At 63.4% G+C, this 41,785-nt stretch carries 45 protein-coding genes and 1 pseudogene (1 of these 46 running past the window's edge); 13 read left to right on the top strand and 33 right to left on the bottom strand.

Annotated features, from left to right (window positions below):
- Positions 1 to 193 precede the first annotated feature (193 nt).
- The 4 genes from ACYVB7_RS17215 to ACYVB7_RS17200 all read left to right on the top strand — a co-directional run bounded on the left by ACYVB7_RS17215 (position 194) and on the right by ACYVB7_RS17200 (position 2,509).
- The gene (locus ACYVB7_RS17215) at positions 194 to 682 is read left to right on the top strand and encodes a hypothetical protein (RefSeq protein ID WP_460509713.1); all 489 of its coding nucleotides are present in this window, start codon (positions 194 to 196) and stop codon (positions 680 to 682) included.
- Positions 679 to 1,254, top strand: a complete 576-nt coding sequence (locus ACYVB7_RS17210; RefSeq protein WP_460509712.1) for a hypothetical protein — start codon at positions 679 to 681, stop codon at positions 1,252 to 1,254. The genes ACYVB7_RS17215 and ACYVB7_RS17210 overlap by 4 nt, the downstream gene beginning before the upstream one ends.
- A 21-nt stretch (positions 1,255 to 1,275) precedes the next feature.
- A complete protein-coding gene (locus tag ACYVB7_RS17205) occupies positions 1,276 to 2,148 on the top strand; it encodes a beta-galactosidase (RefSeq protein WP_460509711.1) in 873 nt (290 codons plus the stop codon).
- Positions 2,149 to 2,236: 88 nt separating this feature from the next.
- Positions 2,237 to 2,509, top strand: a complete 273-nt coding sequence (locus ACYVB7_RS17200; RefSeq protein ID WP_460509710.1) for a hypothetical protein — start codon at positions 2,237 to 2,239, stop codon at positions 2,507 to 2,509.
- On the opposite strand, the gene ACYVB7_RS17195 is transcribed toward ACYVB7_RS17200, so the two are convergent.
- Positions 2,492 to 2,980 (bottom strand): hypothetical protein, encoded by a 489-nt coding sequence (locus tag ACYVB7_RS17195; RefSeq protein WP_460509709.1) that lies wholly within the window; start codon positions 2,978 to 2,980, stop codon positions 2,492 to 2,494. The two genes, ACYVB7_RS17200 and ACYVB7_RS17195, sit on opposite strands and share 18 nt — an antisense overlap.
- Positions 2,981 to 3,038: 58 nt before the next feature.
- Between ACYVB7_RS17195 and ACYVB7_RS17190 the strand changes: the two genes are divergently transcribed.
- Entirely contained in the window at positions 3,039 to 3,197 is a 159-nt protein-coding gene (locus tag ACYVB7_RS17190; protein WP_460509708.1) for a hypothetical protein, read from the top strand.
- A 228-nt stretch (positions 3,198 to 3,425) separates the two neighbouring features.
- On the opposite strand, the gene ACYVB7_RS17185 is transcribed toward ACYVB7_RS17190, so the two are convergent.
- The 22 genes from ACYVB7_RS17185 to ACYVB7_RS17080 form a co-directional block, all read right to left on the bottom strand.
- Positions 3,426 to 4,511, bottom strand: a complete 1,086-nt coding sequence (locus tag ACYVB7_RS17185) for an ABC transporter ATP-binding protein (protein WP_460509721.1) — start codon at positions 4,509 to 4,511, stop codon at positions 3,426 to 3,428.
- A gap of 107 nt (positions 4,512 to 4,618) precedes the next feature.
- Complete coding sequence (locus ACYVB7_RS17180) at positions 4,619 to 5,404, bottom strand: ABC transporter permease (RefSeq protein ID WP_460509707.1); 786 nt, start codon at positions 5,402 to 5,404, stop codon at positions 4,619 to 4,621.
- Positions 5,405 to 5,412: 8 nt separating this feature from the next.
- The gene (locus ACYVB7_RS17175; protein ID WP_460509706.1) at positions 5,413 to 6,297 is read right to left on the bottom strand and encodes a peptidylprolyl isomerase; all 885 of its coding nucleotides are present in this window, start codon (positions 6,295 to 6,297) and stop codon (positions 5,413 to 5,415) included.
- Between the two features lie 95 nt (positions 6,298 to 6,392).
- Positions 6,393 to 8,105, bottom strand: a complete 1,713-nt coding sequence (locus tag ACYVB7_RS17170) for a cell surface protein (protein ID WP_460509705.1) — start codon at positions 8,103 to 8,105, stop codon at positions 6,393 to 6,395.
- A gap of 230 nt (positions 8,106 to 8,335) precedes the next feature.
- A complete protein-coding gene (locus ACYVB7_RS17165) occupies positions 8,336 to 8,770 on the bottom strand; it encodes a hypothetical protein (RefSeq protein ID WP_460509704.1) in 435 nt (144 codons plus the stop codon).
- 43 nt (positions 8,771 to 8,813) lie between these two features.
- Complete coding sequence (gspD, locus tag ACYVB7_RS17160; RefSeq protein WP_460509703.1) at positions 8,814 to 11,015, bottom strand: type II secretion system secretin GspD; 2,202 nt, start codon at positions 11,013 to 11,015, stop codon at positions 8,814 to 8,816.
- Positions 11,016 to 11,028: 13 nt separating this feature from the next.
- A complete protein-coding gene (locus ACYVB7_RS17155) occupies positions 11,029 to 11,676 on the bottom strand; it encodes a hypothetical protein (protein WP_460509702.1) in 648 nt (215 codons plus the stop codon).
- Complete coding sequence (gene gspM / locus ACYVB7_RS17150) at positions 11,673 to 12,239, bottom strand: type II secretion system protein GspM (RefSeq protein WP_460509701.1); 567 nt, start codon at positions 12,237 to 12,239, stop codon at positions 11,673 to 11,675. Before gspM ends, ACYVB7_RS17155 begins: the two co-directional genes overlap by 4 nt.
- Positions 12,236 to 12,961, bottom strand: a complete 726-nt coding sequence (locus ACYVB7_RS17145) for a PilN domain-containing protein (protein ID WP_460509700.1) — start codon at positions 12,959 to 12,961, stop codon at positions 12,236 to 12,238. The genes gspM and ACYVB7_RS17145 overlap by 4 nt, the downstream gene beginning before the upstream one ends.
- A gap of 367 nt (positions 12,962 to 13,328) precedes the next feature.
- On the bottom strand, positions 13,329 to 14,171 hold the full coding sequence (locus tag ACYVB7_RS17140; RefSeq protein WP_460509699.1) for a type II secretion system protein GspK: 843 nt from the start codon (positions 14,169 to 14,171) through the stop codon (positions 13,329 to 13,331).
- Positions 14,168 to 14,860: a prepilin-type N-terminal cleavage/methylation domain-containing protein gene (locus ACYVB7_RS17135; RefSeq protein WP_460509698.1), complete on the bottom strand. Its 693-nt coding sequence runs from the start codon at positions 14,858 to 14,860 to the stop codon at positions 14,168 to 14,170. The genes ACYVB7_RS17140 and ACYVB7_RS17135 overlap by 4 nt, the downstream gene beginning before the upstream one ends.
- A complete protein-coding gene (locus tag ACYVB7_RS17130) occupies positions 14,857 to 15,300 on the bottom strand; it encodes a prepilin-type N-terminal cleavage/methylation domain-containing protein (protein ID WP_460509697.1) in 444 nt (147 codons plus the stop codon). Before ACYVB7_RS17130 ends, ACYVB7_RS17135 begins: the two co-directional genes overlap by 4 nt.
- 7 nt (positions 15,301 to 15,307) lie before the next feature.
- The gene (locus ACYVB7_RS17125; protein ID WP_460509696.1) at positions 15,308 to 15,784 is read right to left on the bottom strand and encodes a GspH/FimT family pseudopilin; all 477 of its coding nucleotides are present in this window, start codon (positions 15,782 to 15,784) and stop codon (positions 15,308 to 15,310) included.
- The gene (gene gspG, locus ACYVB7_RS17120; protein ID WP_460509695.1) at positions 15,781 to 16,212 is read right to left on the bottom strand and encodes a type II secretion system major pseudopilin GspG; all 432 of its coding nucleotides are present in this window, start codon (positions 16,210 to 16,212) and stop codon (positions 15,781 to 15,783) included. Before gspG ends, ACYVB7_RS17125 begins: the two co-directional genes overlap by 4 nt.
- A 30-nt stretch (positions 16,213 to 16,242) precedes the next feature.
- Positions 16,243 to 17,499: a type II secretion system F family protein gene (locus tag ACYVB7_RS17115; protein ID WP_460509694.1), complete on the bottom strand. Its 1,257-nt coding sequence runs from the start codon at positions 17,497 to 17,499 to the stop codon at positions 16,243 to 16,245.
- The gene (gspE, locus tag ACYVB7_RS17110) at positions 17,492 to 19,204 is read right to left on the bottom strand and encodes a type II secretion system ATPase GspE (protein ID WP_460509693.1); all 1,713 of its coding nucleotides are present in this window, start codon (positions 19,202 to 19,204) and stop codon (positions 17,492 to 17,494) included. Before gspE ends, ACYVB7_RS17115 begins: the two co-directional genes overlap by 8 nt.
- Before the next feature lie 38 nt (positions 19,205 to 19,242).
- A complete protein-coding gene (locus ACYVB7_RS17105) occupies positions 19,243 to 20,022 on the bottom strand; it encodes a glycosyltransferase family 2 protein (RefSeq protein ID WP_460509692.1) in 780 nt (259 codons plus the stop codon).
- A gap of 13 nt (positions 20,023 to 20,035) precedes the next feature.
- Positions 20,036 to 20,602: a dTDP-4-dehydrorhamnose 3,5-epimerase family protein gene (gene rfbC / locus ACYVB7_RS17100; RefSeq protein WP_460509691.1), complete on the bottom strand. Its 567-nt coding sequence runs from the start codon at positions 20,600 to 20,602 to the stop codon at positions 20,036 to 20,038.
- Between the two features lie 17 nt (positions 20,603 to 20,619).
- Complete coding sequence (rfbA, locus tag ACYVB7_RS17095) at positions 20,620 to 21,513, bottom strand: glucose-1-phosphate thymidylyltransferase (RefSeq protein ID WP_460509690.1); 894 nt, start codon at positions 21,511 to 21,513, stop codon at positions 20,620 to 20,622.
- Positions 21,514 to 21,562: 49 nt separating this feature from the next.
- Positions 21,563 to 22,477: a Rossmann-fold NAD(P)-binding domain-containing protein gene (rfbD, locus tag ACYVB7_RS17090; protein ID WP_460509689.1), complete on the bottom strand. Its 915-nt coding sequence runs from the start codon at positions 22,475 to 22,477 to the stop codon at positions 21,563 to 21,565.
- Positions 22,474 to 23,550: a dTDP-glucose 4,6-dehydratase gene (gene rfbB / locus ACYVB7_RS17085; protein ID WP_460509688.1), complete on the bottom strand. Its 1,077-nt coding sequence runs from the start codon at positions 23,548 to 23,550 to the stop codon at positions 22,474 to 22,476. Before rfbB ends, rfbD begins: the two co-directional genes overlap by 4 nt.
- A gap of 203 nt (positions 23,551 to 23,753) precedes the next feature.
- Complete coding sequence (locus ACYVB7_RS17080; protein WP_460509687.1) at positions 23,754 to 25,751, bottom strand: SDR family oxidoreductase; 1,998 nt, start codon at positions 25,749 to 25,751, stop codon at positions 23,754 to 23,756.
- Between the two features lie 230 nt (positions 25,752 to 25,981).
- Here ACYVB7_RS17080 and ACYVB7_RS17075 point away from each other — a divergent pair, with 230 nt between their 5' ends.
- The 4 genes from ACYVB7_RS17075 to ACYVB7_RS17060 all read left to right on the top strand — a co-directional run bounded on the left by ACYVB7_RS17075 (position 25,982) and on the right by ACYVB7_RS17060 (position 29,545).
- Positions 25,982 to 26,602: a phasin family protein gene (locus ACYVB7_RS17075; RefSeq protein WP_460509686.1), complete on the top strand. Its 621-nt coding sequence runs from the start codon at positions 25,982 to 25,984 to the stop codon at positions 26,600 to 26,602.
- Positions 26,603 to 26,675: 73 nt separating this feature from the next.
- Entirely contained in the window at positions 26,676 to 28,001 is a 1,326-nt protein-coding gene (locus ACYVB7_RS17070) for a patatin-like phospholipase family protein (protein ID WP_460509685.1), read from the top strand.
- 22 nt (positions 28,002 to 28,023) lie between these two features.
- On the top strand, positions 28,024 to 28,683 hold the full coding sequence (locus ACYVB7_RS17065; RefSeq protein WP_460509684.1) for a TetR/AcrR family transcriptional regulator: 660 nt from the start codon (positions 28,024 to 28,026) through the stop codon (positions 28,681 to 28,683).
- A gap of 88 nt (positions 28,684 to 28,771) precedes the next feature.
- Positions 28,772 to 29,545: a hypothetical protein gene (locus tag ACYVB7_RS17060; RefSeq protein WP_460509683.1), complete on the top strand. Its 774-nt coding sequence runs from the start codon at positions 28,772 to 28,774 to the stop codon at positions 29,543 to 29,545.
- Between the two features lie 24 nt (positions 29,546 to 29,569).
- Here the strand turns inward: ACYVB7_RS17060 and ACYVB7_RS17055 are convergent, their stop codons facing one another.
- Positions 29,570 to 31,051, bottom strand: coding sequence for a wax ester/triacylglycerol synthase family O-acyltransferase (locus ACYVB7_RS17055; RefSeq protein ID WP_460509682.1), 1,482 nt, complete (start codon positions 31,049 to 31,051; stop codon positions 29,570 to 29,572).
- A gap of 97 nt (positions 31,052 to 31,148) precedes the next feature.
- On the opposite strand from ACYVB7_RS17055, the gene ACYVB7_RS17050 reads away from it, so the two are divergent.
- Positions 31,149 to 31,403 (top strand): acyl-CoA-binding protein, encoded by a 255-nt coding sequence (locus ACYVB7_RS17050; protein ID WP_460509681.1) that lies wholly within the window; start codon positions 31,149 to 31,151, stop codon positions 31,401 to 31,403.
- A 4-nt stretch (positions 31,404 to 31,407) separates the two neighbouring features.
- On the opposite strand, the gene ACYVB7_RS17045 is transcribed toward ACYVB7_RS17050, so the two are convergent.
- The 5 genes from ACYVB7_RS17045 to ACYVB7_RS17025 all read right to left on the bottom strand — a co-directional run bounded on the left by ACYVB7_RS17045 (position 31,408) and on the right by ACYVB7_RS17025 (position 36,730).
- A complete protein-coding gene (locus tag ACYVB7_RS17045) occupies positions 31,408 to 32,634 on the bottom strand; it encodes a CaiB/BaiF CoA transferase family protein (protein WP_460509680.1) in 1,227 nt (408 codons plus the stop codon).
- A complete protein-coding gene (locus ACYVB7_RS17040) occupies positions 32,631 to 32,972 on the bottom strand; it encodes a polyhydroxyalkanoic acid system family protein (protein ID WP_460509679.1) in 342 nt (113 codons plus the stop codon). Before ACYVB7_RS17040 ends, ACYVB7_RS17045 begins: the two co-directional genes overlap by 4 nt.
- A 72-nt stretch (positions 32,973 to 33,044) precedes the next feature.
- Positions 33,045 to 34,253, bottom strand: a complete 1,209-nt coding sequence (locus ACYVB7_RS17035; protein ID WP_460509678.1) for an aminopeptidase — start codon at positions 34,251 to 34,253, stop codon at positions 33,045 to 33,047.
- A 3-nt stretch (positions 34,254 to 34,256) separates the two neighbouring features.
- Positions 34,257 to 34,589, bottom strand: coding sequence for a PilZ domain-containing protein (locus ACYVB7_RS17030; RefSeq protein ID WP_460509677.1), 333 nt, complete (start codon positions 34,587 to 34,589; stop codon positions 34,257 to 34,259).
- Positions 34,586 to 36,730, bottom strand: coding sequence for a molybdopterin-containing oxidoreductase family protein (locus ACYVB7_RS17025; protein WP_460509676.1), 2,145 nt, complete (start codon positions 36,728 to 36,730; stop codon positions 34,586 to 34,588). The genes ACYVB7_RS17030 and ACYVB7_RS17025 overlap by 4 nt, the downstream gene beginning before the upstream one ends.
- Before the next feature lie 95 nt (positions 36,731 to 36,825).
- On the opposite strand from ACYVB7_RS17025, the gene ACYVB7_RS17020 reads away from it, so the two are divergent.
- Both ACYVB7_RS17020 and ACYVB7_RS17015 read left to right on the top strand, forming a co-directional pair.
- On the top strand, positions 36,826 to 37,977 hold the full coding sequence (locus tag ACYVB7_RS17020; protein ID WP_460509675.1) for an ABC transporter substrate-binding protein: 1,152 nt from the start codon (positions 36,826 to 36,828) through the stop codon (positions 37,975 to 37,977).
- 27 nt (positions 37,978 to 38,004) lie between these two features.
- Positions 38,005 to 39,228 (top strand): M20 aminoacylase family protein, encoded by a 1,224-nt coding sequence (locus tag ACYVB7_RS17015; RefSeq protein ID WP_460509674.1) that lies wholly within the window; start codon positions 38,005 to 38,007, stop codon positions 39,226 to 39,228.
- Here the strand turns inward: ACYVB7_RS17015 and ACYVB7_RS17010 are convergent.
- From ACYVB7_RS17010 to ACYVB7_RS16995, 4 genes and pseudogenes are all read right to left on the bottom strand, one after another.
- A complete protein-coding gene (locus ACYVB7_RS17010; protein WP_460509673.1) occupies positions 39,218 to 40,000 on the bottom strand; it encodes a type III pantothenate kinase in 783 nt (260 codons plus the stop codon). The genes ACYVB7_RS17015 and ACYVB7_RS17010 overlap by 11 nt on opposite strands.
- Before the next feature lie 9 nt (positions 40,001 to 40,009).
- On the bottom strand, positions 40,010 to 40,414 hold the full coding sequence (locus tag ACYVB7_RS17005) for a rhodanese-like domain-containing protein (protein ID WP_460509719.1): 405 nt from the start codon (positions 40,412 to 40,414) through the stop codon (positions 40,010 to 40,012).
- 33 nt (positions 40,415 to 40,447) lie between these two features.
- A pseudogene (locus ACYVB7_RS17000) lies at positions 40,448 to 41,137 on the bottom strand (MBL fold metallo-hydrolase); the annotation flags it as partial.
- Between the two features lie 9 nt (positions 41,138 to 41,146).
- On the bottom strand, positions 41,147 to 41,392 hold the full coding sequence (locus ACYVB7_RS16995) for a metal-sensitive transcriptional regulator (protein ID WP_460509672.1): 246 nt from the start codon (positions 41,390 to 41,392) through the stop codon (positions 41,147 to 41,149).
- Positions 41,393 to 41,555: 163 nt separating this feature from the next.
- Between ACYVB7_RS16995 and icmF the strand changes: the two genes are divergently transcribed.
- Positions 41,556 to 41,785 carry the start of a fused isobutyryl-CoA mutase/GTPase IcmF gene (gene icmF, locus ACYVB7_RS16990; protein ID WP_460509671.1) on the top strand. Its footprint extends 3,079 nt past the window's final position, so the window shows 230 of its 3,309 coding nt (coding positions 1-230); it begins with the start codon at positions 41,556 to 41,558; its stop codon lies beyond the right edge, outside the window.

Here is a 41,785-nt window from a genome sequence, read left to right as displayed (position 1 = left end):
ACGCCGATTGGGGGCATCCCTCCGGCAGAAGCTGAGGCAAACTACTGGGGGCAACTCGCCGCCAGCGACACCTCGCCAGAGGTGTCAACTTAAACCAACCGGCCTCCTTGAAACCCGGGGCGGTTCACACTGCTGGATGACGCATCCTTCATCTCCTCATCAAACGCCACCTTTTCCTGCCTACTTGATCCCCATGCAAACCCATCCGGCCCGCAGTTGTGGACCGTGTCGCAAGTGCTGCGAAGGTTGGCTGACTGCGCATTTGGTCGTTCCCGGTGTTGTCAACTGCACCATGAAACCCGGGACACCATGCACACAACTATCCCCACAAGGTTGCTCGGTTTACGAACAACGGCCGCAACACCCCTGCCGCACATTCGTGTGTGGATGGCTGATCGAGAACGGCCCCTTTCCTCCAGAGTTCCGGCCCGACATGTTGCAAGTCATCATCGTGCCCATCACCTGGAAGGAGACACGCGCCTGGGTTCTGGTGCCTGCCCCGCAACCTCCCAGCGACACACTCATGGCGCAAATGCGTGCATACACCCAGGCCACACAAGAACCCCACATGATCAAGTTGCCCGGCAAATTGCTTTGCTACGGTGCCCCCGAATTCCAACGCGACATGCTGACACTTGAACAGCAAGGCCTCGCCCCGTGGGAAATCATCGGCACGCAATGAACCTCAAGTCACGAAAATCCGTAGCGCTCGCAATCCTGAGTCTGAGCGCATCCCTCTGTTCGGCCCAACCACTGGCACCCCGTTCAACGTTTTATGTACTTCCCTCGGTTGAAGGGTTGCTCGCATGTGACGAGGGTGCAGACAACCTCACACTGCCGCAGCTGCCGGATGTAGAAACCTACTGCATTCAGCATCAGCGCCATGCAGCCAACCGAGTCACTCAACTGCTTGACCAATTGGAACCAGGCGGTCCAAAAGGAAATATCCAAGTAGGCTTTGTGGCCACAATCCAGTTGCTGTCGCTGTACAAACTCACTGCCACAGGGTGGGCCATTGATGATCGGCGGCTGGCCACTTTTCTGGACCTTGTTTCACAAGTGAGGCGCCCCGCCCTCATCTACCTTGCTGCAGACCATTTCGACACGCAGGGCCCTTTGGTTGACGAGCTCGTCAAAGACCCTCGTAACCTGATGGCACTGTCCAACGGCACGCCGCCGCTGTCCAACTACTTCGGATATCGCATCGTTCCTTACACGCTGCAAACCGATGAAACCATTCCCGTCAACCGCTAACGGTACCAAGCTCTGCGGCAGGTGGTCAAAAAGATCTCCACCCTGCCCGAAAAGGTAAAGCAACGCATCGTTGGCATTTCGCTGCTCGGCGAGATCCACCACATGTTCCCCGACTTTGAAAAGGGCATGGGTGAGTTTGATCAACCCCGTGTAACCGATTACAGCCCCGCATCCATTGCGGGATTCAGACAGTGGCTGATCCAACAACACGGCAGTATCCAGACGCTGAACAAACGAATGGGGACCCCCTTCGCAAAATGGGATGACGTCAAAGCCCCTGGCCTTGAATGGCCCCAAGGTGCCACTCCCACCTGGAACCTTTATGGACACCAAGCCAACGGCTGGTTGCCCATCACCGGTTGGGCATGGAACCCCTCCCAAAAGCCCATGCGCATATCCATCGTGCTCGATGACACGCAAGTGGCCAACGCGCAGCTGGGGCTGAATCGGTTGGACGTCTACCGTGCCATCGACGAAGTCAAAGACCCCAATGTTGGCTTCCGGTACGACCTCGACGTGAGCACCTTGTCCCCTGGCCCTCACCAATTGCAAGTGTGGCTGGAAATTGAGGGGCAGCAGATGTTGCTGGGCGCGTCCACACTCAACCTCGCCAACACCGCAGGCAAGGCCGAACCTCTTGCGCCCAAGGCTGCTACCCCCCCCCCAACCATCCTCCACCGCACTGCCAAGTGTTCGAGCTTGGTTGGATCGCCCCGGCAAAACCGTCCAAATCACCTACAACCCATTGGCCAGGGCTTGGGATCAATACCGCGGCCATCAAGTGCGTCAGTTCCTGCAACACTTCACACAGGTGGCGCTCACAGCAGGCCTTCCCAGCAAATGGGCGTTTTCCCACCAAATCGTGCCGCGAGTGAACTCCAGTTGGAATCCTGACCTTTTTGCGGCTGACACCACGTTTGATCCCGGCGCCCTTTGGCACCATGGTGCCAACATGTACGGCGGCTCCACCCACAGTACGTGGATGACACGCTACCTGAACGAGCGGCAAATTGGTGACTACGGCGTGCCTGAGTTCAATCCGCAGCAGTGGAAAGTAGCAGGCCAGCACGAACGAGCACTAAGGGCACATTACATCGCCGGGGCCCGCTTCGTCAGCCCGTACTACCTGTCGGTGGTGCCCGAACGGTTCCGAGCCAAACAACACGGCGTCAACGCCATGGAAATTCGGCCCGACAACCCCGCCGACGGCTCAGCCCTGTTTTACGAGGCCATCCGCTCATTCGCGGCACACTGAAACTGCGGGTTCGGCGACGAATATTCGGGGAGCCTCTCCCCAAAAGTGCCAGGCAGCCGGGTCCAAGCGAATCAGGCCATCCAGCTCCCCAAACACCCGTTGCATCAGCACCTCGGGGTCAGGGGTGGCCCCCAGCGGTACCAGCCTCAACCAACGCTCTCCGCTGTGCACATCCAATCCCGTCACGTACACCCAAGTGGAAACGGACTGCCGAGCTGCCAGCCGCAGCAAAGCACGCGGAACCCGTGCGCGCATGTTGGCCAGGGGAATGACTTCAGCAGCATCGGCCTGATCCGCTGGCGCATCAATCGCCGCCAGCACCATCTGCTGGTGGCGCAAAGCCTCCACCACGGGCCGCAGGCTGTGTGACACATCCAATGGCGGTGCACCCAACACACGCCTGACTTCCGCCGTTCGCCAACGCGCATAGGCGTGCAGCACGGAACGCCCCTGAAAATGGGCACCGTTCAAGGGCGCAACCAACGCCCGCGGCGTCAACCCTGAAGACGCAGCGTGCCTGAGGCCCCACATGCCCGCCCCCCAGTGGAATGTGCACAACAACGCCGCCTCTCCCGGTTGGGGCCACTCCCCCTCAACGCGCAAATGGCGCTTCATCCACGCCAAGCCCCTGGATTTGGCCAAATACAAGTCGGCATGGTCCACCAAAGTCACCAAGCGGCGTACGTAGACAAAATGCACCGGGTCGGTCACCCACCCCAGGGCTTTCGCCTGCGCCAACGCCCCTTGGCATGCCGATTCATACAACCGGGAATGGCGCGCCAGCAACTTGTAAACGCTAAAACACCAACGCCAAGGCAATACCGCAGCCAAGGCAGGCACCAACACCAATTCGACCGCGTCGCGCCATTCAGTCGCCAGCCTTGCTCGCACGCCTGCCCCTGTGCCCCTGCTCACGTCAACTCCACCGATGGGGCAAACGAACCAAGCCTGGTGTTTGCGTTGGATGCACCAGCTTGAAATGGAGGCAATTTTTCCATTCATCGCACACCACCAGCCCCTTGGCATCGAACAGGTAGGCACTCAGCGCATATTCACCCGTGTGCAGCGGCAAGTCCGGGAAAGTCAACGTGATCTCCCATTCATCCGCACCCACCCGCCTGGGGGTGGCCCCTTCAGCATGTGAAGCCATGGACGTGATGCCCACCCCGTGCGCCTGCTCCAGCATCAAGCCTATGCTGGGTGCCAAGTCGCCTGGCGACTTGGCACGGACCGTCACCACCAAATCGGGGGCCTGCAACAACGGCGGTGCCCCGTCATCCAAACTTTCGGCCCAGACCTTCACAAGCTGAGCTTCTGCGGGCGATTTGCGTGGGGCATCGGGCAGCGCAGTGGTCTCTTCCGCCGAGGTTTCGGGTGCGGCCTCCACCCGCAAGCTGGCCTCGTAACTGGCCAGCACCGACTCGGTTTCACCAAACGCACGGACTTGGCCTTTGTCAAGCCAAAGTGCCACATCGCACAGCTGCCGTACGTGGTACAGGCTGTGAGAACAAAACAAAATGGTGCAACCATTCTGACGAAACTGCTCGATGCGCTCCACACACTTCTTTTGAAAGTTCTGGTCGCCCACCGCCAGCGCTTCGTCCACGATCAGCACCTCGGGTTGCACCGCGGTGACCAATGCAAACGCCAGCCGGACCACCATGCCCGACGAATACGTTTTCACGGGCCGGTCGATGGCCACCCCCAGCTCGGCAAAGTCAATGATGCTTTGCTCCAGTGCAGTCAAGGACTCGGGGCTCAAGCCAATCAACGCCCCCGCAAAACGCAGGTTTTCACGTCCCGAAAAGTCCGGATGGAAGCCAGCGCCCAGCTCCAAAATGGCCGTCACGCGGCCTGAACAGGTAACCGATCCGGTTGTGGGTTGCAACGTGCCCGCCAGCAGCTTGAGCAAGGTGCTCTTGCCGGCTCCGTTGTTTCCCACCACGCCAAGACATTGGCCCCTGTGCAAAGAGAACGTCAGATTGGCCAGCGCCCAATGCATGGAGGGCAAAGGATGCCCTGTGACCAAGGCGCGCAAGCGTTGACGCGGCGACGAGTACAACTTGTACCCTTTGCCCAATTGCGTGACTTGCAGTACCGAAGGATGTTTCACAACCAATCCACCAACTCATCTCGACTGCGCTTCACCAGCTGGGACAACAACATAAACAACGCACCCAACCAACCGACCATGCCCGCCCACACGCCCCAAGCAGGCCACTCACCGTGCAACAGCAGGCTTTGGTAACCCAACACCCACGGCGTCATGGGGTTCAACCACAAGACCCAACGCCATGCCGCGGGGAACATGTCCAACGGGAACAGCACCGGTGAACAAAAGATGCCCACGGACAGGAAAAAACTCACCAACTGCACGACGTCTCGCAACGCAGCCGCCAGAATCGCTAAGGTGTGCCCCATGCACCAAACCAGCACGCATTGGAGCAACACCAACACGGGAAAGGCCCCCAGCGACCAGTCACCCTGGTGCATCGGCCAATACGCAATGACCAAGCCCATCAACAACGGCGTGTACACCGCAGCAGCGGCTAACACCGTGCGGAGCACCACAAGGATGGGAGGCAAGGCATTCTTTTGCAGCAAATGCCCCGCATCCAGCAAACTCGTTGTGGTACGGGATATCCCCTCGGCGAATGCTTGCCACGGTAGCATGCCCACAATCAAGAAGGTGCCCACGCCCCGCGAAGAATCCCCGGTTCGCATGGCAAACACCACATCAAACACCAAGTAGTACGCGGCAACCGTCAACAGCGGCTGAGCGTACAGCCAAAACCAAGCTCCGGCTGTACCAGCATGGCGGGCGTTGATTTCCCGCCCTGCCATCACCCATAACAAAGCACGCAACCGCCAAGCAGTGTGCAAGTCATGCCACATTGGCGAACTCAATTGGCAGGCTTCTGGGCAGCCACAAAAGCATCCAATGCATCCAAGTCAGGTTTGGCCTGGCCCATGATGGCATTTGCCTCTCCCATGCGCGCGTCGGTCAACCGCTTTTGCAGCACTTCCTTCGACAGCTCTTCCTTGACCGATTCATACGGCTTGCGCCCTGCGGGCTTCTTCTCTTCAACCCGAATGATGTGGTAGCCAAACTGGGTTTGGATGGGATCGGACAGCTGTCCCACTTCGGCTGAAAACGCGTAGTCTTCAAACGGTTTGACCATGCGGCCACGCTCGAAGAAGTCCATCTCCCCACCGCGAGCGGCACTCCCAGGGTCCCTGGATTGTGTTTTGGCCATTTCAGCAAAATCTGCCCCAGCCTTGAGCTTGGACAGCAATTCCTCGGCCTTTGCTTTGGCGTCGTCACCCGTCAGCAAGATGTGCCGGACCCGCACCGATTCGCCATAGGTATACCGCTTTTCATCAGCGCGGTAGACCTCACGGGCGCGCTCCTCAAGCTGTTCAGCCGTGGGTTGATTTCGCGCATCCAGCCACTTGAGGAAAACGTCTGACGCCACACGTTCTTGCAACAATTGGAGCTGCTTGGCGTTGTCGGGCTCTTTCATCAAACCCTGCTTGTCGGCAGCCTGGGCCATCACACGGCGGATGTACAGGTTGGAGGCCAACTGCATCAAATTGTCTTTGCGGAACAACAAGCCGTTGCGCACATCGGGCGGCAAGCGTTCCAACTCTGCCTTGAGGTCCTGAGCGGTCAACGATATTCCTTGGCCCTGAATGATGACCTGGGAACTTTGCGCCCATGCCCATGGGCTGATCAACAAAGGAACGGCCACACAGGCCACTTTGATCGCTGAACGAACGTTTTTCATCTGATAAACCCAAAAACAAAAAAAAGGGCGAGAAATCCCGCCCTTTTTTGAAAATTCCTTTGCTGTATTGCTACAGCAAAGGTGTTTGCCGTTGATTAACGGGCGTAGCGGTGGCCCCACACGGCACCGAAGGCTGCCGACTTGGTGTAGGCGGAACCGATCACAGGCAGGCCCAGGCCGTTGGCGGCGGTACCAGCAGCGCTGGGGAATGCACCACCAGCGTTGGACAGGCCGTTGTGGGTGATCTTCAACCAACCTTCGTTGCTGGCCACGTTGATGTTCTGAGTAGCCACGGAAGCGCTCAGAGAACCAGAAGTGGCTGCGGTGCCGTTGTTGATGCCCAGAACGCTGGTTTCGCCGCAGAACTGAACGGTGGTCACGGTGGCGGGAGAAATCACGAAACCGCTGGTGGTGGTGGTTTCTTCACGGTCCCACTGGGTCACGGAATCAGCACCCACGCAAATCTTGCCGCTGGAAACAGAGGTGTTCACAGTGGTGAAGTAGTTGGCGTTGGCACCGTAGTCAGTGAACACGCGACCGTCGCCACCCAGGGGGTTGTTGTACGCGTAGTTCAGAGCCACGTTGTAACGACGGGTGGGCATGGAGAACACCCAGTCGGTCGTTGCACCGATGGAGGTGGTGGTCAGGTACTCGTTGATCACCGACTTGGCGGCCAGAGCAGCCGTCAGGCCACCGGCTTGAACCAGAGCCGTGACGGGCACACCAGTAGCTGCGCCAGTGGCGTAGTACGGCGTGGACATGTCAGGCAGGTCCACATTGGTGGGGGTGATCAGAGAGGTCGTACCAGCAGTCCAGGTGGTTGCGCCAGCGGCCACACGCAGGGAGTTGGTGCGCAGCAGCGGGTCAGCCGTCACGCTGTCAATGGTGGCAGCGGCGTTGACACCACCCAGAGCGTCAGTGGTCAGCGTGGTCGCCGACATGGTGGTGCCATTCTGGGGGAAGAACACCAAGTTGGCCTTGTTGGTGGTGGAGCCAGAAGCAGCCAGGGCCACAGCGTTGCTGGAGAAGGAAGCAGTCTTCACCACGTCGATGATCAGGCTGTTGGCCATCAGACCGCCGGTGGGGTAGTCCATGCCCAGGCCGGTAGCAGACTTGCTAGCGGTGGTGGCATCGGTCACATCAGCGTAGGAGATGGGGTCCAGAGCCAGCTTGGCCAGTTCGGTGGTGGTGCAAGGAGCAACGCCAGACACGTGCTTGATGGCGGTGTACAGGGAGTTGATGCTGGTACCAGCGGTCACACCAGACACTGCAGCCTTGGCTTGAGCGGCGGAAGCGAACTTCGGCACGTCAGCCATGGTCAGGATTTCGATGTAACCTTCGCGGGTTTCAGCGGCCTTGGCTTCGGCGCTCAGGGAAGAGTTCAAACGGGAAGTACCGAAAGAATTCGTCTGAGTGGCAACGATGGAAGGCAGGGTGCAAGACTTGTCAGCGGTTTCCAGCTGGGAAATGCCGTTGGCATCTTTGCTGATCTTGGCAGCCCACACGTCGCCAGGAGACATCAGCAGCGTGAAGTCGAACAGGTCGTCAGAGTTGGAAGCGCCACGGAAGCGAACCTTGACGATCTTGCCGTTGGTGGTGTCGGTGTTGACGATGTTCAACAGCGTGGCATTGGTGCCTTGCGAGGTGAAGTAAGGCACAAACAGGATGTGACCAACCCCGGTGTTGGGCGTGGTCAGGCCGGTGGATGCATCAGCAACAGGCGCCAACACAGCCGCATTGGCAGCACCCACAAACGCAACGCCACCAATCATGGCAGCGATGCTTGCAGAAATGACAGTTTTTTTCATTCAAGACTCCGTTTAAGAAGGTTGGTAAGCGCAACTACCAGGATTGATTACGCCAACAAATGGTAGCACACGCTTTCTGGGTTAAGCCCTGGGAAGGGCGGGTTGATCAATGTGCCTGTATAAAAAAAGCAACAACCTCGACAGCCTCAAAATTGCTTGCCCGAAAGGTTTGCTCCGCCTTGATTGCTACAGGCCTCCCTGCACGGCAAAAGTACCGCATCAGCCGCAAATCAAAGCTTCTCGTGATGGTACCAGCGTCCATCTTCATACAACCATCTTTCGGAAAAATGGGTTGTGATGGTGTCGTTATCGTACCTTGCCTGCGGGTTTTTGATCTGCATCCCCACCCTCACCTCGCAAGATTCTGGCTCGCACACCGTGCTGACGACCTTGGCGCTCACCCAAAGCTGCCCTCCTTTGAAGCTTGCTTCGTATTCACGCAGAGAGTGTAACTTTTTGTACCCGGGCGTGAGCATGTCGTATGCCTTGGCCCAATCGTGTGCCAATAAGTGCTCCCAACGCATCTGCGCCAGCCGGGCAACCTCCTGCTCAGGCGATGCAGCATGAGGCATTGTGGCAGACCCACATCCGGCCAGCAGCACAGCCAAACAGGTGCCCACCACGAAGCCCTGGAAGGCCTTTCGGGTTTGGAACAACACAACCATTGCGTTTTTACTCCTCATGAATAGATGAAAATCACCGCAGGCGTCAACGAACCATGTCGTTGGTGAAGGACAAACCCTTCATCCGATCCCGCAGCTCGGCGCTGATGGCCTGAACATCCTGGTCCACACGCACCACGCGCGGCATCAAAACCACCAGCAACTCGGTTCGACCGCCAGACTTGGCCTGGGTTCCAAACAAGCCACCAATCAGCGGAATGGCAGCCAAGCCCGGAATGCCGCTGCTGCCAGAGGTGGCATTGTCGCGAATCAGGCCACCCAGCACCACGCTGTCGCCCGAGCGCACAGCCACCTTGCTGTTGATTTGCCTTTGCAGGAAAGCGCGCTGTCCCGTTGCAGAATCCACACTACCTACATCGGTCACGGATTGATTCATGTCCATGGTGACCATGTTGCCCGCGGTGACGGAGGGCTTGACGGTCAGGCTCACGCCCGTGTCTTTGTAGGTGATGCTTTCACTGACCGTGCCCCCCGTTACCACCGTGGTGGCGGTTTTCACGGGCTGCTGGTTGCCCACCGAAATGGTGGCCGTGTGGTTGTCCAGCACCATGAGCGAGGGGCTGGAAATGACCTTGACCAGTGATTTTTCCGCCAAGGCGTTCAGCACCCCGCGCACATTGCCCGCCGAATTGGTGAGGGTGTAGGACAAGCCCGCTTTGGCCGCACCCAGCGCACCGCCCGCCACGGTGCTGACAGCGCCACGGCCGTTGAGGCTGCCGGGCGCACCACCGTTGAACAGCCATTGAAGGCCATAAGACAAGTCGTCGGTCAGCGTGACCTCGATGATGGACGCCTCGATCAGCACCTGGACGGGCGACACATCCAACCGCTTGAGCACGCTTTCCACTTTGCTGAAATCGGCCTTGGTGCCGTAGAACAACACGGCGTTGTTCAATTCATCGGCCATGAGGCGAACGCCGCTGCCCTGACCACCCAATGTGACGGCGGTGGGGGCGGCCTGGGCGGCAGAGGCACCCAGGCGTTGTGCACCGACCTGATTAGCCCCCATGCCCACCCCTGCGGTGGCACCCGCACCAAAGCTCAAGCCCCCTGGAGCGGTCAACCCGCCCACGGAGGTGGTGCCAACAGCCGTTTGCAACCCTGGGGCTACACCTGTGGTGCCGACCTGTGCATTGGCCTGCCCGGAGCCAAACAGTCCGCCCACCACGCTGGCCAAATGTTTGGCTGAGCCGTTTTGCACCGGGTAGATGAAGAGTTGCGGCTCGCTGCTGCCGTTGCCGGGTTGGTCTAGCTTGTCGATCCAGGCGCGGGCCTCTTCCAGGTAGGCGGCACGAGGGGTGACCACAATGACGCTGTTGATCCGCTCGATGGGCATGATGCGGATGGAGCCAAAGAACGGAATGGTGTCTGAAGCAGATGCCGCAGCTGGGGTGTTTGCTGCAGAGGCTGCTGCCCCCGCCGCGCCGAGCGCCACAGCAGGTGCTGTGGCAGGCGTGCGCGCTGCAGCAGCCCCGCCGCCGGAAAGCAACCGGAGCGCGGTGTCAACCTCTGCCGTGGTGACGTTCTTGAGCGGGAACACGCCCACAGACATGCCTTTGAGCAGGTTCACATCGAACGTGGACACCACCTCCAACCACCCCTCTGCCTGGTTGCGGGTGCCCGAAAGCACCAGCAGGTTGCGTGCGGTGTCCACGCGAATGAGGGAATCTGCCGCCATCATGGGCTTGAGGATGCTGGCCATTTCGGCCGCCCCGATGTATTGCAGCCGGATGATGATGGCACCGGTCCCGGGAGGCAGGGGCTTGCCCGGTGTGGCTTGGCGCAAAGCGGGCACAACGCCCTTCAACACGTCGGGCTTGCCCACGTGGTAGGTGCCGCGGGTGTCGCGAACCATCATCAAGCCGTTGGCTTGCAATGCGCTCTCCAGCAGGAGCATGGCTTGGTCGGCAGGCACCTCTCCGCTGGTGGACAGGGTGACCGACCCCGCCAGGGGCTGGTGCAGCACGTGGTCCACCCGCAGCACATCCTTCAGCACAATGGCTGCGAACTGGGCAATGGGCGCATCTTCAAAATTGAAGCTGATGGGATTGCCTTGCAATGGCGGCACGTCTTTGGGAGGCGCAATGACGGCGTCGTTGCCCGCCATGAGGCGAGGTTGCGGCACATCGGCCACGGCATTGGCGTCAACCGGTTGGGCATGGGCAGTGCTGAGCACCATCCACACCAGCACAGCCCAGGCCGAACGACGAAAGGGGACAAATTTCATGAGCATTCGGGTGTCACTCCTTGACCGGCGGCAAACCGGCCTTGCGGAAGAGTTCATTGCGTTGGCGCAGCCTTTCGCGGGCGGCTTCCACTTCAGCCTGCATCATGGCTTGCCGATCCATGGGCGCGCTCGGCGAGGGCACAGCCCCGGGGGTGGGGGCAGCACTGGTGGTGACCGGTGTTTTGCGAGCGCCATGGTTGGCCACGAGGTTGAGGGTTCGGGTTTCGTCTCCACGCGCAAACGTGACCGACCGCCCTTCGATGGCCTTGACCGTCCAGTCGCCAATGCTTTCATTCACATGGACACGGCGGACCTTGCCGTCAAAGTTGGCCAGCACCCCCCCCCTGTCGCCACTGCCGAACAGGCCATACAGGGTGACGTTGGCCAAGGGGTCGGGCGGAGGGGGTGGCGCAGGAGGCGCGGGCGGAGGGGGTGGACGCCGATCGGGCGCAAACATGGGGCGATCCAGCACCGCCATGAACTGGACGGGACTGGCTGGGGCAACGGCTTCCGTGCTTTCTCCGGCTGAAAGTTCGGGCGGCAACGGTGCGGGGGCGGTCCAGGCGAATGCCCGAGGCTGGCCCGATTCATCCAGCCACAAGGCGGCCAATGTTCCGGCCAAAGCCACCACCAGGGTCACCAACAGGATGCGCACCTTCATGCCCGGGACCTCATCACCGACAGGTTGAATTGAGCGCCCAACTTCTGAGCTGATTTTGGTTTGACAGCCCCAATGGTCTGGATGGAAAAGCCATCCAGCCACACAGAGGGGGTTTGCGTTTGCAACAAGGTGAGCGCGTTGTGCAGGCCGACCAAGTCCCCCTCGACCTTGAGCACGATGCCGATGCGATCAAAGGTTTTGCCCTCTTTGGGAGGCAACACCTGGATGCTGCCAATGTCGAGCTTGCTGTCGGCAAACAAGGTGCGGATGCGTTGTTGCGCTTCGTTGCCCACCTGGGTGGGGTCTTGCTCTGCTGCATAGGCCCGTGCAGCCAATTGCTGCCGAACCGCGGCCTCGGCCTTGTCCAGTTCAGCCTTGCTGTCGCGCAGCCCCAGCAGCCGGGCGTGACGCGGGGTGATCTGGTCCAGCCGCTCTTGCAGCTGTTGATGTTTTTGCCAGACCCACCAGCCCCCCAGGCCCAGGGGAACCAGGACCACCGACAAGGTCAGCAGTTGCAGCCCGAACAAATAGCGGGCACGAGATGAGTGGGCGGCGGCTGTCATGATCGCAACTGGGACACGTCGAGCGTGGCCTCGATGGTGAAGCTTTCTTTGTCTGCCCCCAGGGGTTTGATGGCGGGGGTTGGGGCTTTGATGTCCTTCAGACCGGGCACTTTGCCCAAGGCCTGCATGAGCAGCGCTGCATTGGGTGTCTGCCCCGTGAGGATGAGTTTTGGAGGCTTGTCTGGCCATTCCGTGGCGTTGAACGACAGGGTCAGCAAGGAGGAGTCGTCTGGCAGCGCGCTGGTGACCTTGTCCATGACTTCCAGGGCCGACAAAGGGGCCCCGGCGGTGTCCATCACGGCCTTCAATTGCTCAGCCGCACTGACATAGGCTTCGCGCTGGCGCTGCACAGGCGCCACCTGCTGCATCAGGGCTGCATGCTGTGCTGCCGCGTCGAGCACCACCAGGCGCTGCTGCAATGTGGGCGTGACCGCAATGACGCCGACCAAGCCCGCCGCCGCCAAACACAGCGCTGCGTTGGCCATGCCCCCCAGGCGTTGCTGTCGTTGCCGCCGCAACTCACCAAACCCGGGCAGGACAACGGGGTGTGGAAAGCCATCGAAAGACACCCACACCTCGGGCTGCACGCTGGGCGAGACTGGCGCAGCAAGCTGGGACAAGCGCTGCTGAAGGTGCTGGAGCACCAGCGTCCGGGATGTGACAACCAGCTCCCAAACCTGCTCGCCCCCCGACGCTGGCACCGACTGAGAAACCCACAACATGTCGGTCTCGGGAAAGGGGCTTTGACTGGCTGCCTCCAAACGCAGCGCAGAGTCCACCGCGGACGGTGGCAGCTGCGGCATGCGGACACAGCGACGCAGAAGAATGTCTTCAGGCAACTGAACCGCAACAAATTTTGCAGCAGACAGGCCTTTTACATCAAGCGACAGAGGTCGATTTTTAGAATAAAAAAACTGCTCAGACCCATCGGCCATCAACACCCTCACGGGTGCCGTTGGCCACAACCACCGCAACACCGGCCATTGCGCCATGTCACGCCAGGCCATGCGCAGATCGTCCCCGAGCGTGGACAAGTCCAAACCAAACAGGCGAGCGTCTCGTTGGAGGATGGCCATGGGCTGAGTTCGATCAAAAATTACCAACAGGTTGCGAAAATTGCTGCATGTCCAGCACCGTCCAGGGCAAGCCTGTGCGAAGAGACGGCATCAGGCTGACGGTCCATGTTCGAACCCAGGATGCGCCATCCGACAAAGGCACCTCGGCACTGACCTGCACAGCCATGGAGGGACCGTTGTCAATGAAGGCGGGGTTGAGCGACGACGTGTCCATGGGCAAGGGGGATGGTGTTTCGCGCACAGCGGCCAACTGGCTGGCCCGTGCAAGGTTGCCTTGGGCCAGCACCGCCAACACGGGCAGCGGGGCTGATTGCGCATTGACTCGCCCCCCCCCGCTGAGGTTGGCAGAAACAAGGCGGGCGATCGTAGCATAGAGGGGGTACGAAACCCCTGGAACACGAAGCAAGTCCTCGGGTGCATCGAACCCTTCGGGTCGACCTTGGGCATCCGGGCGGGTGCGGGTCTCCACCGTTGCATGCGCGAGTTGGGCCGCCATGTCGGCTGACAAACCACCCCCATGCTGGTAGAGCGCGGCCAGCAAGGGTTCGGGTGCGTGGTTGATGTCAATCAACCCTGAAAGCGGCTGCGCCACCACTTTCACAGATTGCCCAAACACGTTGACAAAAGATGCCATGGGCCGATCCACACTCAGTTTGCGCGACGCGGCCTCTTGCAACCACAGGCGGATGGCCGCATCGGCCAGCGCCCCCGCCACAACGGACTGGCGTTGGTGGGTGGCAATGTGAATTTCACCGCGCAAATTGCGAATCAACCCGGTGACCATGATGGACAGGGCTGCCACCAGCCACAGCACCGCCACCAGTGCCAAGCCCTGGGTTTGCAAACGCGATCTCACCGGCTGCCTCCAATGGAAAAGACCCCACCTGCGGCACGCCCCTGTGAAAGCGCCTGCACCGACAGGACCAGGTCGGGCCAGGCCCCCTGTGCATCGGCCAGCGACAACAGCACGCGTTCAGGCAGCAGCTCGGGCACCTGCCATCCAGGTGCCCAACCTGGAGACCATGCTGGCGGCATGGGGCGCGCCCCTTCGGGACGCCCCTGCGCCTGCACGGCAAAATGCGTCACACCGGCCACGAGAACCCGAGGGGTGGCTCCACGCCAATCGGGGAAGTCACGCAACCCTGCATCCCAGGGCTGAAAGCGCAACACCAGCGCAGGCCCCTGGTCGGAGTCTTCCAGCGCCAAGCGGAAAAAATGTCGGCCCCCCATGCCGTGGCGCGCCGGCATGATGCCCACCCACTCCACCCGATCCGCCGTGGCGCGAAACGGCAAGACAGTCCCCGCCCCTGCGGCGGGTGGCAGCGGTCGAGCCGACACCCGCCCCAACACCTGTTGCAGAAAGCCCCGCGTGACGCGCATGTCGTCAATGCGCTGCAGTCGCTGGTCAACTTTGGTTTCGGTCTGCGCCATGGTGCGCATGACCGATGTCAGCGCAACCATCAGCACCGCCAACAGTGACATGGCGACCAGCATTTCCACCAGCGTGAAGCCATTGTCCGCCCTCTGTGCCGAGTGCCGCGTCATGGTGCGACCTCCCCGGGCAAGGGTTTGCGTTGCGGCAACAAGGTCTGAACATCCAGATTCCGCTCACGGAGTCCGTCTTGCCAACTGACGCGCAGCGTCACCACATGCAGTGGCACCCTGTCCATGGGTTCACCCTGACCGGAAGCCCCCGGCAACAGCAACAGACCACCGGTTGCATGGGGTTGGCTGCTGACCTGCCAATGAAATCCGCCCGATACGCCGCTTTCGTTCCATCCTTGAGCGGTGACCGAATCGCGTGATGCAAGCACCGACTCGCCCACCATGGCGGCCTGCTGTCGGGCATCCAATTCGGCCACGGTTCTCACACCCCCGCCCAGGGTGCGATACAGCAACCCCAGGGACAACGCCATGATGGTGAAAGCCACCAGCAACTCCAGCAAGGACAAGCCGTGTTGCGGCGAGCGACGGGCTGCGGTCATGGTGCGATCAAGGAGAGAGGGCTTCCTGCTCGACACGCCCGGACAACCAGTCCACACGCACGCGAACCCCCGAGCCAGACGGGCGAACGAGGTCAAAGCTGCCCCCTGTAGATCCACCGTCGGGCAAAAAGAGGATGCCAGCGACCTGATCGGCACTCAGCTCGGAACTGCCCACGGTGGCACGCACTTCCAGCGGCGACGGAACCGGGTGACCCGGTTGCCCTTGCACCCCAAACAACCGCTTGGAAAGGTCCATCTGAAAACGGGTTTCCACCCCTCGGGTGACCGCCGATTGGCGCGCCTGCCTCAGGTCAGCAACCAGCGCCCGCAAGGTGTCACGGTATTGAGAGGTTTCCTTCAGCTTGCCAAAAGCCAGGGGGGCCAGCCCCACAAGCAAGGCCGCAATGGCAAACACAACCAGCAGTTCCACAAGGGTGAATCCGCGCTGAACACCCGACCGGAGCGAGACGCCAAGGCGGTTCACTGTTGGTTTTTGATGTCGGCGTTCTCGCCTTCTCCGCCGGGCGCTCCGTCGCCCCCCAGGGAGAGAATTTCCACCCCCCCTCCGGCTGCGGGACTGGTGTATTTGTAGGGCTTGCCCCAGGGGTCATTGGGAACCCCACCTTTCACATAGGGACCATTCCAACCCGCGGCGGCAGCGGGCTTTGACACCAGAGCCTGCAATCCTTCATCAGTGGAGGGATAACGACCGACATCCAGCTTGAACAAGTCCAGTGATTTTTCCAAGTCGGCAATCTGGACTGCTGCGGTCTTGCTTTTGGCTCCGCCCAACTGCCCCAGAACGCGAGGACCCACAAGTCCGGCCAGCAAGGTGAGGATGGCCAGGACCACCAGCAGTTCGATGAGGGTGAAGCCCTGCGCCTGGCGACGCACAGAATGTTGGAATTGCATGAGTTTGACGTGTGCGAAAGGGAGTGAATTTTACGAAGCCAAGTCATTGACGGACAAAATGCCCAGCAGGATGGAAACGATGATGGCGGCAATGAGCAAGCCGAGCACCAAGATGAGCAGAGGCTCCAGCATGGTCAGCGCACGCTTGATGCCAATTTCCACTTCCCGATTGAAGATTTGCGCCAACTCCAGCAGCATGGGCCCCACACGGCCGGTTTCTTCGCCCACTCGGACCAAGTTGATGGCCAAAGGTTCAAAAATCCCAGTGGCAGACAGTGCATCGACCAGCTTTCCGCCAGCTTTGACTTGCGACGGAACGCTGGCAAGCGCTTGACGCAGGTTGGTGTTGCCCACCGTTTCGGTGGCGATGTGCAAGGCAGCCAGCAATGGCACGCCATTGCCCAACAACGTTCCCAGGGAGCGGGCAAATAAGGTCAAGTCATATTTGTGTAGCAAACCACCCAACACAGGCAAGCGCAAGGCCTGCTTTTGCCACCAAGACTTCCCCTCTGCCGAACGCAACCAACGCCGCCCCCCCCAACCCAGGATGGCCACCGCAATGGCCATGGCCCATCCGTATTGCGTGAAGGCCTGCCCCAGCCGCATGACAAACAAGGTGGGCATCGGCAGGGCGTCTCCCATGTCTTTGAACAGCGTTTCAAATTGAGGCACGACAAAACCCAGCATGGCCACCAGGGACAACACGGCGACCCCCAGCAAGATGGCTGGATAGATGGTGGCAGACACCACACTTTCGCGCAGGGCCCTCAGCCGCTCCATGTGCTCAACCAGCCGTTCGAACACCGCTGACAGTTGCCCACTGGCCTCACCGGAACGAACCATGTTGATGTAGAAATCGCCAAACAAGGGCTGGTGTCGACCCAGAGCCTTGCTCAAGGGCACGCCGCCTTTGACGTCTTCCAGCACGGTTTCAACCAATTGCGCCACGGTTGGTTTGTGGCTCATGCCGATCAGCACACGCAAGGCCGTGTCAAGTGCCAGCCCCGCCTTGAGCATGATGGACAGCTCGGTGGTCAGCAGCAGGATGTCGGCAGCCTGGGGGCGGCCCCCCACCGAACGCCCGCGGGGTTGCCGCGACTTGGGGGCCGCATTTGGCGCAACAACGGCGTGAGGCAGCGGTGTGGACGAGTCGGCCGGGGTCACCTGTATGGGCGTCAAACCCTGCTGCCGCAGCTGACGGAGGAGTTCGGCCTGAGACGCTGCCTCGCCACGCCCGTCGGTGATTTGGCCATCGGGACGGGCGGCTTGCCACAAAAAGTCAGGCATCGGACTGGTCCTCGGTCACGCGAAGCACCTCATCCAAGCTGGTTTCCCCTGCGGCAACCTTGCGCAGCCCATCTTCATACAGGCTCAACATACCGGAAGTCTGGGCCTTGGCATGCAACGTCCCGGCGTCGGCACCATCCAGGATGGCTCGGCGCAAGTCGTCGTCCAGCACCAGCAACTCGTGTACGCCGACCCGGCCACTGTAGCCCGACCCTCGGCAATGCGAACAACCCACGGCGTGGTACATCGGCTGACCGGATTGCAAGAACTGTCCCAGACCGGAGTTGCGCAGAACAGCATCGTCCACAGGCCTTGCCTCCTTGCAATGGCCGCACAGACGGCGCACGAGCCGTTGAGACAAAACGCCGTTGACCGATGAGGTGATGAGGTAGCGCTCCACCCCCATGTCGGTCAGGCGAACCACCGCCCCCGCCGCGGTGTTGGTGTGCAGTGTGGACAAGACCAAATGCCCTGTGAGCGCCGACTGCACGGCAATTTGTGCGGTTTCGCTGTCTCGCATCTCCCCGATCATGATGATGTCGGGGTCTTGCCGGAGGATGGAACGCAATGCGCGGGCAAAGGTCAGGCCAATCTGCCCGTGCACCTGGATTTGGTTGATGCCTTCCAGCTGGTACTCCACGGGCTCTTCCACCGTGATGATTTTGTGGGCATCGGCATCCACCTTGGACAGCGCGGCGTACAGCGTGGTGGTTTTGCCGGAACCTGTTGGCCCCGTGACGAGCACGATCCCATGGGGCCGCGCCAAGAGTGCATTGAACTTTTCAAGGGTGTCGGAGGCAAACCCCATGTCCTCCAGACTGAACCGCACCGAAGACCGGTCCAACACTCGCATGACCACGCTCTCACCGTGGACCGTGGGGACCGTGGACACACGCAAATCAATCTCTCGCCCCTTGACCCGGGTTTTGATTCGACCATCTTGCGGCAGCCGTCGCTCGGCGATGTCCAGGTGCGCCATGAGCTTGACCCGGGAGTTGACAGCCGCACTGTGTTTGGGTGGCACCACTTCGGACGTGGCAATGACGCCATCAACCCGATAACGGACATGCAGTCCATCGTCGAAGGGCTCCAGGTGAATGTCGGACGCACGCATGTCGATGACACGACCGATGATGGCATTCACCAGTCGAATCACCGGAGCCTCACTGGCCAGGTCTTTCAGGTGTTCAACGAAGTCGCCGCCATCGGCATCCAAACCCAGCCCGTCATCTGCGTCCACATCGGCCACGTCGGTCGGCGGCGTGAGGGCTTTCTCAATGTCCGACTCCAACGCCACGCATGGATGAATGACCTGTCCGGTGGCCAGTCGCACCGCCTTGAGCACGTACGCATCTTGCGGATTGGCCAGCGCCACGGTCAAACCAGCGCCATCAAGCTTCAACGGAAACACGCCATGGGCACGAGCAAAATCAGGGAGCAGTCCCGGCACTTCGGGCGGGAGGTCCGGGAAATCGGACGCCAGCACCAAAGGCATGTGCAACTGCTCGGCCAATGCACAAACAACGTCGGTCTCGGCGACCAAGCCCAGGCGGACCAGCACCCGCCCGAGCAAACCGCCCATTTCTGACTGGGCAAGCAGGGCTCGTTCCAAGTCGCGTGCCCCCAACTTGCCTTGCGCCACCAACAGCTCACCCAGCCGAAGACGAACATGGGAAGGACTCGGCAGATCAGGAGTGAGTGGCATGGAGGCAGAGGACATGACAGAATGGGACTGGCGCACGGTCAACCGTTGATGGTAACAACCGACGCAGACTTGGCCCGATATTGACGATATGACGCGGATGACCACAGCCGCAACAAGCTGCGAACATGCCAATACAGATGGCGCACATTGCGGCGGCTGGAGCGGTGGGCGTCGTGCACAACTTGCGCCTGATGTGCATCGATCAGACGCCTGCCAGCCAACTGCAGCCGAAGACATATGTCCACGTCTTCACAGTACATGAAATACCCAACATCAAAGCCACCCAACGCGGCATAGACAGCAGAAGGAAACACGAGCAAAGCGGCATTCACCCAGTCCGGAGACGTCAACCCCTGAGCCGACGAGTCTTGGCGGACCAGATACCGCCGCCACAGCGACCAGGGTGAAGGCAACAACCGCCGATGGTCTTGAACCCGCCCCTGAGGATCGAGTTGCATTGGGTACGCACAGCCCGCAAAGGGCTGTTGCGCCGCGGCCAGCAACATCGGGAACGGATCGACCTGCCACGTCAGGTCGGGGTTGAGGACCGCAAAGAACACGGCTGGATCAGCCTCCGATTGTTCGAAGAAAAAAGCCTGGTTGTGGTTCGCCCCGAATCCCAATGGAGCGGCGTTGCCAACCACCCTCAAATCGAACGGCCAGGGCAGCCCTTGCAGTGCCAACAGCCCTGGTTCGGGCACATTGAGGGTCAGCCACACCCGACGCAAGGGGGTGGCATCGGCTTGAGCCAGCAATGACAACAACACGCGGACATGGGGTCCGTGACCGTGGCTGACAATGGAAACGGACAGTGACACGGTCGGTTTCGGGTCAGGCAAACAGCTCGGACGCAGGCACATCAGCCAACCTTCGGGCAGAGAGGTCTTTGGCCGACAGCAGTGATGGTGCGACCACATCCGGCCACTGAATGCCAATGGCGGGGTCGTTCCAGGCGATGCCGCGGTCGTAGGGCGGGGAGTAGTACTCGGTGGTCTTGTACAAAAAGTCAGCGGTGTCGGTCAGCGTGACAAACCCGTGGGCAAAACCGGGGGGTATCCAGAACTGGCGGTGGTCGTCCTCGCTCAGCTCCACCCCCACCCATTGCCCGAACGTGGGCGACGCTTGGCGGATGTCCACCGCCACATCGAACACCGCGCCGCGCACCACCCGCACCAGCTTGCCCTGTGCCTTGGGGGCCAGTTGGTAGTGCAAACCACGCAGCACGCCTTTGGAGGAGCGGCTGTGGTTGTCCTGCACAAAAGACACGTCCAGGCCGGTGGCGGCATGGAAGTCGGCCTGGTTGAAGCTCTCGAAGAAAAAGCCGCGGGCGTCCCCGAACACCTTGGGTTCGAGGATGAGCACGTCGGGAATGGCGGTTGGGATGACGGTGTAAGGCATGGCGGGCAAACGTCAGGTCAATGGGCGTGGCGCAACAACTGGAGCAGGTACTTCCCGTAGCCGTTCTTGGCCAGCGGCGCCGCCAGCTTCTGGATTTGCTGGGCATCAATCCAACCGGCACGCCACGCAATTTCTTCAGGGCAGGCAATCTTGAGACCCTGGCGGTGCTCCAGGGTGGCAATGAACTGCCCGGCTTCCAGCAGGCTTTCGTGCGTGCCGGTGTCCAGCCAGGCGTAGCCGCGTTGCATGATCTGCACCGTCAAGCTGCCCTGCTCCAGGTAGGCTTGGTTGACGCTGGTGATTTCCAGCTCGCCCCGGGCGCTGGGTTTGACGGCCTTGGCAATGTCCACCACCTGGTTGTCGTAAAAGTACAGCCCGGTTACGGCAAAGTTGCTTAGCGGTTGGGCGGGCTTTTCTTCGATGCTGGTGGCCTTGCCGGTCGGGTCGAAGGCCACCACGCCGTAGCGCTCGGGGTCGTGCACGTGGTAGGCGAACACGGTGGCCCCGCTGGCCTGGGCATCGGCACTGGCCAGCAGCTTGTGCAGGTCGTGGCCGTAGAAGATGTTGTCGCCCAGCACCAGTGCGCAGGGGTTGTTGCCAATGAACTGCTCACCAATCAGGAAGGCTTGTGCCAAGCCGTCCGGGCTGGGTTGCACGGCGTAGCTGAGGTTCATGCCCCACTGGCTGCCGTCACCCAACAGCTGCTGAAAGCGGGGGGTGTCTTGCGGGGTGCTGATGATGAGCACGTCGCGGATGCCCGCCAGCATCAGGGTGCTGAGCGGGTAGTAGATCATGGGCTTGTCGTACACCGGCAGCAGCTGCTTGCTGATGGCCAGGGTGGCGGGGTGCAAGCGGGTGCCGGAGCCTCCGGCCAGGATGATGCCCTTGCGTTGCGTGGTGGGGGTGGTCATGGAATTCTGCAGTCCCTGAATGATGGAAAGGAAGCGGCCCGCGCTGCCCTCAGTGAATCTCGGCCAGCATGCGCGCCACCCCTTGCTGCCACGGGGGCAGCGTCAGCCCGAATGCCTGTTGCAGTTTGGCCGTGTTCAAGCGGGAGTTGTGCGGCCTGCGGGCGGGCGTGGGGAAGGCGCTGGTGGGCACGGGCACCACCTCTTTAACTACAAAATCAGTAGCTGCTTGCGCTTTATTTGAAAGCGCAAGAACCTGATTTGCATAATCAAACCAGGTGGTTTCACCTGCTGCCACCAAATGGTAGACGCCCGACAACCCAGCCCCGTCATGCGCCCCGGCCACGCGGCGCACGGCATGTGCGGTCACGTCGGCAATGAGGTCGGCCCCGGTGGGGGCTCCAAACTGGTCGTTGATGACGGTGAGCCGCTCGCGTTCGCGGGCCAGTCGGATCATGGTCTTGGCGAAGTTGCCCCCACGCGCGGCGTACACCCAGCTGGTGCGAAAGATCAAATGCTGGCAGCCGCTGGCCTGGATGGCCTGCTCGCCCGCCAGCTTGGTCTGGCCGTACACACTCAAGGGGCCGGTGGCGTCGGATTCCACCCAAGCCTGGGTGCCGCTGCCGTCGAACACATAGTCCGTGCTGTAGTGCACCAGCCAGGCGCCCAGTGCCGCCGCTTCGCGCGCCAGCACCGCAGGGGCCTGGGCGTTGAGGCGGTGGGCCAGGTCAGGCTCGCTCTCGGCCTTGTCCACCGCGGTGTGGGCCGCGGCGTTGACGATGACGTCGGGCCGAAGGATCTGCACCGTGCGGGTCAGCCCGTCGAGGTCGGACAAGTCGCCACACAGGGTTTGACCCGCCACGCACGCGCCTTGACGGTCCAGCGCCGTCACCGAGCCCAGCACCGCCAGGCTGCGCTGCAGCTCCCAGCCCACCTGGCCGTTTTTGCCCAGCAGCAGGATGTTCACGCCTGGGCCCCTGCCTGTGCGCCGTATTGCTTGCCCACCCACTCGCGGTAGGCACCGCTTTGCACGTTGGTCACCCACTGGGGGTTGTCCAGGTACCACTGCACGGTTTTGCGAATGCCGGTTTCAAAGGTTTCGGCGGGTTTCCAGCCCAGTTCGGCTTCGAGCTTGCGGGCATCGATGGCGTAACGGCGGTCGTGGCCAGGCCGGTCGGTGACGTGGGTGATTTGCGCGGCATAGCTGCTGCCATCGGCCTTGGGGCGCAGCTCGTCCAACAGGGCGCACACGGTGTGGACGATGTCGATGTTGGGCTTTTCGTTCCAGCCCCCCACGTTGTAGGTTTCGCCCAGACGCCCGGCCTGCAACACGCGGCGGATGGCGCTGCAGTGGTCCTTGACGTAAAGCCAGTCGCGAATTTGCATGCCATCGCCATACACCGGCAGGGGCTTGCCCGCGAGGGCATTGACGATCATGAGCGGGATGAGCTTTTCCGGAAAGTGGAAGGGCCCGTAGTTGTTGCTGCAGTTGGTGGTGAGCACCGGCAGGCCGTAGGTGTGGTGCCAGGCGCGCACCAGGTGGTCGCTGGCGGCCTTGCTGGCGCTGTAGGGGCTGTTGGGCTCGTAGCGGTTGCTTTCAGCAAAGGCGGGGTCGCCAGGGCCCAGGCTGCCGTACACCTCGTCAGTGCTGACGTGCAGAAAACGGAATGCTGCTTTTTCAGGAGCAGGCAACGCTTGCCAATGAAGCCTGACAGCTTCCAAAAGCCTGAAAGTTCCCAACACATTGGTCTGGATGAAGTCTTCGGGGCCGTGGATGCTGCGGTCCACATGGCTTTCGGCTGCAAAGTTGATGACGGCACGGGGTTGGTGCTGGGCCAGCAGCCGATCCAGCAAGGCCCGGTCACCAATGTCGCCCTGCACAAAGGTGTGGCGTGCATCGCCTTGCAGCGAGGCCAGGGTTTCCAGGTTGCCCGCGTAGGTGAGTTTGTCGAGGTTGACCACGGGCTCGTCGGAGGTGCCCAGCCAATCGAGCACGAAGTTTCCGCCGATGAAGCCGGCGCCGCCAGTGACAAGGATCATGTTGTGTCGGGGTCTGGAGTGAAAGCGAACCGTTGATTATCGACGACCGTCGACCTCAACGCGGTGGCGAGGACCTCGAATCAACAACCAAAATAAATAGCAAATAAGCCAGACATAAAAAGCACAAGGGGCTGATTTCGTCAGAAAACAGCCCCTCGGACAAAGCCCATCAGAGCCAGGCGATCACGGCACGCCAGCGCCCGTCAGAAGTGAATCCCCTGCATCATCTGCTGCAACGCCACTGCCTCGGGTGACAGCTGGGGCTTGGCCCCTTTGTCGCCCTTGGCAGCGGCGGAGTCGGGGAACATGCGGAAGCTGGTGTTCATCACGATCTGAGCCACCCGCGGCATGAAGGCGTGCAGCACCTGACCGAAGATGCCCGTGCGGGTGGCGATGCGCACGGGCTTGGACACGCAGGCGTCGGCAATCAGGTCGGCGGCTTCCTCGGGTGACAGCGTGGGCACGTTCTTGTAGATCTGCGTGGGCGCGATCATGGGTGTGCGCACCAGCGGCATGTTGATGGTGGTGAAGGTGATGCCCACATCCGCAAACTCGCTGGAGGCGCACCGCGTCCATGCGTCCAGCGCGGCCTTGCTGGCCACGTAGGCCGAGAAACGCGGCGCATTGGTCAGCACCCCGATGGAGCTGATGTTGACCACATGGCCCTTGCGCTTGGCCGTCATGCCGGGCAGCAGACCCATGGTGACGCGCAGGCAACCAAAGTAGTTGAGCTGCATGGTGCGCTCGTAGTCGTGGAAGCGGTCGTAGCTGCTCTCGATGGCACGGCGAATGGACCGTCCGGCGTTGTTGATGAGGAAGTCCACCCCACCGTGGTTCTCGATCAGCAGCTGCACAAACCGGTCGCAATCGGCCATGTCGGCGATGTCGGCGGCATAGGCCACAAACGCATACCCCTTGGCCTTGGCCTCGGCACAGGCTTCGTCCAGCTTGTCCTGGTCGCGGCCACAGATGATGGTGGTGGCCCCGGCTTCGGCAAACTTGTGCGCCGCGGCCAGCCCGATGCCGGAGCTGCCGCCCGTCACCAACACCACCTTGCCCCCCACAGTGCCCTTGAGGCTGCGGTCGATGTGCAGATCGGGGTCCAGGTGACGCTCCCAGTAGTCCCACAGCCGCCACGCGTAGTCCTTGAGGTTGGGGCATTCAACGCCACTGCCTTTGAGCATGGCGTCGGTGTCGCGACGATCAAACCGGGTGGGGTAGTTGACGAAGGTGAGGATGTCTTCCGGCAGGCCCAGGTCCTTCATCACGGCGTTGCGGATGCGGCGCACCGGCGCCAAGGCCATCATGCCCTTCTTGACGCTTTTCGGAATGAAACCCAGCAACGCGGCATTGACGAACAGGTTCATGCGCGGGGCATGGGCCGCACGGCTGAAGATGTCCAGCACGTCGCCCACGCGGTAACCCACCGGGTCCACCAAGTGAAAGCAGCGGCCCACGGTGTTGGGTTGATGGCTGATGTGAGCCAGCGCATTGACCACAAAATCCACCGGCACGATGTTGACGCGCCCCCCCTCCAGGCCCACGCTGGGCATCCAAGGGGGCAGGATCTGGCGCATGCGCTGGATGAGCTTGAAGAAGTAGTACGGCCCATCCACCTTGTCCATCTCGCCCGTGGCGCTGTCCCCCACCACCATGGCCGGGCGATACACCGTCCACGGCTGCTTGCACTCCTTGCGCACGATTTTTTCGCTCTCGTGCTTGGTGGCGAAGTAGGGATGGTCCAACCCTTCGGCTTCCTCGAACATGTCTTCGCGGAACACACCTTCATACAAGCCTGCGGCGGCAATGGATGACACATGGTGCACCTGGCCCGCCTCCACCGCTTTGGCAAACTCGACCATGTTGCGCGTGCCTTCGATGTTGACGGCCACTTGGCTGTCCTCGTCGGCGCTCAGGTCATACACCGCCGCCAGGTGGTACAGGTGGTCAATCTGCCCCTTGAGCTGCTTGACTACATCCGCCGCCACCCCCAGTTTCTTGGCCGTCAGATCGCCGTAGACCGGCACCGCACGGGCCTGCGCCTTGGCCCCCGACAGCCCCCAGTAGGCATACAGATCGGCCAGTTTGCCCTCGCTGCCCGCGCGCATCAGGAAGTGGACCGAAGCCCCCTTGCCCTCCAACAACCGCTTGACCAGCCGCTTGCCGATGAAGCCCGTGGCCCCTGTCACGAAATAACGCATGAGTGTTCTCCTGATGGCATGTGCATTGTCCTGTCGGGCACCCGAATGAACGCCCGATGAAACCAGCCTGCATTCTGCCCAGCCCCCACCGACACGGTTTCAGCACAAACCCGTGTAGACCCTGGAGTCCCGAGCCTAGAAAGTTAGTTGCACCGCCCTACATCTGCTCAGGGTCAACACGTAGAGTCCTGATCATCCGTTGCCCACACTCATTTTGAATGGAGTCCACCATGGTCAAGAAAGTCCAGAAAACCACCGCCGCCAAAGCCACCAAAACCTCCGCAGCAGCGGTCAATCCCCTGGCCGGGGCCGTGAAAGACTCTGCCCAACAGATTTGGCTGGCCGGCCTGGGCGCTTTCTCCAAGGCCCAGCAAGAAGGCACCAAGGCCTTTGAATCGCTGGTCAAGGAAGGCCTGTCCATCCAACGCAAGACCCAGGCCGTGGCCGAAGAACGCATTGCAGGGGCCACCAGCCGCATGACCAACATGGCCAACGACCTGACCGCCAAGGCCACCGGCCAGTGGGACAAGCTGGAAACCATCTTCGAAGACCGCGTGGCCCGCACCCTGAGCAAGCTGGGCGTGCCCACCGCTCAAGACATCGACGCGCTGATCGAACGCATCGACGAACTCAACCGCAACGTGCAAAAACTGCAACCCAAGGCCAGCCCCACCGCCAGCGCCCCCAAGAAGGCACCGGCCAAGAAAGCTGAAGCCCCGGTCGTCGCCCCCGTGAAGGCCAAGCCCGCCGCCAAGGCTCCTGCCGCCCGCAAGGCCGCGGCCCGCCCCGCCAAAGCCAGCGCCCCCGCCAGCACCGACGCCACCCCGGCAGACGGCGCTTCCGCGGCCTGATCGGCAGATACCACGCCCTCCGCCCCTGAAAGGCCCGCTCGGGCCTGGGGCCGATTGACGCTCCGTGACCTGAATGACTCCACGCCGCCCCCGCCGCTCGCCTCGCACCAACCCACGGGCCACGCCACCCAAGGTGGCACTGGCGCTGGCCGGAGGCGGCCCGTTGGGGGCGATTTACGAAATCGGCGCACTGTGCGCGCTGGAAGAGGCCCTGAGCGGCTTTTCCCTGGCGGACTGCAACCACTACGTGGGCGTGTCAGCCGGTGGATTCATTGCCGCCGGGCTGGCCAACGGCCTGAGCCCCCACGACCTCTGCGCCCTGTTCATCGATTCGCCCCGCCATGGCCAGGAGGCCTTCGACCCCAGCTGGCTGATGCGCCCGGCCTACGCCGAATGGCTGCAACGGCTGGCCCGCGTGCCCGACCTGGGCTGGCAAAGCCTGTGGGCCTGGGGCTCTGGGCGGCGCAACCTGCTGGGGGCCATGGAACAACTGGGGCCCCTGCTGCCCACCGGGCTGTTCAGCGCCGAAGAAGTGCACCGGCAAATCGCCCGCCTGTTCAACCGCCCCGGGCGTACCAACGACTTTCGCAAGCTCAAGCACAAGCTGACCCTGGTGGCCACCCACTTGGACAGCGGCGAAGCCGCCCCCTTCGGTCGCGAGGGTTGGGACCATGTGCCCATTTCCCGCGCCATTGCCGCCAGTGCAGCCCTGCCGGGCCTGTTCCCCCCGGTGGAAATCGACGGCAAGCACTACGTGGACGGGGCCCTGAAAAAGACCATGCACGCCACCGTGGCGCTGGAAGAAGGCGTGGACGTGATGTTCTGCCTCAACCCCCTGGTGCCCTTTGAGGCGGAAGCACCCGAAGCGCCCATGCCCTCACGCGGCGCCGAACGCCCCCATCGCCGTGCGTCGGCCTCGGCCATTCCGTCGTTGGTGGACGGCGGATTTCCGGCGGTCATGAACCAGACCTTCCGCAGCCTCATCCATTCCCGCCTGGAACTGGGCATGAAGCAGTACGAACGGGTCTACCCCGACACCGCCATCCTGCTGCTGGAGCCCGACCACCGGGACGCCGAGTTCTACCTGGCCAACACCTTCAGCTACCGGCAGCGACGCGAACTGACCGAACACGCCTACCAGCAGACCCGCCAACACCTCCTGAGCCGACGCGCCGAATGGTCCGCCCTGCTGGCCCCGCACGGCATGGGCCTGTCGTGGCACGTGCTCACCCAACCCCGGTCGCTGCTGGGCACGCCGCCGCAGACGCTCTCCCCGCCCGCGCCACGGCATCGGCTGCACCAGGCCCTGGATCAGCTCAACGCCGACGTGCAGCACCTGCAATCGGCGTTGGAGCACGACTCGCTGCAGTGGGTTCGCCCGAATACCCGCAAGACCTGAGCCCGGCTATCCTGACGGCCTCATGCCAAAAAAGCCACCCCGCCGCACCGCCGAGCGCATCCTGGAGGTCACGCTGGACCTCTTCAACCGCTTTGGCGAACCCAACGTGTCCACCACACTGATCTCGGCAGAGCTGCGCATCAGTCCGGGCAACCTGTATTACCACTACCCGGCCAAAGACGAACTCATCAACGCGCTGTACCGCCAGTACGAACGCAGCGTGATGGAAATCCTGATGGCCAGCGAAGACGTTCGCAACGTCGAAGACGCGTGGTTCTTCATGCACACGCTGTTCGAGCGCATCTGGCACCACCGCTTCCTGTACCGCGACCTGTCCGACCTGCTGAGCAAGAACCGCCAGTTGGAGACCCAGTTCCAGCTGATGATGCGGCACAAAACCCGCGCCATCCGCTCCATGCTGGATGGCATGGGGCGTGCCGGCAGCCTGCGCCTGGACGCCCGGGAACTGGACACCACCGCCAACTGCATGGTGGTGGTGCTGACCTACTGGCTCAACTTCGAGTACGTGCGCGACCCTCGCCATGCCTTGGAGCCCGACCACGCCGAACAAGCCCTGTTGCGAGGGGCAGCCCATGTGCTCAACCTGCTGGCGCCGTACATGGAACCGCAGCAACGCGAGCACCTGCTGGCACTCACCGGGGCTTACGGCCAAATGAACTGAGGTCTGCGTCGCTGCTGGTTAGCCCCGATGGTCAAGCCTTGTCAAGGCAGTGGACAATCGGCGGGTAGACCAATAACGAGGAGACCCCATGAGCCAATGGGTCCATTTCCCGAGTGCAGGGGAGTTTCAATACACAACCACGTCGCTGAAAAAGGCGTGGGCACAACTGCATGCGGGCGACTGCGAACCGCTGCCCAAGGCCTCAGGACCACTGCAAGCCTGGGTGCATTTCCACAACGGGGCGTTTGAAGCCGCCGTGAATGTGGGGCTGGAGGCCGGGGGCAGCGGCATCAACGCCGCCAACAAGGCCACCTGCCTGTACGCCAACCACCTGGAGCCGTGCGACCAAAAACGCCTGAGTCTGTACCGGGAGGCGGCCGACCGCGCCCAGATGCTGCAACAGCAAGACCCCGAGAACGCCAACGCCTGGTACCTTGAAGCCCACGCGTTGGGCCGTTACAGCCAAGGCGTCAGTGTGGGCCTGGCCTTGGCCGAGGGGCTGGGCAGCCGGGTTCGAAAGGCCCTGGACACCACCCTCAAACTCACCCCGCACCACGCGGACGCCCACCTGGCGCTGGCCGCCTTCCATGCCGAGGTGATCCACAAGGTGGGGGTGCTGATCGGCGGGCTGACCTACGGCGCCAAAAAAGACGCCGGGCACAAACACTACCGCTCGGCCATGGCGCTCAACCCGCATTCAGCCGCCACCCTGATCGAATACGCCAACGGCCTGGTCATGCTGGACGGAGAGCACCGCCGCCCCGAGGCCCTGGCCTTGCTGCAACAAGCCGCGGCCCTCACGCCCCTGGACGCCGCGCAGCGGCTGGAGGTGAACCTGGCCACGCTGGAGCTGGCCGCCTGAGCGGCAACGCCCCGCGCCCGCTGCTCACCCCTCGGTCTGGGCGGCGGTGGGCAGCATCAGCGACAGCCACAGCAACTGCTCGAACTGCGGCGCGAAGCGGTCGATGATCTCCTGCGGGTTGGGGCACATGGCCGTGTCGGTGATCAACCCGAACTGCACGCCCCCGCCATAGCTGAGGATGGACACCCCCACCCCAATGTCGCCCGACTGCGGCACCCAGAACATGACCTGCTCCAGGGTGCTGCCGCAGAACTTCAGCTTTTCCGCCGGGCCGGGCACATTGGTCATGACCGCCGTGGTCTTGCGCGAGAACAGGTTGAGCATGGCCTCCTGAGCCGGCTTGACCAGCAACCCCGCCACCGACAGCAGGCCAAACGCCAGCAAGGGCTGGGTGCTGCCCTTGAGGGCCTGCATGCGCTGGCGCACCGTGAACAGCCGCTCCAATGGATGGCTTTGCCCCACCGGCAACACCAGGGGCACCAGCCCGAAGCGGTTGCCCAACTTCCAGGCCTGCTCCATGGGCCGCAGGTTGACGGGCACCATGGCCCGGATGTCCTGCCCCTCAATGGGCTCGCCCCGCTCGCGCAGGTACTGGCCGAAGGCCCCGGCCACGCACGACAGCAACACGTCGTTGACCGAACAGCCCAAGGCCTTGCCCACCGCCTTGACCTGCTCCAGTGAAATGGGTTCGCACCATGCCACGGCCTTTGTGGCTGACGGACTGGCCTTGAGGCTGGTGGCGGCATCGTCGGACATGAGCGCCAGCGCCGCCAAGTCGCTCACCACCTGCCCGCCCAAGCGCGCCCAGCCCAGGGTCTGCTGCCAACTGGCCTGCATGCCCTCCACCGGCTTGGTGGCCAGCGCCACCGACTTGGCCACGCTGTCGCCTGCCACGTCCAACAGCTTGACCGCCATGCCTGTGAGCGGCTTGATGACCGCCTCGCCCAGCCACTCGGCGGCCACGTCGCCCGTGGCGGCACGGGTTTTCTGGCCACGCCGGGGGGGTTCCTGGCCGCCATCGACCAGGCTCATCATCACGGCGATCAGGGCCATGCCATCGGCAATGCAATGGTGGATGCGGGCGATCAGCGCGGCCCCGCCTTCGTAATTTTCGATGAGGTGAAACTGCCACAGCGGACGCTGCGGGTCCAGCGCCTCCACCGCAAGTTCCGCCACCCGCTGTTGCAAGGCCTGGCGAGCGCCGCCTTTGCGGTGGCGCGGCAGACGCTCGGACAACACATGGTGGTCGAGGTCGAAGGCGGCATCGTGCACCCAGTTGGCACCGGTCAGGTCTTCCTCGGCACGTTGGGTGAAGCGCGGGTAACACAGCAGGCGCTCGGTGATGCGTTGGCACAAGGCCTGACGGGAAATGCCAGGCCTGAGCACCCAGACCCCCGTGATCATCATGAGGTTGGCGGCGGAATCCATGCGCAGCCAGGCGGTGTCCACCTTGCTCATGCGTTGAACGGCGGGCGATGACGGGGCTGCGGTTGTGCGTGTGACCATGGCAAATGTTCTTGGAGTCTGGCCCCTATTCTGCGGGGCACTTTGCCACCTAAGATACCGGACAAACACCCCCCAAACCGAGAGGAAGCTCCCTACCATGGCCGATCTGAACGCCACCTTCGAAGCCGCTGTTGCCAACTCCAAGAACCTGAGCGAACGCCCCGACAACGCCACCCTGTTGAAGATTTACGCGCTGTACAAGCAGGCCACCGCAGGCGACAACGCCGAGAAGAAACCGGGCTTTGGTGACATGGTGGGCCGCGCCAAGTGGGACGCCTGGAACAACCTCAAAGGCACGGCCAGCGATGAGGCCAAGCAGCAGTACATCGACCTCATCGGCTCCTTGAGCTGAGCCTTCAACGCACCACGCCGCGCTCGCGCAGCTCGGCAATCTGCGCCACCGTCAGGCCCATGCCGCTCAGCACGGCATCGGTGTCCTGGCCCAAGGCGGGGGCGTCGCGCCAATGCCCTCCGGGCGTGCGCGACAGCTTGGGCACGATGCCCGGCACCAGCAGGGTCGATCCGTCGGGCTGCGGGCGGCTCAGCAGCATGTCCCGCGCTGCATAGTGCGCATCGGTCGCGATGTCGGCCACGGTGTAGATGCGTCCGGCGGGCACTTCGGCAAGGTCCAGTTCGGCCAGCACCTCGGCCACGGTGCGCGGCAAGGTCCAGGCCCCGATGGCGGCGTCCAGCTCCTGCACCCGCGCCACGCGGCCCGCGTTGTCGGCCAGCGTGGCGTCCTGGCCCAGGTCGTCACGGCCAATCGCCGTCATCAGCCGCTTGAAAATGCCGTCGCCATTGCCGCCGATCAGCACATGGCCGTCGCGGCACGGGTAGGCGTTGCTGGGGGCAATGCCCGGCAGCGCACTGCCCCCAGGCCCGCGCACCGCCCCAAAGGCGCTGTACTCGGGCAGCAGGCTTTCCATGCAGTTGAAGACGGCTTCGTACAAGGCCACGTCAATCACCTGGCCCCGGCCGCTCTTTTCCCGTTCGTGCAGCGCCATCAGGATGCCGATGACGCCGTGCAGCGCCGCCAGCGTGTCACCCAGGCTCACCCCCACGCGCACCGACACCCGGCCCGGCTCGCCCGTGAGGTGGCGGATGCCACCCATGGCCTCGCCCAGCAGGCCAAAGCCCGGCTTGTCGCGGTAGGGACCGGTCTGGCCGTAGCCGCTCACGCGCAGCACCACCAACCGCGGGTTGGCCGCGATCAGGTCCGCCGGGTCCAGGCCCCAGGCTTCCAGCGCGCCGGGGCGGAAGTTCTCGATCAGCACATCGGCCTCGGCGCACAGGCGGCGCACGATGTCGCGGGCCTCGGGCGTGCGCAAATCCAGCGCCAGCGAGCGCTTGTTGCGCGACTGCACCTGCCACCACACCGAGGTGCCGTCCTTCAGCAAGCGCCACACGCGCAGCGGGTCGCCGCCGCCCTGCCCGTCCTTCTTGGGCGGGGGTTCGATCTTGATGACGTCGGCCCCGAAATCGGCCAGCGTCTTGGCGGCGAACGGCCCGGCGATGAGCTGACCCATTTCCACCACCTTGAGCCCCTGCAAGGGGCCGTGGCCCAACGGGGCAGCCGCCGTCATGCCGCGCCCTTCTTGGGCGCCTTGACCTTGCCGCCCGGCTTGGCAGCGGCACCCGCCAGCAGCTCGTCCAGGCGTTTGACGATTTCCGTTTCGATGCTGCCCTTGAACGCCCCCAGCAAAAAGCCCAACTGCGCGTCCAGCTCGAAGCGCTGATCACACACCCGCAGCGTGCCGTTCACGCCCGATCGGGTGAAGCTCACCAGGTCTTCGGCGTCGCCCTCTTCGTAGGTGCACTCCATGCCGAACTCGTCCTCGGCCTGCTCGGCCCAGGCAAACGCGATTTGCCGGGCTTTTTTGAATGAAAAATGGTGTTCACGCTTGATGTGTATGCTTGACATGCTATGACTTTTAAACCACTCAAAACACCCATGCCCGCCCAACGTTACCCGGGGCATGGTGACGTGACGCCGTTATAAACCAGCGCCCTGCGCCACCCCATCGGGGTTGCCCTGCCCCGCGTCATGCAGACCTTGCGGTCCTTGCAGGGCTTGCAGGCGGGACAGGCGCTGGTCCGACGGCAGGCGGCAGAGGTCGGCCACCGCGGCATGAAAGCGGCGGAAGTCGCGCCCTTGCTGCTCAAACAAGGCCTCGAACGCGGGCACCCAGCGGTCGTAGGCCGCCTGCACCGCAAACGTGGCGTTGTTGGCCCGCTCCACCCAGGCGTCGTAACCGCTGTAGCCACCCCACCCGGCCTTGAGCTGGGCGTAGCGCTGGCGAAACTGCGCCAGCACCTGCGCCTTTTGCCGCCGCAACAGCTCTTCGTTTTTGATAGCACCATCTGCTTGATCAGAAAGCGCCAGGCCATATATTTTCTTCAAACTTTCACGGGTGTCACGGGTCAGGGCACGAAACGCCATGCGCCGCTGGTCGAACACCGCGTAGGCGGCCTGGGCCTGGGGCCCCGCCTGCGCCAGCCAGCGCGGCCCGCCCAGGCGCTCCACCGCGGTGGCGTAGGACTCGTTGAACTCGGTGTCGCCCGACAGGTACAACCGCTGGTGCGCCAGCTCGTGGAACAACAACCGCGCCACCTCGCCTTCGGGCTGGGCGATCATGGTGTTGAGCAACGGGTCGCCCCCCAGCCAGTTGGTCCAGCCCAGGGTGGAATAGGCGGGCACGGGGTACACCGCCGACTCCAGCCCCTGCCCCCGCAGCTGCTGCGCCAGCGCCTGGGCCTGGGTTTCGTCGAAGTAACCGCGGTAGCCCACGCAGCCCAGCACCGGGTAACACCAGGTGTGCAAACGCAAGGAGAACTCCGGGGTGGCCACCACGTTCCACACCACGGCGCGGCGCTTCAGGTCGGCGTAGCGGGTGTAGCTGGCGTTGTCGGGCAGGTCCAGCGCGTCAACCGCAAAACGGCGCATGCGCTGGACCGTGGCCAAGCGCTCCTTGAGGGCGGGGGGCGTGGCGTCGTCGGCCAGCCAATCGGCCACGGGCCGGGCGGCACGCATCACCCCCCAATGCCCTTGCACGGCTTGCGCCACATAGGCCAGCCCCTCGGGGGCCGCCGCGGCCGACGCCTCGGATGCGGGCAGGCTGCCACACCCCGTCAGCAGCACAACCGCCACCCCCACGGCCAGGGCGGCAAGCCCCTGGCGGCGCCCATGCGTTGGCTCGACCATGGCTCAGCCCATGTAAAGCAATATGGCCTGGGCCGAAGGTGGATCCAACTCCACAAACGTCAGCCCCACCTTGAAGCCCCGCCCGTCCGACGAATAGACGCTGTGGCTCACCTTGGCCGTGGTCTGCACCGACTGCGGCCCCTTGGTGCGGGTCAACAAGGTGCATTGAAGCTCGATCACCACGCCGATCTTGGGGTTGATTTCGGCGTAGATGCCCATGCCGCCCGAACTGATGTCGAAGGTGCGGACCTCGAACGCCCGCCCGGCCACCCGCACCACGGCCCGGGTGTGCAAGGGTTTGCGAACCGCGGCCCGGCGATCGTCGGAAGCACTCACACAACCACCTCTTCCACCTGCACCAGGCAGTCGTAGAAGGTGGGGGCCCGGCCCAGGTCGGTCAGGGCCTGCCCGGTCAGCTCGTTGACGTTGGTGCCGTTCAACCCCAGCTTGCGCCACCAGATGCCCAGGCCGTTGACCACACCCGGGCGGGCCCGCTCACTCACCCGGGCGGTGCAGTGGTGGCTGCCCCGGTCGTTGAACACCCGCACCCGGGCCCGGTCGGCAATGCCACGGGCGGCGGCATCGGCGGGGTGGATTTCCAGCAGGGGCTCGCCCTCCACGTCACGCAGGCTTTGCACATTGACGAAGGTGGAGTTGAGGAAGTTGCGGGCGGGCGGCGAAATCATGGCCAGCGGGTAACGGCGGGCCAGCTCGGCGTTGTGTTGCGCCGATTCCAGGTTGGGCACATGGTCGGGCAGGCCGTCCAGCCCCTGGTCGGCCAGGCGCTGGCTGAAGAATTCGCAACGCCCCGACGGGGTGGGAAAACCCCCGTGGGCAAACGGCACCAGCGGGGCGCACCGGGCGGGCAAGGGCACCCAACCCCGGGCCAGCAAGGTGTCGAAGTCCACATCGGCGGGGTCGAACGCCTGGCGGCACAAGGCTTCGTCGGACTCGGCAAAACAGGCGTCGGCAAAACCCATGCGGGCGGCCAGGTCTCGGAACACCTGGGTGTTGGGGCGCGACTCGCCCAGCGGCGCAATGGCCGGGCGGTTGAGCAGCACGTCGGTGTGGCCGTAGCTGGTGTGGATGTCCCAATGCTCCAGCTGGGTGGTGGCGGGCAGGATGTAGTCGGCCCAGTCGGCGGTGTCGGTCTGGAACTGCTCCAGCACCACGGTGAACAGGTCGTCCCGCGCAAAGCCGCGCACCACGTCGCCCGAGTGCGGGGCCACGGCCACCGGGTTGCTGTTGTAGACCACCAGGGCCTGCACCCGGGGGCCTCCGGCCAGGATGGGGTCGCCCTCGGCGGCGTTGAGCCATTGGCCCACGGTGCTCATGTTGAGCGTGCGCGGCGCTCGCCCATTCAAGCCCTGTGGCAGCAGGTCGGGGCGGAACAAGGCCTCGCGCCGCACGGGGAAGGCCCCGCTGCTGGACATCAACAGCCCGCCCGAAACATGCCGCCAACTGCCCAGCAGGGCGGGCAGGCAGGCCACCGCCCGCACCGCGTTGCCGCCGCCCCGCACGCGCTGCATGCCGTAGTTCAGGCGGATGGCCACGGGTTCGTTGCGGCGGGCGGTTTCGCCCATGAGCCGCGCCAGGTCACGGATGGCCTGGGCGGGCACGCCGCAGACTTCGGCCGCACGCTCCACATTCCATAGCATGCAGCGCTTTTTGAGAAAGCGTGAACGGCCATTTTCTTCATCAACCCCGTCCCAACCGAGGGTGTGCCGCTCGATGTAGTCCGCGTCCAGCCAGCCGTTGACGGTGAACTCGCGCATCAGCGCCAGCGCCAGCGCACCGTCGGTGCCGGGGCGGATGGCCAGGTGGTGGTGGCATTTTTCGGCGGTTTCGGTGCGGCGGGGGTCGATGCACACCAGCGTGGCCCCATGGCGCTTGGCCTCCTGCACATGCCGCCAAAAGTGCAGGTGGCTGGCAATGGCGTTGCTGCCCCAGATGACGATGACCTTGGCCCCGGCAAACGCCTCGACCCGCATGCCCACCTTGCCGCCCAAGGTCTGCACCAGGGCTTCGGCCCCGGCGCTGGCGCAAATGGTGCGGTCCAGCAGGCTGGCGCCCAGGCGGTGGAAAAACCGGGCGGCCATGCCCTCGCCCTGCACCAGGCCCATGGTGCCTGCGTAGCTGTAGGGCGCAATGGCCCGGGGGTCTTGGGCCGCCAGGTGTTGCAGGCGCTGGGTGATGTCGGCCAGCGCCTCGTCCCAGCCCACGGGTTGGAACTGGCCGCTGCCTTTGGGGCCGACACGCTTCAACGGGTGAAGCAGGCGCTCAGGGTGGTGGGTGCGCTCGGCGTACTTGGACACCTTGGTGCACAACACCCCTGCGGTGGCCGGATGGTCCGGGTTGCCCTGCACCTTGATGGCCACCCCGTGGCGCACGGTGGTGACCAGGGCACAGGTGTCGGGGCAGTCGTGCGGACACGCGCCGAGGGTGGTTTGCGGGGGCTCGACGTCGAAATCGTTCATGGCGGCGCGGAAACGGGCTGAGGCCGGAGTCAAGTGGCAGAATGGGCCGCAGTTCCAAAAAGAACCCTTCGGACGCGACAAGGAGCTACCGTACCATGGACAGAAGAAAAGCGCTGACACAACTGCAACGTTGGGGCACCCTGGGCTTGGGCTGGCCTTTGCTGGCCTCGGCCCAATCCTCATCCGGCCGAAGCAACACCCTGGTGCTGGGGCAATCGGCCGCATTCAGTGGCCCTTCATCCGAGTTGGGTTTGCAGTACCACGCCGGGGCCCGGCTGTGCTTTGAGCAGTTCAATGCCAACGGAGGCCTGGATGGCCGCAAGATCGAGCTGCAAAAACTGGACGATGGGTATGACCCCGATCGCTGTGTGGCCAACACCCGGCAGTTCATCCAGGAAGGCGTGTTCGCCCTGTTTGGCTACGTGGGCACCGCCACCACCGCCGCTGCCCTGCCGCTGGCCACCGAGGCCAAGGTGCCGCTGTTCGCGCCACTGACCGGCGCCCAATCGTTGCGCGAACCCTACAACCGCTATGTGGTGCATGTGCGGGCGTCGTACATCGACGAAACGGCGGCCATCGTCAAGCAGCTGATGGGGTTGGGCACCAAGCGTGTGGCGGTGTTCCACCAGAACGACGGTTACGGACAGGCGGGCCTGGACGGCGTGCGCAAGGCCATGGCCGCGCACAAGTTGGAGCCGGTGGCCATCGGCACGGTCGAGCGCAACTCCACCGACGTGACCCACGCACTCAACACCATCCTGGCCGCCAACCCCGAAGCGGTGGTGCAGGTGAGCACCTACAAGGCCAGCGCGGTGTTCGTGCGCCTGGCCCGCAAAGCAGGCTTTTTGGGGTCCATCTACAACGTGTCGTTTGTGGGAACCCAGGCGCTGCTGGACGAGCTGGGGGCCATGGCCGCTGGCGTGGCCGTGTCCCAGGTGATGCCCTTCCCCTACTCCCCGGTCACCCCGATTTCGGGCGACTACCTGGCCATGCTCAAGTCGGACAACGCGCGCGGCTTTGTGCCCAACTACACCAGCATGGAAGGGTATGTGGCCGCCCGGGTGTTCATCGAGGCCCTCAAGCACGCGGGCAAGACCCCCTCGCGCGAAGACCTGATCCAGGCCGTGCAAGGCATGACCTCGTTGAATCTGGGGGGGTTCAGCCTGTCGTATGGTCCGCAGCGCAACACCGGGTCCAGTTTCGTGGAAATGACGCTGCTGTCCAAGGACGGGCGCATTCGCCGCTGACCCCGGCCCCCCTTCGGAAGCCTCACCATGAACCTCATCCCCCCCCTGGTGGCCCAGGCCCCTGCCATGGCCGCGCTGCGGCGCGACATCCACGCCCACCCCGAGTTGTGTTTCGAGGAAGTGCGCACCGCCGATGTGGTGGCGGCCAAACTGGCCGAGTGGGGCATTCCCGTTCATCGGGGGCTGGGCACCACCGGGGTGGTGGGCGTCGTTCATGGACGCGACGGCGGGGCCTGCGGCAGGGCCGTGGGGTTGCGGGCCGACATGGATGCGCTGCCCATGTCCGAGCTCAACACCTTTGCCCACGCCAGCACCCACCCCGGCAAGATGCACGCCTGCGGGCACGACGGCCATGTGGCCATGCTGCTGGCCGCGGCGCAGCACCTGTCCACCCACCGCGACTTTGACGGCACGGTGTACCTGATCTTCCAACCCGCCGAGGAAGGCGGGGGCGGTGCCCGCGAGATGATCCACGACGGCCTGTTCGAGCGCTTTCCCATGCAAGCCGTTTTTGGCATGCACAACTGGCCCGGCATGCCCGTGGGCACGTTTGCCGTGAGCCCGGGGCCGGTGATGGCGTCGAGCAACGAGTTTCGCATCGTCATCCGGGGCAAGGGGGGGCATGCGGCGCTGCCGCACACCGGCATCGACCCGGTGCCCGTGGCCTGCCAGATGGTGCAGGCTTTCCAGACCATCATCACCCGCAACAAGAAGCCGGTGGACGCGGGCGTGATCAGCGTGACCATGATCCACACCGGCGAGGCCACCAACGTCATCCCCGACAGCTGCGAAATTCAGGGCACGGTGCGCACCTTCACCCTGGAGGTGCTGGACCTGATCGAGCAGCGCATGCAGGCCGTGGCCGAGCACACCGCAGCGGCCTTTGGTGCGACCTGCGAGTTCGAGTTCGTGCGCAACTACCCGCCCACGGTCAACCACCCCGACGAAGCCGCGTTTGCCCGCGAGGTGATGGCCACCATCGTCGGCCCCGAGCAGGTGCTGGTGCAGGAGCCCACCATGGGCGCCGAAGACTTTGCCTACATGCTGCAGGTCAAGCCGGGAGCCTATGTGTTCATTGGCAATGGCGATGGCAGCCACCGCTCAGACTATGAAGTGGGCGGGCATGGCCTGTCGCACCACGTGGGGCCGTGCGTGCTGCACAACCCGCGCTACGACTTCAACGACGCGCTCATTCCCCTGGGGGCCAGCTTCTGGGTGCGGCTGGTGGAGCGGTGGTTGGTCACTCGCTGACCGCCGCCACCGCAAACCGGCGGGCGGCGATTTCCAGCAGCCCGTCGAAAATCAGGCCCTCCACCAGCTCGAAGCGGTTGGACATGCTGGGGGCCATCTTCCACCCGGCCCCACCGGTCATGATGCATTCGGGCTCCTGGCCTGTGTGCCGTCGCAGGTTGTCCACCATGCGCTGAACGGCCCCGGCAATGGCAAAGGTGCCCCCGCTGGTGAGGGCATCGCTGGTGTTGGTGGGGAAGTCGCGCACCTCGCCCGTGGGCACGTGCAGACCCGCCGTGCCCGACTCCAGCGCCCGCAGCATGATGCCGTGCCCTGGCAGGATGATGCCGCCCAGAAAGCGGCCCTGCTCGTCCAGCGCTTCCACCGTGACGGCTGTTCCCACCATGACCACCACACAGGGCCGGGGTCCACCGTGGGCCACCACCCGCTGGCGCGCCCCCACCATGGCCACCCAGCGGTCGGCCCCCAGGCGACCAGGGTGGTCGTAGCCGTTGGTCACGCCGCCTTCGCTCAACGAGGGCACCACCCATTGGGGGTGCACATCCCACAGCTCCAGCTGCTGCTCCACCCGGCGCCGCACCGCGTCACCGGCCACCACGCACCCCAGCACGTGCTCGGGCTGGGCCAGGCGGCTCCATTCGCCCTCGGACAGCTTTTCAATGTTCTCCAGAAACTGCGCCCCATGCGCCAACAACCGGGCTCCCACCTGGGGGCGGTCGTACAGCGCCCATTTCAAGCGGGTGTTCCCCACGTCCAGGGCCAGCAGCGTCATGGTGTCTCCTCAGTTTTGCCTCCAGGGCAGGCCATGGTACTTCCATCCGCCCTTCTGCCCCCGGTGGGCCTGGGCGTCGGGGTCGCCTTCAAAGCCTTCCAGGATGTTGTAGGCCGTCAGGCCCAGCTCGGTGGCCCGTTTGGCTGCGGCGATGGAACGCACACCGCTGCGACACAAGAACACCACCGGGCGGCCCGCACTGGCCTGGCGCACGGCGTCGTCAAACCCCGGGTTCATGGCCATGCCCGGCCACTGCTTCCAGGCCACGGCCACCGCACCAGGGACAAAGCCCACCCACTCGCGCTCGGCGTCGGTGCGCACGTCCACCAACACCGCGTCACCCGCCTGCACCCATTGCCAAGCCAACTGCGGCGACACATCGCCCGCGTACGCCTCGGCCGCACGGGGCAGCATCTGGGCCACCCCGTCCACATCGTGGCGGGCCACCAGGCCAGAGACGAGGTTGGCGGGTACCGCCTGGTCGATGAGGCGGGGCTTGGGCAGGTTCAGCGCGGCCATGAGGGCCACGAACTCGCCCTGGCTCTTGCCCGCCACCCGCGGGTTGTGGGTCTTTTCGTGCCCGATGGTGGAATGGGTGCGCCCGTTGTAGTCGTGGCCGGGCCACACCACGGTGTCGTCGGGCAGGGCAAACAGCACCTGGGTGAGGCTGTGGTACAGCGCCTCGGCGCTGCCCGACTGGAAATCGGTGCGGCCACAACCGTTGATGAGCAGGGTGTCGCCGGTGAACACATGGCACTGGCCATCCACCGTCCACACATAGCTGGCGCTGCCCGCCGTGTGGCCCGGCGTATGCAGCACCTGCACCGTCTGAGCGCCAAAACACAGCGTGTCCCCATGCTGCAACTGCACGGCGGCGGACCCGATGCCGCAACCCGCGGGGGCCGCGGTCTTGGCCCCGGTGTGCTCGGCCAGCAGGCCGGCGCTGGTGATGTGGTCGGCGTGGGCATGGGTTTCCACGGTCCACACCAGTTTCAGGCCCAGCTCGCGCAGCGTGGCCAGGTCGCGCTGGAGCTGGTGGTCCACCGGGTCGATGAGCAAGGCTTCGCGGGTGTCCGCATCGAACAGGATGTAGGTGAAGGTGCTGGACTCGGGGTCGAACAGTTGGACGGGTTTCATGGGGTGATCTCAGGAAAACTTGGCCAGCATCTCGGCCACATCGTCGACGGGCACGTCACCTTGGGAAATGACGCAGCCCACCAGGGTGTAGAAGGATTTGTCCAGGGCCTTGCGGGCGGCGGCCATCTGCTGGGCCACCTTTTCGCAGTCTTCGTCGGCTTCGATCAGGCGCTGGATGCCACGCAACTGGCCTTCGATTCGTTTGAGGCGCAACACCAGGGCGCGTTTGCGTTCGGGGTCTTGAACAATGGTCATGAGGCGGTTCCACAGGGCAAGACCGGGTGGCAAGGCGACTCGGTCCAGCAAAAATGACATTGAATCACAACCGCCATCCACCCGTGTACGGCGCCGTCATGTTGACGTTTACGTAAACGGAATATCATTCCGCCCACCCAGGCCAACGAGACGGAGACAACGCATGACCGACCTGTCCGCAGAATTCCAAGCCCTCGCCCACTACCGCCCCAAACACAAGGTCCGGTTCGTCACGGCGGCCAGCCTGTTCGACGGGCACGACGCGGCCATCAACATCATGCGGCGCATCCTGCAAAGCATGGGCGCGGAGGTGATCCACCTGGGGCACAACCGCAGCGTGGACGAGGTGGTGACCGCCGCGCTGCAGGAAGACGCGCAGGGCATCGCCATCAG

The sequence above is a fragment of the Hydrogenophaga soli genome, from assembly GCF_054777695.1.
The sequence above is the reverse complement of the archived record's forward strand: the minus strand, read 5'-3'. Positions and strand labels throughout refer to the sequence as shown.

Coding starts and splice junctions, on each gene's coding strand:
- ACYVB7_RS17210 (WP_460509712.1), top strand. CDS start 679: ATGAACCTCAAGTCACGAAAATCCGTAGCGCTCGCAATCCTGAGTCTG.
- ACYVB7_RS17170 (WP_460509705.1), bottom strand. CDS start 8,105: ATGAAAAAAACTGTCATTTCTGCAAGCATCGCTGCCATGATTGGTGGC.
- ACYVB7_RS17215 (WP_460509713.1), top strand. CDS start 194: ATGCAAACCCATCCGGCCCGCAGTTGTGGACCGTGTCGCAAGTGCTGC.
- ACYVB7_RS17115 (WP_460509694.1), bottom strand. CDS start 17,499: ATGCCTGACTTTTTGTGGCAAGCCGCCCGTCCCGATGGCCAAATCACC.
- rfbC (WP_460509691.1), bottom strand. CDS start 20,602: ATGCCTTACACCGTCATCCCAACCGCCATTCCCGACGTGCTCATCCTC.
- ACYVB7_RS17045 (WP_460509680.1), bottom strand. CDS start 32,634: ATGACGGCGGCTGCCCCGTTGGGCCACGGCCCCTTGCAGGGGCTCAAG.
- ACYVB7_RS17135 (WP_460509698.1), bottom strand. CDS start 14,860: ATGACGCGGCACTCGGCACAGAGGGCGGACAATGGCTTCACGCTGGTG.
- gspD (WP_460509703.1), bottom strand. CDS start 11,015: ATGAAATTTGTCCCCTTTCGTCGTTCGGCCTGGGCTGTGCTGGTGTGG.
- ACYVB7_RS17165 (WP_460509704.1), bottom strand. CDS start 8,770: ATGGTTGTGTTGTTCCAAACCCGAAAGGCCTTCCAGGGCTTCGTGGTG.
- ACYVB7_RS17185 (WP_460509721.1), bottom strand. CDS start 4,511: ATGCATTGGGCGCTGGCCAATCTGACGTTCTCTTTGCACAGGGGCCAA.
- ACYVB7_RS17080 (WP_460509687.1), bottom strand. CDS start 25,751: ATGCGTTATTTCGTGACAGGGGCCACGGGCTTCATCGGCAAGCGGCTG.
- ACYVB7_RS17175 (WP_460509706.1), bottom strand. CDS start 6,297: ATGAAAAACGTTCGTTCAGCGATCAAAGTGGCCTGTGTGGCCGTTCCT.
- rfbA (WP_460509690.1), bottom strand. CDS start 21,513: ATGACCACCCCCACCACGCAACGCAAGGGCATCATCCTGGCCGGAGGC.
- ACYVB7_RS17020 (WP_460509675.1), top strand. CDS start 36,826: ATGGACAGAAGAAAAGCGCTGACACAACTGCAACGTTGGGGCACCCTG.
- ACYVB7_RS17025 (WP_460509676.1), bottom strand. CDS start 36,730: ATGAACGATTTCGACGTCGAGCCCCCGCAAACCACCCTCGGCGCGTGT.
- gspE (WP_460509693.1), bottom strand. CDS start 19,204: ATGCCACTCACTCCTGATCTGCCGAGTCCTTCCCATGTTCGTCTTCGG.
- ACYVB7_RS17005 (WP_460509719.1), bottom strand. CDS start 40,414: ATGCTGCCCCGTGCGGCCGAGGCGTACGCGGGCGATGTGTCGCCGCAG.
- ACYVB7_RS17015 (WP_460509674.1), top strand. CDS start 38,005: ATGAACCTCATCCCCCCCCTGGTGGCCCAGGCCCCTGCCATGGCCGCG.
- ACYVB7_RS17065 (WP_460509684.1), top strand. CDS start 28,024: ATGCCAAAAAAGCCACCCCGCCGCACCGCCGAGCGCATCCTGGAGGTC.
- ACYVB7_RS17050 (WP_460509681.1), top strand. CDS start 31,149: ATGGCCGATCTGAACGCCACCTTCGAAGCCGCTGTTGCCAACTCCAAG.
- ACYVB7_RS17055 (WP_460509682.1), bottom strand. CDS start 31,051: ATGGTCACACGCACAACCGCAGCCCCGTCATCGCCCGCCGTTCAACGC.
- ACYVB7_RS17180 (WP_460509707.1), bottom strand. CDS start 5,404: ATGTGGCATGACTTGCACACTGCTTGGCGGTTGCGTGCTTTGTTATGG.
- ACYVB7_RS17145 (WP_460509700.1), bottom strand. CDS start 12,961: ATGTTGTGGGTTTCTCAGTCGGTGCCAGCGTCGGGGGGCGAGCAGGTT.
- ACYVB7_RS17075 (WP_460509686.1), top strand. CDS start 25,982: ATGGTCAAGAAAGTCCAGAAAACCACCGCCGCCAAAGCCACCAAAACC.
- rfbB (WP_460509688.1), bottom strand. CDS start 23,550: ATGATCCTTGTCACTGGCGGCGCCGGCTTCATCGGCGGAAACTTCGTG.
- gspM (WP_460509701.1), bottom strand. CDS start 12,239: ATGACAGCCGCCGCCCACTCATCTCGTGCCCGCTATTTGTTCGGGCTG.
- ACYVB7_RS17130 (WP_460509697.1), bottom strand. CDS start 15,300: ATGACCGCAGCCCGTCGCTCGCCGCAACACGGCTTGTCCTTGCTGGAG.
- ACYVB7_RS17035 (WP_460509678.1), bottom strand. CDS start 34,253: ATGGTCGAGCCAACGCATGGGCGCCGCCAGGGGCTTGCCGCCCTGGCC.
- gspG (WP_460509695.1), bottom strand. CDS start 16,212: ATGCAATTCCAACATTCTGTGCGTCGCCAGGCGCAGGGCTTCACCCTC.
- ACYVB7_RS17070 (WP_460509685.1), top strand. CDS start 26,676: ATGACTCCACGCCGCCCCCGCCGCTCGCCTCGCACCAACCCACGGGCC.
- ACYVB7_RS17190 (WP_460509708.1), top strand. CDS start 3,039: ATGCCCGCCCCCCAGTGGAATGTGCACAACAACGCCGCCTCTCCCGGT.
- ACYVB7_RS16995 (WP_460509672.1), bottom strand. CDS start 41,392: ATGACCATTGTTCAAGACCCCGAACGCAAACGCGCCCTGGTGTTGCGC.
- ACYVB7_RS17010 (WP_460509673.1), bottom strand. CDS start 40,000: ATGACGCTGCTGGCCCTGGACGTGGGGAACACCCGCTTGAAATGGGCG.
- ACYVB7_RS17155 (WP_460509702.1), bottom strand. CDS start 11,676: ATGAAGGTGCGCATCCTGTTGGTGACCCTGGTGGTGGCTTTGGCCGGA.
- ACYVB7_RS17040 (WP_460509679.1), bottom strand. CDS start 32,972: ATGTCAAGCATACACATCAAGCGTGAACACCATTTTTCATTCAAAAAA.
- ACYVB7_RS17060 (WP_460509683.1), top strand. CDS start 28,772: ATGAGCCAATGGGTCCATTTCCCGAGTGCAGGGGAGTTTCAATACACA.
- ACYVB7_RS17200 (WP_460509710.1), top strand. CDS start 2,237: ATGACACGCTACCTGAACGAGCGGCAAATTGGTGACTACGGCGTGCCT.